This is a genomic window from Rubrivirga sp. S365 (assembly GCF_032248475.1).
Lineage (GTDB): Bacteria > Bacteroidota > Rhodothermia > Rhodothermales > Rubricoccaceae > Rubrivirga > Rubrivirga litoralis.
Map to the genome: position 1 here is coordinate 54,966 of NZ_JAVTTN010000010.1, position 55,893 is coordinate 110,858.

The 55,893-nt window shown below is 73.0% G+C and carries 55 protein-coding genes and 1 pseudogene (2 of these 56 running past the window's edge); 47 read left to right on the forward strand and 9 right to left on the reverse strand.

The window, feature by feature from the left end; genetic code table 11:
* Nucleotides 1-1,046, reverse strand: the 5' portion of a protein-coding gene (locus RQM47_RS17090) for a GH39 family glycosyl hydrolase (RefSeq protein WP_314009929.1). It extends 388 nt beyond the left edge of the window; the window shows 1,046 of its 1,434 coding nt (coding positions 1-1,046); the start codon lies at nt 1,044-1,046; its stop codon lies beyond the left edge, outside the window.
* Between the two features lie 152 nt (nt 1,047-1,198).
* On the opposite strand from RQM47_RS17090, the gene RQM47_RS17095 reads away from it, so the two are divergent.
* The 26 genes from RQM47_RS17095 (at nt 1,199) to RQM47_RS17220 (ending at nt 24,478) form a co-directional block, all read left to right on the forward strand.
* The gene (locus RQM47_RS17095) at nt 1,199-1,924 is read left to right on the forward strand and encodes a Crp/Fnr family transcriptional regulator (RefSeq protein WP_314009931.1); all 726 of its coding nucleotides are present in this window, start codon (nt 1,199-1,201) and stop codon (nt 1,922-1,924) included.
* A 121-nt stretch (nt 1,925-2,045) separates the two neighbouring features.
* A complete protein-coding gene (locus RQM47_RS17100; RefSeq protein ID WP_314009933.1) occupies nt 2,046-2,546 on the forward strand; it encodes a hypothetical protein in 501 nt (166 codons plus the stop codon).
* Between the two features lie 97 nt (nt 2,547-2,643).
* Nucleotides 2,644-3,198 carry a DUF1440 domain-containing protein gene (locus tag RQM47_RS17105; RefSeq protein ID WP_314009934.1) on the forward strand — a complete coding sequence of 185 codons (555 nt, stop codon included), beginning with the start codon at nt 2,644-2,646 and terminating at the stop codon, nt 3,196-3,198.
* Nucleotides 3,199-3,202: 4 nt separating this feature from the next.
* Nucleotides 3,203-4,195, forward strand: coding sequence for an SDR family oxidoreductase (locus RQM47_RS17110; protein WP_314009936.1), 993 nt, complete (start codon nt 3,203-3,205; stop codon nt 4,193-4,195).
* A gap of 26 nt (nt 4,196-4,221) precedes the next feature.
* Nucleotides 4,222-5,304 carry an SDR family oxidoreductase gene (locus tag RQM47_RS17115; protein WP_314009938.1) on the forward strand — a complete coding sequence of 361 codons (1,083 nt, stop codon included), beginning with the start codon at nt 4,222-4,224 and terminating at the stop codon, nt 5,302-5,304.
* The gene (locus RQM47_RS17120; protein WP_314009940.1) at nt 5,301-5,753 is read left to right on the forward strand and encodes a hypothetical protein; all 453 of its coding nucleotides are present in this window, start codon (nt 5,301-5,303) and stop codon (nt 5,751-5,753) included. Before RQM47_RS17115 ends, RQM47_RS17120 begins: the two co-directional genes overlap by 4 nt.
* A 37-nt stretch (nt 5,754-5,790) precedes the next feature.
* Entirely contained in the window at nt 5,791-6,618 is an 828-nt protein-coding gene (locus tag RQM47_RS17125) for an alpha/beta fold hydrolase (protein WP_314009941.1), read from the forward strand.
* Nucleotides 6,619-6,651: 33 nt separating this feature from the next.
* Nucleotides 6,652-7,461, forward strand: a complete 810-nt coding sequence (locus RQM47_RS17130) for an SDR family NAD(P)-dependent oxidoreductase (protein WP_314009942.1) — start codon at nt 6,652-6,654, stop codon at nt 7,459-7,461.
* Complete coding sequence (locus tag RQM47_RS17135; protein ID WP_314009943.1) at nt 7,461-8,342, forward strand: alpha/beta hydrolase; 882 nt, start codon at nt 7,461-7,463, stop codon at nt 8,340-8,342. The genes RQM47_RS17130 and RQM47_RS17135 overlap by 1 nt, the downstream gene beginning before the upstream one ends.
* 83 nt (nt 8,343-8,425) lie before the next feature.
* Nucleotides 8,426-9,094 (forward strand): haloacid dehalogenase type II, encoded by a 669-nt coding sequence (locus tag RQM47_RS17140; protein ID WP_314009945.1) that lies wholly within the window; start codon nt 8,426-8,428, stop codon nt 9,092-9,094.
* 64 nt (nt 9,095-9,158) lie between these two features.
* Nucleotides 9,159-9,692, forward strand: a complete 534-nt coding sequence (locus RQM47_RS17145; protein ID WP_314009946.1) for a peroxiredoxin-like family protein — start codon at nt 9,159-9,161, stop codon at nt 9,690-9,692.
* A gap of 217 nt (nt 9,693-9,909) precedes the next feature.
* Nucleotides 9,910-11,325: a carbohydrate-binding domain-containing protein gene (locus RQM47_RS17150; protein WP_314009948.1), complete on the forward strand. Its 1,416-nt coding sequence runs from the start codon at nt 9,910-9,912 to the stop codon at nt 11,323-11,325.
* Between the two features lie 224 nt (nt 11,326-11,549).
* Nucleotides 11,550-13,226, forward strand: a complete 1,677-nt coding sequence (locus RQM47_RS17155) for a hypothetical protein (RefSeq protein ID WP_314009949.1) — start codon at nt 11,550-11,552, stop codon at nt 13,224-13,226.
* A gap of 4 nt (nt 13,227-13,230) precedes the next feature.
* Nucleotides 13,231-14,709, forward strand: coding sequence for a mannitol dehydrogenase family protein (locus tag RQM47_RS17160; protein WP_314009950.1), 1,479 nt, complete (start codon nt 13,231-13,233; stop codon nt 14,707-14,709).
* Between the two features lies 1 nt (nt 14,710).
* A complete protein-coding gene (locus RQM47_RS17165) occupies nt 14,711-15,643 on the forward strand; it encodes a PfkB family carbohydrate kinase (RefSeq protein ID WP_314009952.1) in 933 nt (310 codons plus the stop codon).
* A gap of 9 nt (nt 15,644-15,652) precedes the next feature.
* Nucleotides 15,653-16,429, forward strand: coding sequence for an aspartate/glutamate racemase family protein (locus RQM47_RS17170; protein ID WP_314009954.1), 777 nt, complete (start codon nt 15,653-15,655; stop codon nt 16,427-16,429).
* Between the two features lie 136 nt (nt 16,430-16,565).
* The gene (locus RQM47_RS17175; protein ID WP_314009956.1) at nt 16,566-16,901 is read left to right on the forward strand and encodes a hypothetical protein; all 336 of its coding nucleotides are present in this window, start codon (nt 16,566-16,568) and stop codon (nt 16,899-16,901) included.
* A 19-nt stretch (nt 16,902-16,920) separates the two neighbouring features.
* Nucleotides 16,921-17,334 (forward strand): hypothetical protein, encoded by a 414-nt coding sequence (locus RQM47_RS17180; RefSeq protein WP_314009958.1) that lies wholly within the window; start codon nt 16,921-16,923, stop codon nt 17,332-17,334.
* A 6-nt stretch (nt 17,335-17,340) separates the two neighbouring features.
* Nucleotides 17,341-18,471, forward strand: a complete 1,131-nt coding sequence (locus tag RQM47_RS17185) for an adenylate/guanylate cyclase domain-containing protein (protein ID WP_314009960.1) — start codon at nt 17,341-17,343, stop codon at nt 18,469-18,471.
* 159 nt (nt 18,472-18,630) lie between these two features.
* On the forward strand, nt 18,631-18,975 hold the full coding sequence (locus tag RQM47_RS17190) for a metalloregulator ArsR/SmtB family transcription factor (protein WP_314009962.1): 345 nt from the start codon (nt 18,631-18,633) through the stop codon (nt 18,973-18,975).
* 32 nt (nt 18,976-19,007) lie between these two features.
* Complete coding sequence (gene arsB, locus RQM47_RS17195) at nt 19,008-20,147, forward strand: ACR3 family arsenite efflux transporter (protein WP_314009964.1); 1,140 nt, start codon at nt 19,008-19,010, stop codon at nt 20,145-20,147.
* Nucleotides 20,144-20,446 carry a CC/Se motif family (seleno)protein gene (locus tag RQM47_RS17200; protein WP_314009966.1) on the forward strand — a complete coding sequence of 101 codons (303 nt, stop codon included), beginning with the start codon at nt 20,144-20,146 and terminating at the stop codon, nt 20,444-20,446. Before arsB ends, RQM47_RS17200 begins: the two co-directional genes overlap by 4 nt.
* Nucleotides 20,447-20,457: 11 nt before the next feature.
* Nucleotides 20,458-21,606, forward strand: coding sequence for an ArsO family NAD(P)H-dependent flavin-containing monooxygenase (locus tag RQM47_RS17205; protein WP_314009967.1), 1,149 nt, complete (start codon nt 20,458-20,460; stop codon nt 21,604-21,606).
* Nucleotides 21,607-21,617: 11 nt separating this feature from the next.
* A complete protein-coding gene (locus RQM47_RS17210) occupies nt 21,618-22,421 on the forward strand; it encodes a metallophosphoesterase family protein (RefSeq protein ID WP_314009969.1) in 804 nt (267 codons plus the stop codon).
* An 82-nt stretch (nt 22,422-22,503) separates the two neighbouring features.
* Nucleotides 22,504-23,703 (forward strand): sensor histidine kinase, encoded by a 1,200-nt coding sequence (locus RQM47_RS17215; RefSeq protein WP_314009971.1) that lies wholly within the window; start codon nt 22,504-22,506, stop codon nt 23,701-23,703.
* Complete coding sequence (locus tag RQM47_RS17220; protein ID WP_314009972.1) at nt 23,696-24,478, forward strand: LytTR family DNA-binding domain-containing protein; 783 nt, start codon at nt 23,696-23,698, stop codon at nt 24,476-24,478. The genes RQM47_RS17215 and RQM47_RS17220 overlap by 8 nt, the downstream gene beginning before the upstream one ends.
* Nucleotides 24,479-24,510: 32 nt before the next feature.
* On the opposite strand, the gene RQM47_RS17225 is transcribed toward RQM47_RS17220, so the two are convergent.
* Nucleotides 24,511-26,241 carry a potassium/proton antiporter gene (locus RQM47_RS17225; RefSeq protein ID WP_314009973.1) on the reverse strand — a complete coding sequence of 577 codons (1,731 nt, stop codon included), beginning with the start codon at nt 26,239-26,241 and terminating at the stop codon, nt 24,511-24,513.
* Between the two features lie 259 nt (nt 26,242-26,500).
* On the opposite strand from RQM47_RS17225, the gene RQM47_RS17230 reads away from it, so the two are divergent.
* The 5 genes and pseudogenes from RQM47_RS17230 to RQM47_RS17535 all read left to right on the forward strand — a co-directional run.
* Nucleotides 26,501-26,962 carry a Spy/CpxP family protein refolding chaperone gene (locus RQM47_RS17230; RefSeq protein WP_314009974.1) on the forward strand — a complete coding sequence of 154 codons (462 nt, stop codon included), beginning with the start codon at nt 26,501-26,503 and terminating at the stop codon, nt 26,960-26,962.
* Nucleotides 26,963-27,027: 65 nt separating this feature from the next.
* Nucleotides 27,028-27,501 (forward strand): DoxX family protein, encoded by a 474-nt coding sequence (locus RQM47_RS17235; RefSeq protein ID WP_314009975.1) that lies wholly within the window; start codon nt 27,028-27,030, stop codon nt 27,499-27,501.
* A gap of 81 nt (nt 27,502-27,582) precedes the next feature.
* The gene (locus RQM47_RS17240) at nt 27,583-30,432 is read left to right on the forward strand and encodes an outer membrane beta-barrel protein (protein ID WP_314009976.1); all 2,850 of its coding nucleotides are present in this window, start codon (nt 27,583-27,585) and stop codon (nt 30,430-30,432) included.
* Nucleotides 30,433-30,737: 305 nt separating this feature from the next.
* Nucleotides 30,738-31,784 carry a DUF2911 domain-containing protein gene (locus RQM47_RS17245; RefSeq protein WP_314009977.1) on the forward strand — a complete coding sequence of 349 codons (1,047 nt, stop codon included), beginning with the start codon at nt 30,738-30,740 and terminating at the stop codon, nt 31,782-31,784.
* Between the two features lie 15 nt (nt 31,785-31,799).
* A pseudogene (locus RQM47_RS17535) lies at nt 31,800-31,989 on the forward strand (glutaminase); the annotation flags it as partial.
* Between the two features lie 58 nt (nt 31,990-32,047).
* On the opposite strand, the gene RQM47_RS17250 reads toward RQM47_RS17535, so the two are convergent.
* Nucleotides 32,048-33,061 (reverse strand): class I SAM-dependent methyltransferase, encoded by a 1,014-nt coding sequence (locus RQM47_RS17250; RefSeq protein ID WP_314009978.1) that lies wholly within the window; start codon nt 33,059-33,061, stop codon nt 32,048-32,050.
* A 259-nt stretch (nt 33,062-33,320) separates the two neighbouring features.
* Between RQM47_RS17250 and RQM47_RS17255 the strand changes: the two genes are divergently transcribed.
* From RQM47_RS17255 to RQM47_RS17265, 3 genes are read left to right on the forward strand one after another with little or no spacing between them, the layout of a single operon-like run.
* Nucleotides 33,321-33,950: a LexA family protein gene (locus tag RQM47_RS17255; protein WP_314009980.1), complete on the forward strand. Its 630-nt coding sequence runs from the start codon at nt 33,321-33,323 to the stop codon at nt 33,948-33,950.
* A gap of 41 nt (nt 33,951-33,991) precedes the next feature.
* Nucleotides 33,992-34,603 (forward strand): ECF-type sigma factor, encoded by a 612-nt coding sequence (locus RQM47_RS17260; RefSeq protein WP_314009981.1) that lies wholly within the window; start codon nt 33,992-33,994, stop codon nt 34,601-34,603.
* A complete protein-coding gene (locus RQM47_RS17265; RefSeq protein WP_314009982.1) occupies nt 34,603-35,826 on the forward strand; it encodes a serine/threonine-protein kinase in 1,224 nt (407 codons plus the stop codon). Before RQM47_RS17260 ends, RQM47_RS17265 begins: the two co-directional genes overlap by 1 nt.
* Here the strand turns inward: RQM47_RS17265 and RQM47_RS17270 are convergent, their stop codons facing one another.
* Nucleotides 35,827-36,243: a hypothetical protein gene (locus RQM47_RS17270; RefSeq protein ID WP_314009984.1), complete on the reverse strand. Its 417-nt coding sequence runs from the start codon at nt 36,241-36,243 to the stop codon at nt 35,827-35,829. It abuts the gene before it with no gap.
* Between the two features lie 52 nt (nt 36,244-36,295).
* Entirely contained in the window at nt 36,296-37,081 is a 786-nt protein-coding gene (locus tag RQM47_RS17275) for a ParA family protein (RefSeq protein WP_314009985.1), read from the reverse strand.
* 224 nt (nt 37,082-37,305) lie between these two features.
* On the opposite strand from RQM47_RS17275, the gene RQM47_RS17280 reads away from it, so the two are divergent.
* From RQM47_RS17280 to trbL, 9 genes are all read left to right on the forward strand, one after another.
* Complete coding sequence (locus RQM47_RS17280) at nt 37,306-37,806, forward strand: S26 family signal peptidase (RefSeq protein WP_314009987.1); 501 nt, start codon at nt 37,306-37,308, stop codon at nt 37,804-37,806.
* Nucleotides 37,807-37,924: 118 nt separating this feature from the next.
* Complete coding sequence (gene trbB, locus RQM47_RS17285) at nt 37,925-38,923, forward strand: P-type conjugative transfer ATPase TrbB (protein ID WP_314009989.1); 999 nt, start codon at nt 37,925-37,927, stop codon at nt 38,921-38,923.
* Between the two features lie 139 nt (nt 38,924-39,062).
* Complete coding sequence (locus RQM47_RS17290) at nt 39,063-39,401, forward strand: TrbC/VirB2 family protein (RefSeq protein WP_314009991.1); 339 nt, start codon at nt 39,063-39,065, stop codon at nt 39,399-39,401.
* Entirely contained in the window at nt 39,398-39,754 is a 357-nt protein-coding gene (locus tag RQM47_RS17295) for a VirB3 family type IV secretion system protein (protein ID WP_314009993.1), read from the forward strand. The genes RQM47_RS17290 and RQM47_RS17295 overlap by 4 nt, the downstream gene beginning before the upstream one ends.
* A 42-nt stretch (nt 39,755-39,796) precedes the next feature.
* Entirely contained in the window at nt 39,797-42,403 is a 2,607-nt protein-coding gene (locus RQM47_RS17300; protein ID WP_314009994.1) for a hypothetical protein, read from the forward strand.
* 52 nt (nt 42,404-42,455) lie between these two features.
* Entirely contained in the window at nt 42,456-43,697 is a 1,242-nt protein-coding gene (locus tag RQM47_RS17305; RefSeq protein ID WP_314009995.1) for an ATP-binding protein, read from the forward strand.
* 79 nt (nt 43,698-43,776) lie between these two features.
* The gene (locus RQM47_RS17310) at nt 43,777-44,538 is read left to right on the forward strand and encodes a type IV secretion system protein (protein WP_314009996.1); all 762 of its coding nucleotides are present in this window, start codon (nt 43,777-43,779) and stop codon (nt 44,536-44,538) included.
* An 85-nt stretch (nt 44,539-44,623) separates the two neighbouring features.
* Nucleotides 44,624-45,076, forward strand: coding sequence for a hypothetical protein (locus tag RQM47_RS17315; RefSeq protein ID WP_314009998.1), 453 nt, complete (start codon nt 44,624-44,626; stop codon nt 45,074-45,076).
* A gap of 3 nt (nt 45,077-45,079) precedes the next feature.
* Nucleotides 45,080-46,030 carry a P-type conjugative transfer protein TrbL gene (gene trbL, locus RQM47_RS17320; RefSeq protein WP_314010000.1) on the forward strand — a complete coding sequence of 317 codons (951 nt, stop codon included), beginning with the start codon at nt 45,080-45,082 and terminating at the stop codon, nt 46,028-46,030.
* Between the two features lie 109 nt (nt 46,031-46,139).
* On the opposite strand, the gene RQM47_RS17325 is transcribed toward trbL, so the two are convergent.
* Nucleotides 46,140-47,294: an AAA family ATPase gene (locus RQM47_RS17325; RefSeq protein WP_314010002.1), complete on the reverse strand. Its 1,155-nt coding sequence runs from the start codon at nt 47,292-47,294 to the stop codon at nt 46,140-46,142.
* A gap of 124 nt (nt 47,295-47,418) precedes the next feature.
* Here RQM47_RS17325 and RQM47_RS17330 point away from each other — a divergent pair, with 124 nt between their 5' ends.
* The 4 genes from RQM47_RS17330 to RQM47_RS17345 all read left to right on the forward strand — a co-directional run bounded on the left by RQM47_RS17330 (nt 47,419) and on the right by RQM47_RS17345 (nt 52,934).
* Nucleotides 47,419-48,315 (forward strand): type IV secretion system protein, encoded by an 897-nt coding sequence (locus RQM47_RS17330; RefSeq protein ID WP_314010003.1) that lies wholly within the window; start codon nt 47,419-47,421, stop codon nt 48,313-48,315.
* 73 nt (nt 48,316-48,388) lie between these two features.
* Nucleotides 48,389-49,399 (forward strand): TrbG/VirB9 family P-type conjugative transfer protein, encoded by a 1,011-nt coding sequence (locus tag RQM47_RS17335; RefSeq protein WP_314010005.1) that lies wholly within the window; start codon nt 48,389-48,391, stop codon nt 49,397-49,399.
* Nucleotides 49,400-49,432: 33 nt separating this feature from the next.
* Nucleotides 49,433-51,052: a TrbI/VirB10 family protein gene (locus RQM47_RS17340; protein WP_314010007.1), complete on the forward strand. Its 1,620-nt coding sequence runs from the start codon at nt 49,433-49,435 to the stop codon at nt 51,050-51,052.
* Between the two features lies 1 nt (nt 51,053).
* Complete coding sequence (locus tag RQM47_RS17345) at nt 51,054-52,934, forward strand: type IV secretory system conjugative DNA transfer family protein (protein ID WP_314010009.1); 1,881 nt, start codon at nt 51,054-51,056, stop codon at nt 52,932-52,934.
* 338 nt (nt 52,935-53,272) lie between these two features.
* Here the strand turns inward: RQM47_RS17345 and RQM47_RS17350 are convergent, their stop codons facing one another.
* From RQM47_RS17350 to RQM47_RS17360, 3 genes are all read right to left on the reverse strand, one after another.
* Entirely contained in the window at nt 53,273-53,995 is a 723-nt protein-coding gene (locus tag RQM47_RS17350) for a hypothetical protein (protein WP_314010011.1), read from the reverse strand.
* 55 nt (nt 53,996-54,050) lie between these two features.
* Nucleotides 54,051-55,517 carry an ATP-binding protein gene (locus RQM47_RS17355; protein ID WP_314010013.1) on the reverse strand — a complete coding sequence of 489 codons (1,467 nt, stop codon included), beginning with the start codon at nt 55,515-55,517 and terminating at the stop codon, nt 54,051-54,053.
* A 247-nt stretch (nt 55,518-55,764) separates the two neighbouring features.
* Nucleotides 55,765-55,893: the 3' end of a hypothetical protein gene (locus tag RQM47_RS17360; protein ID WP_314010015.1), read on the reverse strand. Its footprint extends 1,494 nt past the window's final position; 129 of the gene's 1,623 nt are visible here — the last part of the coding sequence; its start codon lies beyond the right edge, outside the window — the gene reads right to left on this strand; the stop codon is at nt 55,765-55,767.

The window sequence follows — 55,893 nt, forward strand, 5'->3', positions numbered from 1 at the left end:
CCGGCGCGGTGGAGCAGCTCGAAGGCCCGGTAGGTCGGCTTGGCGATGCCGTGGATGGTCAGGAGCCCGAACTTGCCCTTGAACGGCGTCGAGTCGAAGTAGACCTCCTCGAAGAGGTCCGTGAAGGTCCAAAAACTGTAGCCTTGGACGACGTCGGCCACGTCGAGAAAGCTCTTCATCACGAAGGCCGCCGCGTAGGGCCGGTCGTGCGGCGCGTAGAACGGGTTCGAGGACGCGTTCCACTCGGTGTAGTAGACCGGCCGGTCGCCCGCCTGGCGGGCGGCGTCGAGGGCCTGCTCGCGCAAGATGCCGCGCGTGCTCTTCGAGAGTTGGTCGCGCGTGTCGTCATCGGGCGCGCCGAAGGCGTCGGTTGGGTAGTGGTGCGTGCTCACGAAATCGAGCGGCAGGTCCTCGGCCTCGCAGAAGGCGACGAGGTCCTCGACCCACGCGTTCTTGGACGTCGCGGGGCCCCCGACCCGGAGCTCCGAGTCGACGCGCTTGACGGCCTGGGCGGTCGCGCGGTAGAGCTCGAAGTAGTCGGCCTGGGTGCCGGTCCAGAATTGCGACTGGTTGGGCTCGTTCCACACCTCGAAAAACCACTGCCGCACTTCGTCGGCCCCGTAGCGCTCGACCCAGTGGGTCAGCAGGCGTTCGATGAGCCCGCCCCAGGCGTCGACGTCCCCCGGCGGCGTCACGTTGCCTTTGTAGTGGAAGACGGTGTCCGGCCCTGACGCGAGCGCCTCGGGCATGAGGCTGAGCTCCACGAACGGCCGCATGCCTATCGAGACCAGGAAGTCCATGATCTGGTCGGCGTTGAAGAACGAATCCACGAGTTCGCCTGCCTGATCGACGAGCGTGCCCATGTCGTCGTCCATGATCCCGTGGAACCGGACGTGCCGCACACCCAGCTCGTCGCGGCACCGCCGGAGCTGCGCCTGCCAATCGGCGCGGAGCGCCAGCGTGGCGTGGCCGCTCCCGACGGTGTGGCTCCAGATATGTGGAAGGAGCTCGCCGGTTTGGGCGAGGTCGCAGCGGAAAAGGGGCATCGGGGAAGGATCTGTAATCTCGCAAGATGCGCCCGCCTACCTGGGAACGGGAGATGTGGCGCCCCCGATGTTCGCCCGCTAACACTTGGGGTGCGCGGGGCGAACCCTGAGCTCGTGGGGCACGTCCGAGCACCCTGCCCGACCCGCCCTGCATGGACTCGCCTCCACCCCTCCTCTTCCCCACGCACGACGGGTGCGGGGTGCTGGCCGGGACCGTTGTGGACACGTTGGGCGACGCCCTGCGCGCCGGCCCGACCCGCCGGTTCAGCAAGGGCGAGACGGTCTGGGACAAGGGCGACGCGGCCGACGCCATGTTCTTCCTGCACCTTGGAGCCGTCGAGGTCTCGCAGGGCGGGCCTGGCGGACTCCTGATGCACCGGGCCGCGCCGGGCGAGCCGTTCGGGATGCTGTGCTTGTGCGCGGAAGGGGGAGGCGTGCGGCCCTCGTCGGCCTGCGTCGTCGCCGACAGCGAGGTCACGTCGCTCGGGCTGGCCGACGTGCTGGGCCACCTCCAGCGGTCGCAGCCCGTGCTGCTCAGCGTCGTCGGCGGCCTGTGCGAGCGGGCGGTCGAGGCCGAGGCTCGCGCCGAGATCTTGACCCACCGAGACGCCGAGGGACGGCTGGCGCGGCTGCTGCTCCACCTTGCCCGGGTCCAAGCGGCGGACGACCGGGACGGCCCGGTGCGGCTAGCGCTCACGCACGACCAGCTTGCCCGCCTGGCGGCGATGAGCCGGCCCCACGTGAGCGTCGTTCTGGGCGAGTTCCGCGATCGCGGCTTGGTCGCCTACACACCCGGCCGGCCGCTCGTCCCCGACGTCGACGCTCTCCAAGCGCTCGTCGCGGCGGGCGAGGCCCACGCCTCTCGACCCCACGACTGACGTCGGCCACACGCGCAGGGGCGTCGCCGAGAACGACACGCCCGACACCTCCGCCAGCCCCTGAGCCGCCAATCGCGCGTATTGCCGTGTCTCGTTCTCTCTCACCCACTCCTCCCTCGTTATGAAAACCGGAAAAGCCTTTCTCGCCGGCGTCGTCGGCGGCGCCGTCATGAGCGCCATCATGTTCATGGCCCGCACCGTCATGGGCATGGACGTCAAGCTCGAACTCCTGCTCGGGACGATGGTCGGCCTCCAGCCCGGCACCACAGCGTGGATCGTGGGCTTCGTGATGCACCTGATGATCTCGGGGCTGATCGCGCTGGCCTACGCCTGGGCCTTCGAGAACGTGCTGCACCGCGCGAATGCGGGTGCTGGCGTCATGGTCTCGGTCGTCCACATCGTCGTCGCCGGGGTGTTCATGGGCCTGATGCCCATGATGCACCCGCTCGTGCCCGAGCAGATGGAGGGGCCGGGCTTCTTCATGCTGGGCCTGGGCGTGATGGGGCTCGTGGCGTTCGTCATGCTCCACGTCATCTTCGGGGCCATCGTGGGGGCGATGTACGGCCCGGCCCTGCACGGCTCTGCTGTCGGCGAGGGCGCCCGTGCCCGCCCGGCGCTCTGAGAGAGGCCCTCTTCGCGGTGGCTGCGGTGTCCCCATATCCGAGCCGTTGCCTTCGGAATGGGGCCGAGCCTGCCGTCCCTCCCTTCTCCTGACCGTCATGTTCGACGCCCACTGGACCCTCCAGCACCGCGAGCCCAGCCTCGTCAAAGGAGCCGTCGCCGGCCTCGTCGGTGGCCTCGCGGCCTCATGGGTCATGAACCAGTTCCAGGCCGCCGTCCCGTCCAAGACCTTCAAGACGCTTCTCGGTGAGGCAGGCGGCACCTCGTCCGGATCGTCCTCGGGTGGCGAGAGCGCGGCGCCTGCGACGGTGCAGGCGGCCGAGGCCGTCTCCGAGGGCGTCCTCGACCATGAGCTGACGAACGATGAAAAGGAGTGGGCCGGGCCGGCCGTCCACTACGCCCTCGGCTCGGGCGCGGGGCTGGCCTACGGCCTGCTGGCGGAGGCGAAGCCCGGGGTCACGGCGGGCCTCGGCCTCCCCTTCGGAGTGGCGTTCTGGCTGGGTGCCGACGAAGGCGCCGTGCCCGCCCTCGGTCTCTCGAAAGCCCCGTGGGCGTACCCGCCGTCGGTCCACGTCTACTCTCTCGTCTCGCACGTGGTCTACGGGCTCTCGGCCGAGGCCGTCCGCCGACTCGTCCGCTCCGCCCTCCGGTAGCCCCATGAATACCCCTCTCGTCGTCGCCATCACGGGCGCCAGCGCCGGCGCCGGACGGGCCACGGCCCGCGCCTTTGCCCGACGTGGCGCGCACATCGGCCTCCTGGCTCGTGGGACTGAGCGCCTCGACGCGACGGCCCGCGAGGTCGAGGCGCTCGGCGGCCAGGCCGTCGTCGTGACCGGCGACGTGGCGAACCCCGACGACCTCGAGCGGCTGGCGGCCGAGACCGAGGCCGCCTTCGGCCCGCTCGACGTCTGGGTCAACAACGCGATGGCGACGGTCTACGGCGAGGTCCACGAGGTCGAGCCCGACGAGTTCAGGCGCGCCACCGAGGTGACGTACCTCGGGCAGGTCTACGGCGCGCAGGCGGCACTGCGGCGGATGCGCCCTCGCGACGCGGGCACCATCGTGTTCGTGGGGAGCGGGCTGGCGTACCGCGGCATCCCGCTCCAGAGCGCTTACTGCGGGGCCAAGCACGCCGTCCAGGGCTTCTTCGAGTCCTTGCGCTCGGAGCTGATCCACCAGAAGAGCGGCGTCGCCGTGACGATGGTCCAGTTCCCGGCGCTCAACACGCCGCAGTTCGGGTGGGCGCGCACCAAGCGGACCCACACCCCCCGGCCGGCCCCGCCGGTCTACGCGCCCGAGGTCGGGGCCGAGGCCGTCGTGTTCGCGGCCACCGAGGGGCGCGGGCGCCGCGAGGTCTGGGTGGGGACCCCGACGGTCAAGGCCATCATGGCCGAAAAGGTCGCGCCGGGCCTGCTCGACCACTACGTCGCCCGGACGCTCTACGACGGCGAGACGACCGACCAGCCCGTGGCCGCCGACCGCCCGGACAACCTGTTCGAGCCCGTCGCGGGGGAGCAGGGCGCCGTGGGCGCCTTCGGCGACGAGGCCCGCGCGGCCAGCCCGCAGCTCTGGGCGACGAAGCATCGACCCTGGGTGATCGGCGCGGCGGGCCTCGCCGTCGCCGCCCTCGCGACACGCCTCCGTTCCTGACCTTTCTCTCCCCTCTCCCCTCCCTCGTGCCCCGTCCTCTCTCCCAACAAGTCGTCGTCATCACCGGGGCCTCCAGTGGCGCCGGCCTCGCCACCGCTCAGGCCGCCGCCGCACGCGGTGCCCGCGTCGTGATGGCTGCCCGCAACGCGTCCGACCTGGAGGCCACCGCCGCGGCCATCCGCGCCGACGGCGGCGACGCCCTCGCCGTGCCGACCGATGTCACCGACGCCCAGGCCGTCGAGGCACTGGCGGAGCGCGCCGTCGAGGTCTACGGCCGGATCGACACCTGGGTCAACAACGCCGGTGTGACGGCCTACGCCCGATTCCAGGAGCAGGCGGCCGACGACTTCTGGGAGGTCATGCGCGTCAACGTGCTTGGGCAGGTCCACGGGGCCAAGTCGGCGCTCCCGCACCTGGAACGGACATCGGGCGCGCTGATCTGCACCGGGAGCGTGCTCTCGGACCTGTCGGTCCCGACGCAGGCGGCCTACTGCGCCTCGAAGCACGCCGTCAAGGGGTTCGTCGAGTCGCTCCGGATCGAGCTGGCGCAGGCGGGCTCGTCCGTGCGCGTGACGCTCATCCGCCCGGCGTCCATGAACACGCCCCTCTTCGAGAAGGCCAAGACCCAGCTCGGCGCCGTGCCGCAGCCGCTCGGGCCGACCTACCAGCCCGAGGTCTACGCCGAGGTGGTCCTGCGCGCGGCCCAAGGCGACGAGCGCGACGCGTTCGTCGGCGGGGCCGGATGGGGCGCCTCGCTGATGGCGCGCGTCAGCCCGACGCTGGTCTCGGCGTTCGTGGCTTCGCCGCTGGCGACGCCTCCCGCCAGCGACCGCCCGAAGTCGGCCGGCGCGCCGGACAACCTCTACGGGCCGGTCGACCACGACGGCGGCGTGCGCGGCCTCTACTCCGACCGGGCGCTCGCCCACAGCCCGTACCTCGCCCTCGCCGGCCACTCGGTCGAGACGGCCACGGTCGCGGCCGCCGCCGTCGGCGCGGGTGCGGGCGTCGCGGCTCGCCGCGGCGGCGGGCGGACGCTCCCGGTGCTCTTGGGGCTGGCCGCGCTCGCGTTCGTCGGCAAGGCGGTCACGTCTGCGCTCACGGACCGATGAGCCGGACCGGGGCCGGTGTCTTGGCCGGCTTCGTCGCCGGTGCCGTCATGGCGATGGGGATGATGGCGTGGATGGCCGCGACGGGCCGGAGCACCTGGACCAACCCGAACCTCATCGCGGTGATGTGGACCGGGACGCCGCCCTCCGACGGGTTCTCCGGCGCCACCGTCGTCGGGTTCGTCACCCACCAGCTGACGAGCGCATTGATGGGCTGGGTCGCTGTCCCGTTCCTCCGCGACTTGCCGACGGGGCGGACCGTCCTCGTCGCGTTCGCCTATGCGCTCGCGTCGTACCCGCTCGTGTTCGCGCTCGTGCTGACCTGGGCCAACCCGCTCATGGTGGAGCAGTCGGCCCTGGTCCCGATGACGATTGCGCACGCCGGATTCGGCGTCGTCTTGGGCGGGCTCTACGTCTGGCTTCGGCGCCGACGCCACGCTCCGATCCGATGAGCACGGCCCCTTCTCCCTGCACCCGTCCAACGATCCCATGCCCTCGAACAGCACCCGCGTCGGAGACCTCACCATGCGATGGGAGGAGGCCGGCGACGGCCCCGCCGTCGTCTTCATCCATGGCATCCCGACGAGCCCCCGCCTGTGGCGCCACGTCGTCCCGCTCGTGGAGGGCGCGCGGTGCCTCGCCTGGGAGATGGTGGGCTACGGGGCGTCGATCGCCGAGGGCGAGGGCCGCGACATCTCCGTCGCGCGCCAGGCGGACTACCTCGCCGAGTGGATGGAGGCCGTCGGGCTGGACCAGGCCGTCGTGGTCGGGCACGACCTGGGCGGCGGCGTGGCCCAGATTCTGGCCGTGCGGCACCGCGCGCGCGTCCGCGGGCTCGTGCTCATGAACTGCATCGCCTACGACTCGTGGCCGATCCCGATGGTCAAGGCGATGCGGGCGCTCGGCCCGGTCGTGGCGCACCTCCCGGACGCCGCCTTCCGGCCCGTGTACAGCTCGTTCCTCCACCAAGGCCACGACGTGCCCGGCCGGGCCGAGGAGTCCATCGAAGCGCACTGGCCGTACTACGCCGCCGCCGACGGTGCCGCGGCGGCCTTCATCCGCCAGACGGAGGCGCTCGACGTGAACGACACGCTCGCCATCGCCGACGCCATCCCCGGGCTCGACCTGCCGGCCCGGCTCGTGTGGGGCGCGGCCGACCCGTTCCAGGAGATCGACTACGGCTACCGGCTGGCGACCGAACTCGGCGCGCCGCTCGACCGGATCGAGGGCGGGCTCCACTTCGTGCCGGAGGACCACCCGGACCGCGTCGCCGACGCCGTCAACGGCCTCCTCCACGACCTCGCCGCCGCAGGCTGACGCTCAAGCGGCCTCCACACACACTCCTCCACCATGGACCTCCACATTCAAGACCGCGCCGCGGTCATCACCGGCGCCGCCGGCGGCATGGGCCTCGAGACGGCCCGCATCTTGCGCCAGGAGGGCGCCCGCGTGCTCATGACCGACCTCGACGAGAGCCAGCTCGCGCTCTCGGTCCAGATCCTCGAGTCCGACGGGCTCGGCGGCGACGGCCTGCGCTCCGTCGTGGCCGACCTCCGCGACCAGGCCGGCGCCGACGCCGTCGCGAGCGCCGTCGACTGGGACCTCGACATCCTGGTCCACACCGCCGGCATCACCGGCGCCAAGGGCGACCCGCTGAGCGACATCACCGAGGCGGACTGGCACGAGGCATGGGAGACCGACATGATGTCGGGCGTGCGCATGTCGAAGGCCGTCATGCCAGCCATGCTGGACCGCGGCTGGGGCCGCGTGGTCTTCGTGACGAGCGAGAACGTGGCCCAGCCCTACGATGACGAGGTGGTCTACAACGCGGCCAAGGCCGCCGTGCTCACCTATGCCAAGGCGCTCGCGCAGCGCTACGCACCCCAGGGCGTGCTCGTCAACTCGGTCGCCCCGGCGTTTATCGCCACCGACATGACCGACGGGATGATGGAGAAGACCGCCGAGGAGGAAGGCGTCTCGATGGACGAGGCGATCGACGAATTCCTCGAAGAGGACCGGCCGCACCTCGTCCTCGACCGCCGCGGGCGTCCCGAGGAGGTCGCGGCCGTGATCGCGTTCCTGTGCTCCGAGCGCGCCTCGTTCGTCGTCGGCTCGAACTACCGCGTCGACGGCGGCTCGGTCGCCTCCATCGACCTCTGATGCCCGCCCCCTTCGACGGCCCGGTCACGTTCGCCGACGTCCAAGCCCGCATCGAGGCGGTCGACCTTGGCGAGTCGCCGGACGAGATGCGCGCCGCGTTCGCCCGCCTGATGCGCGGCGACGACGCGGGCGAGCCCGTGCCGGACGCCGCGACCGAGACGTGGGGCGGCGTCGACGCGCTCCGACTGGGTGAGGCGGACGGAAACGAGGTCGCGGTGTGGTTCCACGGCGGCGGCTACGTGTTCGGCCGGCCGGAGACGCACGCACGCCCGGCCGCCGCGTTCGCCCAAGCGCTCGGCGTGCCCGTCGTGCTCCCCCGCTACCGGCTGGCGCCCGAGCACCCGTGGCCCGCCCAGCGCGACGACGCGCTCGCGGCCGTCCGTGCGTTGCAGGATGCCGGGCGCCGCGTCGTGCTCGCGGGCGACAGCGCCGGCGGCCACCTCGCCTTGGTCACCGCCCTCACCCTGGCTGGCGAGGGGCGCCCGGTCGGGGCGCTCGCCCTGTTCTCGCCCAACACCGACCGCACGGGCCTGAGCGGCACCCGCCAGGCCAATACGCCGCGCGACGCGATGAACGCGGACGACGACGACCGCCAGCTCGCCGAGATGACGTTCCGGGACCGGCCCAACGACGACCCCGAGGTCTCGCCGCTGCTGGCTGACCTCGGCCGGTTGCCCCGGACGCACGTCGAGGTGGGCGGGCGCGAGGTCCTGCTCGGCGACGCGCTCCGGCTCGCCGAGCGCGCCTGCGCCGCGGGCGCCGACCTCTCGCTCCACCTTACGGCGGGAGCCTTCCACATGTGGCAGCTCTGGACGCCGTGGCTGCCCGCCGCGGACGCCTCGATCCGCCGCGCCGCCGCGGCCCTCGCAGGCAGGCACTGAGCCTCCTGCCCCCCAGGACTCTGCGCGGCGCCGCGCTTCCATCACCCGCCCGGATACCTCGTCCGGTGCCCCTCCCGACCCCGATGCCTCGCACCCTCGTCTTCGACGTCAACGAAACGCTGCTCGACATGGGGGTGCTCGCGCCCCACTTTGTGCGGATCTACGGGTCTGCCGACGCCCAGAGCCGGTGGTTCCTCGAACTCCAGCGGCTCTGGCTCGTCGCCACGGCGACCGACCACTACGAGGACTTCCCGACGCTCATCGGCCACGCCCTGCGGAGCGTCGCCGACGGCCGCGAGGTCGCCGACGCCGACGTCGAGGCGTTCCTCGACGATGTCGTCCGGCTCCCCGCCCACCCCGACGTGCCGCCCGCGCTCGACCGCTTGCGAGACGCCGGCGTCCGGCTGGCGGCGTTGACGAACGGGACGCTCGACGCGGCTCGTACGCAGCTCGACCACGCGGGCATCGCCGACCGCTTCGACGCGGTGATGTCGGCCGACCAGGTCCAGCGCTACAAGCCGGCGCCGGAGCCGTACCGGTTCGCGGCCCAGACGCTGGGCCAGGAGCTCGGCGACCTCACGATGGTGGCCGCCCATGCCTGGGACATCGCGGGCGCGCACCGAGCAGGGATGCGGACGGCGTTTATCGCGCGGCCCGGCAAGACGCTCGTCCCCGGCTGGCCCGCGCCCGACCTCCAGGACCCCGACCTGGGCGCCGTCGCCGACGCGCTCCTCGGGTCAGCGGATGTCTAAATCGGGGCGGGGAGGACCTCCGCGCGACACCGCTCGTGAACGGAGCCCACCTGTACTCCCCCTCATGCCGACGACCCCGGTTCCCCGCCAGCCCGTCCCAGACCTCTCCGTCGACCTGGTGGACGGCGGCACGTGGCGACTGGCTGACCAGTCGCCCCAAGCCTTCACGCTCGTCGTGGCCTACCGCGGACTCCACTGCCCCGTCTGTAAGAGCTACCTGGAAACCCTTTCCGACGTCCGCGCGGAGTACGCCGAGCGCGGCGTCGAGGCGGTCGCGGTCAGCATGGACTCGGCCACGCGGGCGCGCAAGGCGCGGATGGACTGGGACGTCGAGGGCGTGCCCATCGGCTACGGGATGACAGAGTCGACGGCCCGCGCCTGGGGGCTCTACCTCAGTCGAGGCATCAAGGACGGCGAGCCGGACCTGTTCAGCGAGCCCGGCTTGTTTCTCGTTCGCGCCGACGGGACGCTGTACTACGCCGCCGTGAACTCGGCGCCGTGGGGCCGCCCGCACTTGCCGTCGTTCCTGAAGTCCATCGACTTTATCCAGGAGAACGACTACCCGGCGCGCGGCGAGGTGGTGCCCGAATCGGCGTAGCGGTGCGGTCCGCGCGTGGCGAACGGGGCAGGAGGCGCACCTAGAAGGTCTCGCTCGCTCTCGACGGAGCCCGGTTCGACGGAGCCCGGAACGACGGCGACAGTCACGCGGCCCGCACGCGACCGGCCGGCATCGGGACGACGCCGGAGCAGGGTCTGCACAGGGCCTGGACATCTGCACCCGAGACTGGCGGGGCGTCCACCGCTCCTCCCGCGCCGTGTACGCGTCCCTCCGCTGGATCCTCCCGGCCCTCCTCCTCACGCTCGCCGCCTGCGACAGCATCTCCACCGTCGACGACGACGGCGGCGACGCCTCCATCGCGCTCACGGCCCTCACCTGCGACGTGGACGGCGTCAACGCCGACCCGTTCACGGCCGCCGACGCGCTCGCCGAGAACGCCGCCGACCACGAGGTCGCGACCGACTACACCTACGACGCCGCGACGGCGACCACGGTCGCCCTGAACGGCACGTCGGCGACCGTCACGGGCTCCGGCGCGACCGCCAGCGGCTGCATCGTCACCGTGAGCGCGCCCGGCACCTACGTTGTGAGCGGCACGCTCTCCGACGGCCAGATCGTCGTCGACTCGCCCGACCACGGCGCGGTCAAGCTGGTCCTCGACGGCGCCACCATCACCAGCTCGACCGACTCGGGCATCCGGGTGGACGAGGGCGACAAGACGGTCCTGATCCTGGCCGTCGGCGCCACCAACGCCGTCACCGGCGGCACGCTCGCGCTCCGCTCGGGAGGCGGCGCCAGCGTCACGCCCGGCGACGCCTCGACGAAGGGGTTCAAGGCGGGCGTGATGGCCGGGGTCGACGACGGCGCGCTCGCCATCGACGCCTCCGACGACGGCGTCCACTCCGACGGCACCGTCGTGGTCAACGGCGGGACGGTCGAGATCGCGACCGCCGACGCCGCCGTCCACTCCGAGCTGGATCTGACGATCAACGGTGGCGAGATCTTGGTGACTCGGAGCTACGAGGGCATCGAAGCGGTGCTGGGCGACCTGGTCGTCAACGGCGGGACGGTCGACGTGACGGCGACCGACGACGGGTTCAACCTGTCCGGCGACGGCGACGACCCCGGCGGCGTGGAGTCCGAGGGCGACCCCTACGACATGGTGTTCAAAGGCGGCCGGATCACGGTCGCCTCGGGCAACGACAGCATCGACTCGGCCGGGCCGATCGTGATGACTGGCGGCTGCCTCGCCATCGACGGCCCGACGCCGGGCACGCAGCCGGAGCAGGGCGCCATCGATTACAACGGCGACTTCGAGATCACGGGCGGCGTGCTCGTCGCCGCGGGCGCGGCCGGCCGAATGGCCCAGACGCCGAGCGCGTACTCGTCGCAGCCGACGGTCGCCGTCACGTTCTCGTCGTCGCAGGCGGCCGGGACCGTGATCTCGCTCCAGGACAGCGGCAGCGCGCTGGCGATGGCGCCGGGCAAGGCGTTCCAGTCGTTCGTCGTCTCGGCCCCGTGGCTCTCCACCGGCGACACCGTCACGCTTTACCGGGGCGGGACGGTCTCGGGCGGGTCCACCAGCGGGCTGTTCGACGGCGGGACGGTGAGCCGGGCGACGCTGCTCGAGAGCGCCACGCTCTCGTCGATCATCACGGCCATCACGTCCTAGCCGGTCCCTGCCTCCGGCATCGCTCCCGCCTCGGACACGCTCCAGGGCGGGCGCGGCGCGTGCTTGGCCTCCGCTGGTCTCCCCAAGACCGCGCCGAAAGACCACACCAATGTGGGGAAGGTGCACGGGATCTGCACATAGAGGTATGATACGGGAAGCGCTTCGCCCCCACGGGCGCGGGCTCCGCCGCGAACCACGCCCGGAGCCGACCGACCCCGCCCCCCATGAGCACCGAACAGGCCCCCGTCTCCGACGACGAGCTCCGGAGCTGGCCTCACTTTCTGGGCCTCTACGCCGCCGAGCACGTCGCGGCCACCGAGTTCGTCATCGGGGCGACGTTCGTGGCGCTGGGCGCGCGGACGGGTGACATCCTGCTCGGGCTCCTGATCGGCAACGTCCTGGCCATCCTGAGCTGGACGCTCATCACGACGCCCATCGCCGTCGACACCCGGCTGAGCCTGTACACCTACCTCGGCCGGATCGCGGGCGACTCGATGACGAAGCTCTACAACTGGGCCAACGTCGTCATCTTCACGGTCATCTCGGCGGCCATGATCACGGTCTCGGCCACGGCCGTCCGGTTCGCCCTCGACATCCCGGCCCAGCTCGACTGGTACCCCACCAACGGCTGGTTCGTCCTCGTCGTGCTGGCGGTCGGGGCCGTCGTGGTGCTCGTCGCCACGTTCGGGTTCCGGACGGTCTCGGACTTCGCGGACATCTGCGCGCCGTGGCTGTTCACGATGTTCGTCAGCGGCGCGCTCGTGCTCCTGCCCGCGCTCGCCGAGGCCGTCATCGGGACGACCGTCGTGGGCAGCTGGGGCGACTTCCTCGAGATCGGGAGCGGGTCGATCTGGACCGGCGTCACCAGCGACGGCGAGCCCGGCATCGGGCTCCTGGAGGTGACGGGCTTCGCGTGGGCGGCCAACACGATCACCCACGTCGGCCTGATCGACATGGCGCTCCTGCGCTTCGCCAAGAAGAAGTGGTACGGGCTGACGACGGCCTCGGGGATGCTGTTCGGCCACTACGTCGCCTGGATCGCAGCGGGCATCATGGGCGCCGGGACGGGCGTGATCCTGGGGCAACAGATCGTCGAGCTCGACCCCGGCGACGTGGCCTACTACGCGCTCGGCTTGTCGGGCTTCGTCATCGTGATCGTGGCCGGATGGACGACGGCCAACGCCAACCTCTACCGGGCCGGGCTCGCCGCGCAGGCCATCTTCCCCCGCTACACCCGAGAGCGAACGACGCTCGTGGTCGGCCTCGCCACGGTGGTCATTGCGTGCTTCCCGTTCGTGTTCTCGACGATCCTGCCGCTCCTGGTCTACGCCGGGCTCCTGGTCGTGCCGGTGGGCGCCATCGTGTTCGCCGAGCACCAGGTGTTCCCCCGGGTCGGGCTCTCGCGGTACTGGGCGGCCCGCCGGGGGCTGGCGCGCAACGTCCCGGCGATCGCGGCGTGGGGGCTCGGGCTCGCGCTGGGGGCCGTGCTCGACGTGACGGGCGTGATCTCGTTCTACTACATCTTCGTGCCCGTGTGGCTGTTCACGATCGTGGCGTACACGGCGATGGCGGCCCGCGCGGGCGCCCGGTCGGCCGACGAGGCGCCGGGGGCCGAGCCCGTCGTCACGCCGGAGCAGGCCGTCGAGGCGGCGCGGTCGGACGACGGGCGAGCGGAGGAGGCGCCACGCGACGCGCTCGCCACCGCGCTCCGGGCCGTCTCCGTCGTGGCGCTCGTCGTGGCGCTCGCGTTCGCCGCCGTCACCCTGCTCGGCAGCCCCGACACGGCCTCCTACGAAGCGAACCGGGACGCCTTCTACACCTACGGGTTCGTCTGCACGCTGGTCTACTTCACGACGGCGTACGCGGCGATGCGCCGGCGGAAGGCGACCGCACACTCCTAGCCCCATGAGCGCCCCCCTCCTGACCCAAGACGCCCTCGCCACCCTGCCCCCGGGTGTGGCGGCCCCCACCTACGACCGGGCCGGGCTCCGGACGGGCATCGTCCACGTCGGCGTGGGCAACTTCCACCGGGCCCACCAGGCGGTGTACCTCGACCGCCTCTTGGCCGAGGGCGCGTCGGAGTGGGCCATCTGCGGGCTCGGGCTCCGCGAGGGGGACGCCCGGATGCGCGACGTGCTCGCGGCTCAGGACGGCCTGTACACCCTCCTCACCAAACACCCCGACGGGACGACCGAGGGCCGCGTCGTCGGGTCGATCACCGACTACGTGCTCGCGACGGACGACGCCGAGGCGGCCGTCGCCCGCCTTGCCCACCCCGACACCCGGATCGTCTCGCTCACCATCACCGAGGGCGGCTACAACGTGGTCGAGGCCACGGGCGCGCTCGACGTCGACCACCCGGACATCCAGCACGAGCTGGCCCATCCCGACGAGCCGCGGACGGTCTACGGCTTCCTCGCCGCCGCCCTCCGCCAGCGGCGCGACGCCGGCGCCGGCCCGCTCACCGTGATGTCGTGCGACAACGTCCAGCACAACGGCGACCTCACGCGGCGGATGCTGCTCGCCTTCGCCGCCCACCGCGACGCCGACCTCGCGGAGTGGATCGGGCGCGAGGTGACGTTCCCCAACACGATGGTCGACCGGATCACGCCGGTCACCGACCCCTCCGACATCCGCTTCGTCGAGGAGACGTACGGCGTGCGTGATGCGTGGCCCGTCCCCTGCGAGCCGTTCCTCCAGTGGATCGTCGAGGACCGCTTCTGCAACGGGCGCCCCGACCTGGAGACGGTGGGCGTCACGTTCGTCCCCGACGTGGCGCCGTACGAACAGATGAAGCTCCGGCTCTTGAACGCCGGGCACTCGGTCGTCGGGCTGCTCGGGGCCGTCCACGGCTACGACACCATCGACGCATGCCTCGCCGACCCAGCGTTCGCGACCTACCTGACGCGCTTCCTGAGCCGGGAGGCGGCGCCTCCCCTGGACGCCGTCGCGGGCGTGGACCTGGAGGCCTACCAAGAGACGCTCGTGCGCCGGTTCGGGAATCCGGTCATCCGCGACAGCGTGGCCCGGATCTGCTCGTTCAGCTCGGACAAGCTGCCTAAATTCTTGCTCCCCACCGTCCGCGCGAACCTCGCCTCGGGCGGGAGCATCGACCACGCCGCGCTCGTCGTGGCCGCGTGGTGCTACTACAGCGACCGGCAGACCAGCAAGGCGGGCGCCCCTCTCGACGTCCGCGACCCGATGGCCGACGAGCTCCACCGGGCCGCGCGCGAGACGAGCGACGACGTGCTGGCCTTCGTCCGGCTGGAGGCCGTCTTCGGGGACCTCAGCCAGTCGGAGCGGTTCGCCGAGCGGTACGCCGCCCTGGTGCGCCAGGTGTACGCCGCGTCGGACGTCCGGGAGTGCATGGCCGCCCTCGCCTGATATGACTGCATCAACTAGAACCGGCGAGATCCTGTGCGTGGGCGAGCTCTTGTGGGATGCGCTCCCGAAGGGGCTCTTCCTGGGCGGCGCCCCGCTCAACGTCGCGTTCCACCTCCACGCCCTGGGTGAGCGGGTGGCCGTCGTGAGCCGCGTGGGCGACGACCGGCTCGGCCGCGAGGCGCTGCGCCGGATGGCCGACCGCGGCGTCGCGACCGAGCTCGTCCAGGTCGACCCTGAGCTCGATACCGGCTTCGTCCGGGTCTCGCTCGACGAGGGGAAGGAGCACCCGGCCTACACCATCGAGCAGCCCGTCGCGTGGGACGCGCTCGCGCTCACCGGCGCGCTCTCGGAGCGGGCCGCTGGGGCGGCGGCCGTCGTGTTCGGCACGCTCGCGCAGCGGCAGGAGACCGCGCGGCGAACGGTCCGCGCGCTCGGCGACGCCGCCGCGCTGGCGGTGCTCGACGTCAACCTCCGCCCGCCCTATGCGCCCCGGAGCGTCGTCGAGTCGTCGCTCGCCGCGGCCGACGTCGTCAAGCTCAACGAGGCGGAGCTGGCCCAGATCGGCGGCTGGGACGGGACCTCGGGCACGCTGCGCGAGCGGGCCGAGGCGCTCGCCCAGCGCTTCGACTGCCGGACGGTATGCGTCACGCGAGGGGCGGACGGGAGCGCGCTGTGGCACCGCGGGGCCTGGGCGGAGCGCCGGGCCTACCCGGTCAAGGTGAAGGACGCTGTGGGGGCCGGGGACGCCTTCCTGGCGGCGCTCTTGTCGGGCCTCTTGGCCGGGCACACCTGCGACGACGTGCTCGACGCGGCAAGCCGCCTCGCCGCCTACGTAGCTACGCGGTCCGGCGCGACGCCCGAGTACCAGGCCGGCGGGATCGCCGGGGTCCAGGGGTTGCCGCTGAAGCCTCCCGCCGATACGGACGCCGGGTAGCCACCCCGCATGACGACCACTCGCCCTCATGCCCGCCGGATCGGCGTCGTTGGCGGGGTCGGCCCGGCGGCCGGGCTCGACCTCGTCGCGAAGGTCCACGCCGAGACCCGGGCCGTCCGGGACCAGGACCACCTCCCCGTCGCGCTCCTCTCGCTGCCGGCTCTCATCCCCGACCGGACGGCGTTCCTCCTCGGCCGTTCGGACGACGACCCCGGCCCGGCCCTCGCCGACGTGGCCGAGGCGCTCGTCGACGGCGGGGCCGAGGTGGTCGGGGTCCCATGCAACACGGCCCACGCCCCGTCCATCTTCGGGGCCGTCCGCGACCGGGTTGGCGCCCGTTGCGACCTCGTCGACATGGTCGGGGAGGTCGGGGCCGAGGCCGTCCGGCGGTTCGGGCCAGGCGCGCGAGTCGGCGTGCTCTCGACGACCGGGACGCGGGCCTCGGGCGTCTACCGCAGCCGCCTGACGCCGCTCGGCGTCGAGGTTGTCGACCTCCCGGACGATGTCCAAGACGAGCACGTCCAGCCGGCCATCTACGACGGCGCGTACGGGGTCAAGAGCGCGTCGTCGCCCGTGACGCGGCGGGCTGTGGCCGGCTTCCGGGTCGGCCTTGACCACCTCGTGGGGTGCGGCGTAGACGCCGTGGTCTTGGCCTGCACCGAGATCCCGCTCGCCGTGGTCGACCCCGTGCACCGAGGCGTCCCGCTCCTCGACGCCACGCGCGTACTCGCCCGCGCGCTCGTCCGCCGGAGCTGTCCGTCCGCCCTCCGCGCCCCGGGCCGATGACCGGCCACCCTGTCCGGGACGGCGGCGGCGGCCAGGTGGACGCCGGGACGACACGGCATCGTGACATCTCTGACGGATCGCCTGCACGGGGCCTGGACATCGGCTCCCGAGACTGGCCCCCCCCCCCCTCCCGCCCATGATCCGGTTTCGAGCCCCTTTGCTGGCTGCTGCGCTGGCACTCTCCGCCTGCGGCTCTGGCTGCACCGATGCGCCCGACGGCGACGCCCGCCCGCAGACCGTCGTCCCCGTGCGCTACGACGACGAGACGACTTGGGCCGCGCGTTACGCGGAGGCGGAGCGGACCGTCGTGGTCGCGCTCGCCGGGCCGGACGTACCGGCCCCAGACGCCGCGAGTGCTCACCGGCCGCGCGAACTCTGGGCCGTTGCCGTCGCGCTGGCGCTGGCCGCGGGCCTCCCGCTGTGGCTCGCCGCCGCCCACCGCTCCCGGCGACCATCGTCCGTCCTTTCCTAACCCCTCCACTCTCAGACCGATGACCCGCATCCACCGCCCTACCCTATCCCGACTCGCTGCGGCCCTCGCCGTCGCGCTGCTCTCGCTCTCGTTTGCCGCGTGCTCGTCGTCGCAGGGGACGGCCCGCGACGACGACCGCGTCGAGCGCCAGCTCGTGGCCATCGACCAGGCCGTCGAGTTGACCGACACCCAGTCCGACCGCGTCCGCGCCATCCTGGTCGCCCAGGACGCCGACCGGCCCTCCGGCCCACCACCGGGCGGTGGGCAGAGGGGGCAGGCCGGGGGCGCCGACCGCCGCGCAGAGCGGGAGGCCCGCCGCGCCCAAGCCGACCGCCAGATCGAGGCGGTGCTGACCGAGGCCCAGGTCGAGCGGTACCGCCAGTGGCGCGCGTCGCAGCCCCAGCGCCAGGGGCCGCCCCCGCGTAGTCTGTAGGCCGCCGTGACCGCCTCGTCCCATCTCTCGCGCGTGCAGACGGCCGCGTCGGTCGCCGGGTTCGTCATGGCCTGGACGGCGATCTCGTTCGCGGTCGCGGCGGTCGTCTTCGAGGCGCCGAGCATGGCGGTGAACGCCGTGCTCGGCGTCGCGCTCGGGCTCGCGAGCGCGTGGTTCGAGCTCTCGTTTTTCCCCCGCCGGGGCCTGCGCCTGGCGCCGGTCCCGGCGATCCTGCTGCGGACGGCGTTCTACGTCGGCGTGACCGCCATCGTCCTGGTCGCGTCGTTCGGGCTGGGTCCGCTCGGGAGCACGGGGGGCGGGATCGCGGAGGCGTACGCCAGCCGCGCCTTCAAGGACTTCGTGATGAGCACGCAGAACGCCGTCGTCCTGGGTCTCGTGGCGGTGGCCAGCGTCGTCGTCAACGGCGCACGGCAGGTCCGACTCGTGCTGGGGCCGGGCACGCTGGCGGCGCTCCTGTTCGGCCGCTACCGGGTGCCGGTCCGCGAGGTGCGGGCGTTCCTGTTCCTCGACCTCACCGACTCGACGGGCCTGGCCCAGCGGCTCGGACCGGCCGACTACCACGCCTTCAAGAACGACTTCTTCGCCGACGTCGCCGGGCCGATCCTCGCGACCGGCGGGCGGATCTACCAGTACGTCGGCGACGAGGTCGTGGTCACGTGGCGGGTCCAGAACGGGCGGCTGGCGCGGAGCCCCGTCGAGACGTTCCGGCTCCTGGACGACGCCGTCGCGCGCCGCGCCGAGCATTACCGCCAGCGCTACGGCGAGGTCCCGGCCTACAAGGCGGGGCTCCACGTAGGCGGGGTGGTGACGGCCGAGGTGGGCACGCTCAAAAAGGACATCGTCCACACGGGCGACGCCGTCAACGTGGCGGCGCGGATCGAGGGGCAGTGCCACGGGCTCGGGGCGCGGCTCCTGGCGTCGGAGGCCGCGCTCGCGCTGGCGCCGCTGCCGGCCGGCGTCGAGGCCGAGGCCGTGGGCAAGATCGGGCTGCGGGGCCGGGCGGGCGCCGTCCGGCTCTACCGGGTCGGGGTGCCGGATGCCCACCCCCCTCCCGCCCCCGAGGGCGCCCAGTCCGCGTGGGCGCCCTCCGCCGCACGCGCGCTCGTCGCCGACTAGGGAGAGCACGGGGCACCATCTTCTCTCTTGGGGGCCTCGGGAGGGCGGAGGCCCGGCGGGCGGCGTGGCGCCTGGGCCGCTGGCGCCAGCGGCGGCGCGTGCGAGGGGTTGACGGGCGCGCGGCTCCTTGCTATCGTACATCTGCGATAAGCGACTGTCATGAAGGCCAAGACCGACCTATTCCCCCCCGACCTCGCCCGACTGGCGGGGGCGGCCCGGGCGCTCGGGCACCCCGCCCGCCTCGCCATCCTCCAGACGCTCGCCGAGCGCGACGCCTGTGTCTGCGGGGAGCTCGTCGAGGCCCTCCCGCTCGCCCAGGCCACGGTCTCCCAGCACCTCGCCGCGCTCAAGGCCGCCGGCCTCGTCCGCGGCGAGGTCGACGGGCCGCGCTCGTGCTACTGCGTCGACGGCCCCGCCCTGCGCGCGCTCGCCGACGGCCTCGCCGGGTTTCTCGACCCGGTCCTCGCGGCCCTCCCCGCCACCGACGCCGCCGACTGCTGCTGAGGCGCCGCCCGTCTCCGTACGCGTCCCCCGACATGCCCGACCTCCACCTGCCCGACGCGACGCCGGCCGACCGCCGCGGCGCCGCCGTCCCCGCTCCCGACGCGACGGTCGCCGAAGGCCGGAACAAGGCCCTCGGCGGGTTCGAGCGCTACCTCAGCCTGTGGGTCGCCCTGTGCATCGCGGCGGGCGTCGCGCTCGGCGCCCTCGCCCCAGCCGTGCCACGGGCGCTCGGCGCCCTCACGGTCGCCCAGGTGAACCTGCCGGTCGCGGTCCTGGTCTGGGCCATGATCTTCCCGATGATGCTCCAGATCGATTTCCGGAGCGTGCTCGGCGTCCGCCGCCAGCCGCGCGGGCTGACGGTCACGCTGGTCGTGAACTGGCTCGTCAAGCCGTTCACGATGTTCGGGTTCGCGTGGCTGTTTCTGGAGGTCCTCTTCGCGCCGCTGATCGCAGGCGACCTCGCGCGCGAGTACGTGGCCGGGGCCATCCTGCTCGGCGCGGCCCCGTGCACGGCGATGGTGTTCGTCTGGAGCTACCTCACCGACGGCGACCCGGCCTACACGCTCGTCCAGGTCGCCATCAACGACCTCGTGATGCTGGTCGCCTTCGCGCCGATCGTCGCGCTGCTGCTCGGCGTGGCCGACGTGGCCGTGCCGTGGGACACGCTGCTGTACTCGGTGCTCCTCTACATCGTCGTGCCGCTGGCGGCCGGGGCGGCCGTCCGCGGGGCGCTCGTCCGCGCGAAGGGGGGCGCGTGGTTCGACGGCGTTTTCCTGGCGCGGTTCGGGTCGGTGACGGTCGTCGCCCTCCTGCTGACGCTCGTGCTCCTGTTCTCTTTCCAGGCCGACCAGATCCTGGCCGCGCCGTTCGACATCGCGCTGATCGCGGTGCCGCTGACGCTCCAGACGCTGTTCGTCTTCGCGCTGGCGTACGGCTGGGCCTACGCGTGGCGCGTGCCGCACCGCGTGGCGGCGCCGGCCGGGCTCATCGGCGCGAGCAACTTTTTCGAGATGGCGGTCGCCGTGGCCATCGTCCTCTTCGGCGTGACGAGCGGGGCCGTGCTGGCGGCCGTCGTGGGTGTGCTGATCGAGGTGCCGCTGATGCTGGCGCTCGTCCGGTTCGCGAACCGGACGCGGCCGGCGTTTGCGGCCCGCGCCGCTGCGGCCCGGTGACCCCGGTCGAGCTCACGCCCGAGGCGGCGGCCTTCGTGCGCCAGCGCGGCGGGGCACTCACGCTGCGGCGGGCGCCGCGCCACGGGTGCTGCGGCGGGACCGTCCACCTCGCGGTCGCCGAGGCCGTCGCGCCCCCCGACGGCGCCGAGTGGCGCGACCTCGACACCCCGGGCGGCCCCGTGCGCCTTTTCCTCGACCCCGACGTCTTGGAGGACGTCTTGGAGGGCGGGCCGCTCCGCGTGGGCCTCGACCGCCTCTTCGGCCTCGCCGCGCTCTACGTCGAGGGCGCCCGGCTCTGACTCCACGCCTCATGCCGCACCCTCTCGCCCCGGACGAGCCGCTCCCGTTCGACACGCGCGACGTGGTCGTGGTCGGCGGCGGCCAGGCCGCGCTCGCCGTCGGCTACCACCTCGCCCGCGAGCTCCGCCAGTCGGACGCGACGGTCGCGCTCCTCGACCGCCAGCCCGGTCCGGGCGGCGCGTGGCGTGACGGGTGGGACTCGCTCCGGCTGTTCTCGCCCGCCGAGTGGTCGTCGCTGCCGGGCTACCTCCTGCCGCGGCACCTCGCGGGCCGCGAGCCAACCGAGTACCCCCACCGCGACGACGTGCTGGACTACCTCGCCACCTACGAAAGCCGCTACGAGCTGCCCGTCTGGCGGCCCGTCTGCGTGACCGGCGTTCGTCGCACCGGTAACGACCCGGCGGCCCCGCTCCGCGTCGAGACCGACCGCGGCGCCGTCTCGGCGCGCGCCGTCGTCGCGGCGACGGGGACGGCGGCCCGGCCGTTCGTTCCCGAGGTACCCGGGCGCGGGGCGTTCGGGGGCGTCCAGATCCACTCGTCGGCGTACCGCTCGCCCGAGCCGTTCGCGGGCCAGCGCGTGCTGGTCGTCGGGGGCGGCAACTCCGGCGCGCAGGTCCTGGCCGAGGTCTCGGCCGTCGCCGACGCCTCGTGGGTCGTCGAGCGCGAGCCCCGGTTCCTCCCCGAAGACGTCGATGGCCGCGTCCTCTTCGACGCCGCGACGGCCCGCTACCACGCGCTCCAGAACGGCGAGGCGGCGGCCCGGCCGTACAGCCTGGGCGACGTGGTCCAGGTCCCGCCCGTCCGTGCGGCCCGCCTGGCGGGTCGGCTGGACGACCTCCGCCCGCCCGTCGCGCGGTTCACGGCGACGGGCGTCGTCTGGCCCGACGGCTCCGAGGAGGCGGCCGACGCCGTGATCTGGTGCACCGGCTTCCGCCCGGCCCTCGGGTTCCTCGACGGGCTGGGCGTGGTCGGCGAGGACGGCCGCGTCGCCGTCGAGGGCACGCGCTCGGTCGCCGAGCCCCGGCTCTGGCTCGTCGGCTACGGGGCGTGGACAGGGTTCGCCTCCGCCACGCTCGTCGGCGTCGGCCGCTCGGCCCGCGCGACGGCTCGGGAGGTCGCCGCCGCCCTCGCCGAGACGCCCGACCCCGTCTCCTCCTGACCCCTCCGCCCGTGCCCACGACCTTCGCCGTCTTCTCCGACGTCCACGCCAACCTCCCCGCCCTCGACGCGGTCCTGCGCGACGTCGACGCCCGGCTCGGTCGCGGCCAAGCCGACGCCGTCTACTGCTTGGGTGACTTGGTCGGCTACGCGACGTGGCCGAACGAGGTCGTCACGGCCATCCAGGAGCGGGGCATCCCCACCATCGCCGGGAACTACGACGAGGGCGTCGGGCTGGGCTCCGACGACTGCGGGTGCGCCTACGTCACCGACGCGGACAAGGCCCGCGGGGCCGAGTCCATCGCGTACACGAACGCGACCGTGACCGAGACCACGCGGCGCTACCTCCGCTCGCTGCCCCGGCACTTGCGCGTCACGCTCGCCGCGCCCCGCCAGCGCGGCGCCGAGCCGGTCGAGGTGCTCATGGTCCACGGCAGCCCACGCCGGGTCAACGAGTACCTGTTCGAGGACCGGCCCGACAGCCTGATCCTCAAGCGGATGACCGAGGCCGGCGCCGACGTGATGCTCTTCGGCCACACCCACCGGCCCTACCACAAGGCGCTGGCGGTCGAGGACGAGGACGGCCAGACCGTCTACCGCCACGCGGTCAACACGGGCTCGGTCGGCAAACCGAAGGACGGCGATCCCCGCGCGTGCTACGCGCTCCTGACCGTCGACCCCGAGCGGCCGACGACCGACCCGGCCTACTGCCAGGTCGAGTTCGCCCGCGTGGCGTACGACGTCGAGGAGGCCGCGCGCGCCGTCGAGGCCAGCCCGCTCCCGGACGCCTTCGCCCAGATGCTCCGCGACGGGTGACCGGGTGGGGTGCAGCAGAGCGCCGTGGGTAGCAGGCTCGCGCTGCGGGGCGCCGGGCCGGATCCTCTAGCTTGGCCCCGTCATGTCCAGCTCTGCCCACGCCCCCTGGTCCGCCCGCGCCGAGTTCGCCGCCACGACGGCGTTCTGGGTCTTGCTCACCGGGCTCTTGCTCGTCCGCCGGGCCATGAGCCCGTTCGGGTTCGTCGCCCTGACCCCGAGCGGCGTCGTCGGGACCGTCGCCGAGTACGCAGTCTGGATCGCGCTCACGCCGGTCGTGTTCGCGCTCGCCCGCCGGTCGCCCCTAGAGCGGGGGCACGTGTGGCGGCGGCTGGTCGGCCTCGTCGCCGTGGGCCTCGCGCTCGCCGCCGCCGTCGAGGCCGGGCGGCAGGCCCTGCTCGGGGGCCTCGTCGACGTCGGCGTGCTCGACCAACTCCCGGGCCGGCTGGGCGGGAGACCCAGGAGGGGTCCGGGCGCCCCCGGCCCGCTCGGCGCCGTCCGCCGGCTCCTCTTCGTCGACGAGTTCGTGATCTACGCCGGCGTGCTCGCGGCCGGGTTCGCGCGCGACTACGCCGTCCGGGCGGTCGACCGCGAGACCGAGGCGGCCCGGCTGGCGGCCGAGCGGGCCGGGCTCGAGGCCGACCGCGCCGACCTCACGCGCCAGCTCGCCGACGCCCGGCTCTCGGCGTTGCGGATGCAGCTCAACCCGCACTTCCTGTTCAACGCCTTGAACGCCGTGAGCGCCTACGTCGAGCGCGACCCGGAGCGTGCCCAGACCATGCTCGCCCAGCTGGCGGCGCTCCTGAGGCGCGTGCTCGACGGCGACGCCCGGCCCGAGGTCCCGCTCGCCGACGAGCTCGCGCTCCTCCGCGACTACCTCGCCATCCAGCAGGCCCGGTTCGGCGACACGCTCGCGATCGAGGAGGACGTGGACCCGGCCGCGCTCGGCGTGCCCGTCCCCCCGCTCGTGCTCCAGCCGCTGGTCGAGAACGCCGTCGAGCACGGCGTGAGCCGCCTGGTCGGCGCGCAGGGCCGGATCGTCGTGACGGCGCAGCGCGAGGAGGCGGCCGGCGGGGGCACCCAGCTCCGCCTCGCCATCGCCGACAACGGACCCGGCCCCGACGGGCTCGTGCGCGGGACCGGGGTCGGCCTCGCCAACACGCGCGACCGGCTCCACGCGCTCTACGGCGACGCCGCCGCGCTCCGCCTCGAACGCGGGCCGGACGGCGGGGCCGTCGCCGTCGTTGAGATCCCCGTCCGCCCGCCCTCCGCCCCCGATGCCTGACCCCTCACGCCTCCGCGTCCTCGTCGCCGACGATGAGCCCCCCGCCCGCCAACGCGTGCTCGACCTCTTGGCTCGCGAGGACGACGTCGAGGTGGTCGGCGAGGCCGGGTCCGGCGCCGAAGCGGCCGGGCTCGTCCGCGCGCTCCGGCCCGACCTCGTGTTCCTCGACGTCCAGATGCCGGGGATGACCGGGCTCGACGTGCTCCGCGAGGTCGGCCCCGAGGCCATGCCGGCCGTCGTGTTCGTGACGGCCTACGACCGCCACGCCGTCGAGGCCTTCGAGCTGGCGGCCGTCGACTACCTCCTGAAGCCCTACGCCGCCGACCGCTTCCGCCAGGCGCTCGGCCGCGCACGCGAGGCCGTTCGGAAGGCCGACGCTCCGGGCGGCGACCTCGACGACCGGCTCCGCGCGCTCCTGACCGCCGCGACACCCGCGCCGACCTACCCTGCCCGGATCGCCGTCGAGTCGCGCGGGCGGGTCCGCTACGTGCCCGTCGTGGACGTCGACTACGTCGCCGCGGCCGACGCCTACGTCGAGGTCCACGCGGGCGACGACACGTTCCTGGTCCGGGACTCGATGCAGGAGATGGAGGACCGGCTCGACCCGGCCCTCTTCGCCCGCGTCCACCGCTCGACGATCGTCCGGCTCGACCGGGTCGAGTCGCTTCTCGTTGGGCGCCAGGGCGACTACGCCGTCCGGCTCCACGACGGGACGCGGCTGGCCGTCGCGCGCGGGCGCCGCGAGAGCCTGGAGGCGAGGCTGACTGGCCAGTAGCCCGGACCCGGGGCGCCCGGCCCGGTGCGCCCCTACTCGCCGGGCGGCCCCGCACTGACGGTCTCGGGGGCCTCTCCAACCGGGGCCTCTTGGGGCGCATACGTGACCTGGACGAACTCGGGGTCCCCCGCGTGCGCCACGTGGAAGCAACCGAGATGGTCCGACGCCCCGGCGTCCGCGAGCAGGTCCCCGACCGTGTCGGTGGACCACGTCGGACCTGGGAGGCCGAAGAACCGGTGGAGCTGGCCCAGCGTGGTCTCGGCCGGGAACGCGAGCGTGAGGCCCGGCGCCAGCGGCGGCGTCCGCGCCTCGGGGTCGAACAGCCGGTCGACGAGCGGCTTGAGTTGGGTCCGGGCAACGACGAACACGTGGTCTCCGGTGCGGAGCGCCGTCCCGCCTCGGGGCACCACCACGGCCCCGTCGCGGACGACGAGCGTGACCGCGACGCCGTCGGGGAGCACGAGGTCGCGGAGCATCTGGCCGGCCACCCGAGCCGACGGGGCCACCGTGTAGTCCACGACGTCGCCGTCGACGTGGCGGAGCGCGTGGAGCTCGACGGTGACGGGCGGGGCGGGGTCGGCGGGCCGGCCGATCTCGAGCCAGCGCGCGGCGACCGGGAGCGACCACCCCTGGCTCACCGCCGACACCAGGACGACGAAGAACACGACGTCGAACAGGGCCTCGGCGCCGTCGACGCCGGCCAGGAGCGGGAACGTCGCCAGCGTGATGGGGACGGCCCCCTTCAGCCCCACCCACGACACGAACGCCCCCTCGCGCAGGGTGAACCGGAACGGCGCGAGCGAGAGCGCGACGGCGAGCGGGCGGGCCACCACGATCAGGACGACCGCCACGGCGAGCGCCGGGCCGGCCACGGCGAGGAGGCGGCTGGGGAAGCTCAGGAGCCCCAGGAGCACGAACAGGGCGATCTGGGCGAGCCACGCGACGGCGTCGTGGAACATGAAGATGCCCCGCCGGAACACGATGGGGCTGTTGCCCAACACGATGCCGGCGAGGTACACCGCCAGGAACCCGCTCCCGCCCAGGACGGCCGCCAGCCCGAACGCCAAGAGCCCGAACGCCGTCACGAGCACGGGGTAGAGCCCGGGGGCGTCGAGCTGGACCCGCTCGACGGCCCACGCCGCCCCCTTCCCCACCCCGACGCCGGCGGCGGCCCCGACGCCGAACTGGAGCGCGAACAGCAACGCGAGCGACCCCGCGCTGGCGGCCGTCCCGGTCAGGACGCCGACGAGGCCCAGGGTGAGGAAGATGGCCATCGGGTCGTTCGACCCGCTCTCGACCTCGAGCGTGGCCCCGAGCCGCTCCGGGAGCGCGAGCCCGCTTGACCGGAGCACCGAGAACACGGCCGCGGCGTCGGTCGACCCCACGATGGCCCCCAAGAGCAAGCCGTGGACGGTCGAGAGCCCCAGGACGTAGGCCGCCGCGAGCCCCGTGACCGCCGCCGTCACCAGGACGCCGACGGTCGCCAGCGACAGGGCCGGGCGCCACGCGCTCCGGAGCGCGCCGGTCGACGTGCGCAGGCCGCCGTCGAACAAGATGAAGGCGAGGGCCACGCTCCCCAGTGCGTTCGCGAGCTCGTAGTCCTCGAAGGCCACGCCGCCGAGGCCCTCGGACCCGGCCAGCATCCCGACCCCGAGGAACAGCACCAAGACGGGCATCCCGATCCGGGCCGAGAGCTTGCTCGACACGATCCCGAAGAGGAGCAGCAGCCCTGCCACGAAGAGGACGGCGTTGACGGAGGGCACAGCGGGAAGAGTGGATGTCCCGCAGGCCCGGCCGGTCTCGCTCTGGACCGGCCGCTCGAAGACGCGGGGGAGCACGACCGGAGGGAAGCCGCGGGGGGAAATCTAGGGACGCCGTGCCCCGCTGGCGATGCCCCGGCGGGCCGGGGCTGCAGGTCACGTCGCCAGGCTGCACGTCGGCGATCCGGCTGCATCGACGCCCCGAACGCCGCCGTTGAGCCCCCACACCACGCGGGCACCCCCCGCACATCCCCCCAGACCCATGACTCAGCATACGAACCAGACTCACGAGACCGCCCGCCAGCGGACGGCCGTCACGCTCCGACGAGCGCTCGGCACCGCGGCCGTCGCCCTCGCCGGGCTCCTCGCGCTGCCCCAGGCCGCCGAGGCCCAGACCCGCGGCCCGCGCGGCGACGGGGACCGGACCGAGCAGCGCGTGGCCCACCTCGACGAGGCCCTCGACCTCTCCGACGCCCAGGCCACCCAGCTCCGCACGCTCTTCGAGGCCCAGAAGGCGGGCCGGCCGGAGCGCGGCGAGCGCGACAGCGCCGACCGCGAGGCGACGCGCGCCCAGCGGGAGGCCCGCCGCGCCGAGATGGACCGCCAGATCGGGGCCGTCCTGACGCCGGCCCAGCTCGAGCGCTACCAGGCGCTCCGCGCGTCCCGTGAGGGCCGGCGCGGCGACGGCCGGCGCGGCGACGGCCGGCGGAACGGCAACCGCTAGCCCGCACCTCCTCTCCCACCGTCGGCCCCGTGAACCCGGGGCCGACCCTCTTTCCGTCCGCCCCGATGACCGTCCTCTCCCGCTCCGCGTCGGCTCTGCACGTCCTCATCGGGGCCACCCCGCGTGAGGCCTCGGCCGACGCCGCGCTCCTCGTCCTCCGCGTCGTCACGGGCCTCTCCCTCGCCCTCGGGCACGGCCTGGGCAAGGTCCCGCCCTCGCCCGGCTTCGTCGAGACGGTCGGCGCGCTAGGCTTCCCGGCCCCGGAGCTCTTCGCCTGGGGCGCGACCGCCGCAGAGCTGGGGGGCGGCCTGCTCCTCGCCCTCGGGCTCTTGACGCGCCCGGCCGCAACCCTCGTCGCCGGCACCATGGCCGTCGTCACGCTCGCGGCGAACGCGGGGAAGGCGTTCGGCGACCTCGAGCTGGGCCTGCTCTACGGCGTGATCGCGCTCGTCTTCGCCGTGCTCGGCGCGGGCCGGTACAGCCTCGACGCCGCGCTCCGGCGCCGCATTGCGACCTCGCCCGTGACGGGCCAGCCCTGACGAGCCGTACGGCACCGGTGCCGTCCCCTCTTTTCCACCGTCCGTCCCGGAGACCCGGGGCCGGCCCCTTTCCGCGATCCCATGTCCCCCCTCACGCTCCGCCGCTTGGCACTCTGCGTCGGCCTAGTCGCCGCGCTCGCCCCCGGCGCCTCGGCCCAGACGACCGCCACCGTGACCGGCACGGTCGTCGACGCCTCCGACGGCCAGCCGTTACCGGCCTCGACCGTCATCCTGATCCGCGCGACACCCGATAGCACGCGGACGGGCACGGCGACTGGCCTCGACGGATCGTTCCGACTCGCCGTCGCGCCGGGCGCCTACCGGCTCCGCGTCTCGTTCGTGGGGTACCTCCCGCTGGAGCGCGAGCTGACGGTGAGCGGGCCGATGGCGCTCGGCCCGCTGGCGCTCGCCGTCGACGCCGCCGCGCTGGGCGAGGTCGTAGTCGCCGCGGCCCGCCAGCGCGTCGAGGTCCGCGGCGACACGACGGCGTTCAACGCCGACGCCTTCCCGGTCAACCCGGACGCGACGGCGGGCGACCTGCTCGCCAAGCTGCCCGGCGTGATCGTCGAGGACGGCGAGGTGTCGGCCCAGGGCGAGACCGTCCAGCGCGTGCTCGTCGACGGGCGCGAGTTCTTCGGGACCAACGTGCAGGGCGCGCTTAGCACGCTTCCGGCCGAGATCGTGCAGGAGATCCAGGTCTTCGACCGCGCCAGCGAGGCCTCACGGTTCTCGGGCTTCGACGACGGCGACGCCGAGAAGACGGTCAACATCGTGACCCGGGCCGGCATGCGGAACGGCCAGTTCGGGCGCGCCTACGCCGGGGCGGGGCCGGACGGCGAGTACCTCGCTGGCGGCAACGCGACCGTCCTCGACGGCGACCGCCGCGTGACGGTCGTTGCACTTGCCAACAACGTCGACCAGCAGAACTTCGCGACCGAGGACTTGCTCGGCGTCGTCGGCTCCACGTCGGGCCGCCGGGGCGGCGGCGGCGGACGCGCCGGCGGCGGCCCTCCTCCGGGCGGTGGTGGCCCGGGCGGTGGCGGACGGCCCGGTCGAGGAACCGACGTGAGCAACCTGCTCGTCGCCGACCAGGACGGCCTCAACACCACGAACGCCGTCGGCGTCAACGTCTCGGACGTGCTGCTGGACGGCGCCCTCACCGTCACCGGCAGCTACGTCTACAACCAAACCGACACCGACCTCGACGCCACGCTGGCGCGCGACTACACGACCGGCGACGCCGTCACGCAGCGCTACGCCGAGACCGACGCCTCGGACGGGACCAACACCAACCACCAGCTCGCGCTCCGCGCCCAGTACGACGTGTCCGACCGGACGCAGCTTATCGTCGAGCCCCGGCTGACGGCGCAGAGCAACGAGACCGCGGGCACGCTCGCCGGGCTCACGGCGACGCCGACGGGCGAGACGCTCGCCCGGAGCCTGACGACGGACGCCGTCGACGCCGGGGCGCTCTCGGCCCAAGGCCGCGTCCTGCTCCGCCACCGGTTCGCCGCCCCAGGCCGGACGCTCACCGTGGGCGTCGACGCGGACGTGGACGACCAGACGGGCACGAGCCAGCAGACGACGACGCTCGACTCGTTCTCGGACGCCGTCACCGCCTCGGCCTCCGACCAGTTGTTCGACACCGACGCACGCGCGCGGTCGGTCGGCGCGACGGTCCGCTACACCGAGCCGGTCGGGCCGGGCCAGGTCCAGCTCAGCTATCGGCCCGAGTGGTCGTCGAGCACGTCGGACCAGCTCGCGTTCACAGCGGACGAGACGGGCGCCTACACGGTCCCCGACGCCGCCTACACGAGCCGGTTCACCCAGCGGTCGGCGATCCAGCGCGGCGGGATCTCGTACCGGTACGGCGCGCGCGGGCGCGACGCCGTCTCGGCCCAGGTCGGCCTCGACGTCCAGAACGAACGCCTGACGGGTGAGCAGACGGCCGCGACGTCGTTCGACGTGGACCGCTCGTTCTGGTCGGTCCTGCCCTCGGCGCGCGTGCGGCTCCCGCTCGGCGAGGGCCAGCGGCTCGACCTCGACTACCGCGCCCGGACGCAGACGCCGACGGCGACCCAGCTCCAGAGCGTGGTCGACAACTCGAACCCGCTGCTGCTCACGACGGGCAACCCGGACCTCGACCCGGCGACGACGCACACGCTCCGGGCGCGCTTCAACGGGACCGACGCTGGGGCGGGCTCTGTGCTCTCGGCGTTCGTGAGCGGGTCCTACGGGATCCACGCCATCGGCACCTCCACGACGACGGCCTTGGTCGATACCGAGCTGCCGTCGGGCGCCGTCCTTCCGGCGGGCGCCCAACTACTCGCGCCCGTCAACGTGGACGGCGCGTGGGACGCCCGGGCGTTCCTGGTCTACGGCCGCCCGGTGCCGTTTTTGGGGAGCAACGCGAACGTCTCGGTCGGCCCCAGCTTCACCCGTACCCCCGGACTGGTGGACGGCCAAGACAACGTCTCCGACCAGCTGGGGCTCGACGGCCGCGTCTCGCTCGGGAGCGCTGTCAGCTCGAGCGTCGACGTGTCGGTGGAGTACGGCGCGCGCTACACGGCCGTCTCCAACTCGGCCGCGCCGACGCTCGACGCCGACTACGTCCGCCACTCGGCCGGGGCGAAGGTGACGTGGCTGCCGTGGAACGGGCTGGTGCTGGGCACCGACCTGCGCGCCCTCCACTACACCGGCCTCGACGACACCGTCGACCCGACGCAGGTGCTCCTGGGCGCGCGCGTGGGCTACAAGTTCCTGCAGGACGACCTCGCCGAGGTCAGCCTCAGCGTCTCCGACCTCCTCGACCAGCAGCGCGACGTGGAGCGGACGGTGACGGAGTCCTACGTGCAGGACGCCCAGACGGCGACGCTGGGCCGCTACGTCATGCTCAACCTGTCGTACAAGCTCCGCAACTTCGGGCTCTGACTCCCTCCGCCCCGCTGGCGGTTCGGCTCGGTGTCGGCCGCCAGCGGGCCTGCGTGCCTGACCGAACCGGGTGCCCCTCGCCGCGGCTGGCGCGCCGTGGCGGAGCGGCACCCCCTAGCCATCTAGACCGAAGCCGAGAGATCGGGTGGCGGCGTGCGGGAGCGCAGAGGGGGGCGGGGCGTACGATCTCGCCCCCACCGGTCTCGCCCATGTCCCGCTTGCTCCTCGTTCTCTCTGCCGCGGCGGTCCTCGCGGCCTGTGCGCCTACCGCACCGCGCCCGGCCCCTCCCGCCACCGACGCCACCGTGTTCGTGGCCCGCCTGGGCGCCGACACCGTGGCCGTCGAGCGCGTCGTGCGCGACGCCCGCGGCCTCGACGTGACGCTCGTCACACGCGTTCCGACCACGCAGCGGACCGAGGCTAGGCTCGACCTCGACGCCGACGGCCGGATGCTCGCGTTCACGTCCGAGACGCGCGGCGCGGGCGGGGAGGCGGTCCGCGCCGTGCGCATGACCCGGGACGGCGACAGCCTGCGCGTTGGCGACGGCACGTCGACGCGCGCCCTCGCCGCCGGACCCGACGCGCTCCCGTTCGTCGAGTACGCCCACGCGCCGTTCGACCTCGCGCTCCGGCGCGGAACCGACGGGACGCTGCCAATGGCGACCGGGCGGTCCGTGCTCGACTTCACCGTCACCCGCGACGGCCGGACCGCGACGGTCCGCCACCCCTTCCGCGGGCCGATGGCGGTCACGCTCGGCCCCGACGGCGGGCTCGCCACGCTCGACGCCGCCGAGACGACCCGCAAGCTCGTCGTCACGCGAGCGCCCGGCTTCGACGTCGACGCCTTCCAGCGTCGTGCCGCCGCGCTCGACGCGGCGGGCCGGGGGATCGGCCCGCTTTCAGGCCGCGCAGAAGCGCAGTCGGCCGTGGCGGGCGCGGAGATCACCGTCGACCACGGGCAGCCGTCGCTGCGCGGGCGCCAGGTCTGGGGCACGGTCGTGCCCTACGGCCGCGTGTGGCGCACCGGGGCCGACCGCGCGACGCACCTCACCACCAGTCGGCCGCTCGTGTTCGGTCGCGGCGCCGACGCGGTCCGCGTTCCAGCCGGGACCGTGACGCTGTTCTCGGTCCCCGAGGCCGACGGCGGCGTGCTCGTCGTGAACGGGCAAACCGGCCAGAACGGCAACGCCTACGACCCGGCCCGGGACCTCGGCCGCGTCCCGTTCGAGCTCGACGCGCTGGCGGAGCCGGTCGAGCGGTTAGAGATCGTCGCCGAGCCCGACGGCGACGGCGGGCGCCTGGTCGTCCGCTGGGGCGACCAGACGCGCTCGGTTCCGTTCCGCGTCGAATAGGGGCGCCCAGGGCTCGACGAGGTCGGCGACTTCGCGTACCGCGTGGGGCTTCCTGCGAAGAGCGGCGGCGGGATCGTCGCCGTGCTTTCCAGGCCCTTTCCTAGCGGCCGTGTGGTCGCCGGGGTTGGGGGCGAGGGGGAACCTGCTCGCTGGAACGGTGGCCCTCGAACTGCTGACGACCAAGACCGGCACGTCGGTCTTCTGAGGCGCTTACTACCTCATGCTCAGAGACCGGCCACCGAGGTGACCCCACTCCGACGAGGTCAACCACGTGTAGGAACACACGCCCGAGCCGTAGCGAGCAGGTCGGCGGCGTCAGCCACCGTCTCCACGACGCCCTCCACGAACCCTCTGTCGCACCTTGGCGAGTTTTCCAGCGCCCGGTCCACGATGAGGAGCCGCGTGCGCACGGAGGTCCCGTATGGGCGGTAGACGGCGCCACCCACCTCGATGTCCGCCCGGAGCCGATAGGGGTCGGCGTCCACTACTTGGAAGAACGCCCTGTGCGTCGGCTTCACTCGCCTCACGCCCGCGCTCAATACGGCCACCAGTCGGCCACCCGCGTCGAGGCGACGGAGCGCCTGAAGCACGTGGTCCGTCCCGACGGTCATAACGCGGCGGCGCCCGAGCCGGCCGGCGGTCTGAGAGAATGGCGGGTTCATTAGAACCACTTCGGCCCGGACGGACGGCGGCAAGATGGCGTCGAGGTAGTCGGCGTTCTCACGTGTGAGTGTGGCTGGACCCTGGCCCGCCTCGGTTAGGAGAGTCGCCAGCAGGTCGGCGCGTCGGTCCGACAACTCGTTGGCGTGGACCGTCGCTCCGGCGGCGAGCGCGAACGCGCAGAGCGCGCCGGTCCCGGCCGACGGCTCGATCACACGGTCCCCCTCCCCCACCCCGCTCACCCACGCACAGAGGCCCGCGTAAGCGGCCGGCGTCGAGAACTGCTGGTAGTCGTTCTGCTCCGCCGTCCGGCGCGTCTGGCTGGGCAGGAGCGCCGAGAGCCGCTCGACCTCGGCGAGCGCGTCGCGGGCCGCCCCGGGGTCAGGCGGGAGCGGCCCAACGGCGCGGAGCAGGTGGAGGTGGAGCCCGAGCTCGGCGGCGTCGTAGGCGTCGCGGGGCGTGAAGGCCCCCTCGGCCAGCGTGCCGCCCCAGGCGTCGGCCGCCAGCGCGAAGAGGTCGGCGGACGACAGGGGGCGGGAGCGCTCGACGGAGCGCTCGACCGCCCGGGCGAGGCGGAGGCCAGCGGCTTGGGTACGCGTGTCGGTGTCGGGGGTCATGGGCGGTGCGGGGAGTCCGGTTCGTGGGAGGGGGGCGACGACGGCGTGTCACCGGGGGTCACGCCGTCGGCGCCCCCCACGGGGTCCGAGGCCGCGGGGTCCGACTTTTTCCCTGGGCTCCATCCTCCTGTCCACGTTCGGCTTACGCGGCGCCGAGCGGCCCCCTCGGGACCGGGCGGCGGGTTTTTCTGGGCGCCCGGAGTTCATATTGACACCAGAAGGTGTAAATTGACAGCCTCCCTGTCACACCCTCCCTACAATGCTCTACCCCCGACAGAAAGAGCTCCTCGGGATCATCCACGACGCCCTCCGCCGGACGGGTGAGGTCCCCAACGGGCTCGAGCTCGCCGGGCGGATGGGGCTCAAGGGCGTCTCCGCCGTCTACGCCCACCTCCGCAAGCTCGAGGCCGCCGGCTTCGTCGCGCTCACGTCCGGGGGCCGCGGCGTCCCGCTCCGGATCGAGCTGACGGCGGAGGGCGAGCGGCACGGCCGGGCGCGGCCGTGGCCCCGGCTCGGGACGATCCCGGCCGGGCCGATCACCGACGTCGAGGCCCAGGCCGACGACTTCGTCGCGACGCTCCCCGACCTCGTCCCGGTCATGCGCCGGGGGGACTACCTCCTGGTCGTCGACGGGGAGTCGATGACGGGCGCCGGGCTCCTGCCGGGGATGACGCTCGTGATGCGGCCGGACGTGGACCCGACCGAGGCCGACGTGTGCTCGGTCTACGTCGAGGGCGAGGGGAACACGCTGAAGCACGTGGTCGAGGACGGCTCGCACGTCCGGCTGGTGGCTCGGAACCCGGAGTACCCCGACCAGCGCGTGCCCAAGAGCGCGGTCTGCGTCCAGGGCGTCTTGGTCGCCGCGCTCGCCATCGAAACCTTCCGTTGAGCGTCCCGGCGCGCTCACCGTCCACCCTCCCACCACGACCCATGACCCCGACGACCCGCCCACCCCACCGCCGAACGATCCGCACGAGCGCCGACGCCGAGCGGGCCGTCTACGACGACCTCCGCCAGATCGCCCGCAGGCTCCGCTCCCGAGAGAGCCCGGGGATCACGCTCGCGACCACGGGGCTCGTCCACGAGGCGTTCCTGTCGCTCCAGCGGAGCCACGGGCACGGGGCCGAGTGGGACGCGGAGATCTCGCTCGGGCTCTACGCGACCGCCATGCGGAACGTCCTGGTGAGCGCGGCGCGGCGTCGGCGGGCCGACAAGCGCGGGGGCGGGGCGGCCACCGTCCCGGTCTCCGAGCGCGACGTCCGGGCGGGCGCCGACCCGGCGGGCGTCGAGGGCTGGGCGCACCTCACGGTCGACCTCGACGCGGCGATGGAGCGGGTCCGCCGCGTGAGCGAGCGGCTCCACCGGGTCGTCGAGCTCAAGTTCTTCGGCGGGTTCGAGATCACCGAGATCGCGGCTGCTACGCGCACGAGCCCGGCCACCGTGAAGCGCGACTGGGAGAAGGCCCGCGCGCTCCTCTACGCCTACGTCTCCGAAGACTCCGCTCTGCCCACCAAAGCGTCCGCCGACGCGCCAGCAGCCTGATGACCCGCTCCCCCGCCCCACGCTCGGACGGCGGGGACGCCGCCGAGCCCGACGTGCTCGACGCGCTCCAGCGCGTGATCGAGCAGACCTCGCACGTGGACCCCACGGGCGAGTCCGGCCGGGTGGACGGGGTGCTCCTCGACCTCCTGCTGGGCGCCGACCCCGCCCGGCAGGCGGCGGTCGTTGAGACGGCCCGGGCGCTCTCGTCCAGTTTGGGCGAACGGGCCGCGCGGCTCGCCCGGGCCGCGCGCGACGCGCCGGAGGCCGGGTTCTTGTCGAGACCGGCGGCGGAGTCGCTCGCGGCCCGCGTCGCCGACCCCGCCCTCGCGCCCGGCGACGCGGTGGGCGACTACCGCGTCGTGCGCGAGATCGGGCGGGGCGGGATGGGCGTCGTCTACCTCGCCGAGCGGTCCGACGTGGGGCTCCGGGCCGCGCTGAAAGTGCTCTCGGGGCCCGTCGTGGACGGCGAGGCCGGGGACCCCGACGCCGAGCGGTTCTTGGACGAGCGGCGGCATCTCGCGGCGCTCACCCACCCGAACGTGGCCCGGCTCTACGACGCCGGGTACACGGCCGACGGCCGCCCGTACTTCGCGATGGAGCACGTCGACGGCGAGCCGGTCACGGCCTACGCCGACCGCCGGGGGCTCGGCCTCCGAGACCGGGTGGCGCTCTTCGAGCAGGTCTGCGCGGCCGTCCGCCACGTCCACGGGCGCGGCCTCGTCCACGGCGACGTCAAGCCCGAGAACGTGCTCGTGGCCGACGACGACGAGGGCCGTCCGGTCGCCAAGCTCCTCGACTTCGGCGTCGCGGCCCGCTGGCGCGGCGCTGCCGGGGGCGACGGCGCGAGCGGCGACCCGCCCGCGTCCTGGCAGCCGTTCACGTACGGGTTCGCGGCCCCCGAGATCGTCGCGGGCGGTGAGCCGACCCCGGCGTCCGACGTGTACGCGCTCGGCGTGGTGCTCCGCGAGCTAGCGGCTCCCAGCGCGACCCGTCGGGAGCCCGTCGTCGCAGGGGCCGTCCGTTCGCTCGTCGCGCGCTCGACGAGCGACGTCGTCGGCCACCGCCCCGCGACGGCGCACGACGTGCTGGCGCAGGTCCGGGCCATCCCCTGGCAGGCGCCCGCCGCCCCCCGAGTCGAGCCGTGGGCACGGGGGTTCGCGCTCGGCTCGCTCGCCGCGCTGGCGGGGGCCGCCGCCTTCGCCCGCGTGGTGGGCCGCCGGTAGCTACCGCCCGCCGCGCCGCGTCCCGAAGTGGCGGGCCTCCAGGGCGAAGCCCCCCCCCCTCCCCCGCTCGGTCTCCTCCAGGTGACGCCGGAGCGCCTCCTGGACGACGTCGTTCTGGCTCACGCCGCCCTCCTCGGCCGCCGCGCGGACCTTGGCGCGCATCCAGGCGGGGACGTTCCAGTTGCCCTGGACGATCCGCTCGTACCCGTCGTCGCCCGACGCGGGCGCTTGGGGATGCTGGACCGGCTTGGCCGGGCCAACCGCGCCGCCGGCGGCCGCTTTCTTCCGCGAGGTCTTCTTCGGCTTAGACGTTGGGCTCTCGGGTTCGGTGGGCGCCGTGCCGAAGGCGCCCTCGAACGCGGTCCCCTCGGTCGTGGCGGGTTCAATACTGAGGCGAGGTTTGCGGGATGACGCCATGAGTCTATGGTCTAGACGCTAGATACTAGATACTAGGGGGTAGAGTCACTTGTTAGATGATCCGGGGCGACGGGCGCGCCTCGATCTCGTCGGCGAGCGCCGCGTAGTCTTGGGCGGCCGTCGACGATCGGTCGTAGAACGGGAGCGGGACGCGGGCCATCTCGGACTCCCGGACGCGGACGGTCTCGCGGATGTAGGTCTTGATCCCGCCCTCCCCGTCCGGCCCCGTCACCTGGCCCGCGACGTACTCGGCGAGGTCGAGGTCGTGGTGGCTCGACACGTTGACGCGCGTCGCGAAGGCGCCCGAGACCGGCGTCGTCCCAAACCGCTTCGAGAGCTCCATCACGTCGACGAGCCCGTCGAGCGCGCCGCGCCCCGACGCCACGGGCACGTACACCTCGTCGGCCGACGCGAGCGTGGCCGTCACGAGCGCCGACGCCTGCGGCGGCGAGTCGATGACGACGAAGTCGTAGTCGGCCTCGACGGCGTCCAGGAGTCCGACGAGCCGGTTGGCGAGCCGGGCGACGGCCTGGCCCTCGAACTGGACGAGTTGGCGGCTGGCCGGGACGAGGTGGAGCGCGCCGCCGTGCTCGACGAGCGGCTTGTCCCAGAGCCCTTCCGGTTGAAGTACGGCGGCTGGGGCTTCGATCTCGCCTTTGAGGTACTGCGCGGCGGCGTGGGACGGGTCGAGCCCGGCCGACTTGGTGAGCGTCGCCTGCGGGTCGAGGTCGACCAGGAGAACGCGGCGGCCACGGCGCGCCAGCTCCGCCGCGACGGCGAGCGAGGAGGTCGTCTTGGACGAGCCGCCTTTGAGGTTGCTGAAGGCGATGACGCGCACGGGGGAGGGGGTGGTCCTAGCCCCTAGATACTACCGGCTAGGCTCTACTATCGAGAGCCTAGACACTAGACGTGAATAAAATCTTGCCCTGAGCTCTTAACGGGCCATCCTGCGCTGGTGGGAGAGAACAAGACAGTAGGGTCTAGATGCTAGGACGAACGGGATTCGTGCTCCGCGACTACGACCGCAGGAGACGCCGTCGTCGGTGGGCGACCGCGCTCGGCGTGTCCGTCCTGATTGTGGTAGCGGGCGCGCTCTTCGGCGTCCGCGTCAACACGACGCCGAGCCTCCCACCAGGTCTCTACGTCGCCTCGGAGTTGGGCGAGCGTCCGGTCGCGCGGGGTGACCTCGTGGCCGCGTGCCCGGACACGGCTGCCGTCCAGCGGCTCGGCCGGTACTGGACGAACGGGCGGTGCCCCGGCGGCGCTGCGCGCCCCGACGGCGTCCGGCCGTTGGCGAAGCCCGTCGCGGGAGTCCCTGGCGACACCGTCCGCGTGGACCGCGCGGGCGTGTGGGTTGGAGGGAGGCTGCTCCCCGCGAGCGCACCGCTCTTCCGCGACCGCGCTGGGCGACCCGTCCAGCCTGCGCTCGGAGTCCACGTCCTCAAGTCGGGCGAGTACTGGCTGCACTCGGGCCGGGTGCCGACGTCCATCGACTCTCGCTACACCGGCCCCGTCCGCTCTGTGCTGGAGCGACTGCGCCCGATCTGGACGGAAGCGAGGTGAGCCGCGGCGCGCGCCCTACGCGCTCTGCCAGTCGGACCCGCCCGGCCGCCTCTCCGAACGAGGTGACAGCCCGGTGAGCGCCGCCGAGAGCGGGTCCAGACATCCACAGACCCCGCCCGTGCCCACGCCCCCCCGACCCCAGCCGAAGACCGGAGCGGACACCGGCGGTGAGGCCGGGCGCGAGGGCCGCTACCGCGAGCTCATGGAGCGGTACCTCGGCCCGCGCGTCGTCGAGGCGTTCGCCGACGACGACGTGACCGAGGTCTACGTCAACGGCGACGGCCGTCTGCGGCTCGACACGCACTCACGCGGCAAGGTGCTCGCGGGCGTCCGGCTCCGTGCGGCGCGCGTCGAGCAGTTCTTGCACGCCGTCGCCGCCTTCCACGGGGACGCGCTCCACGGCGGCACGCCGACCGTCCAGGCCGAGCTCCCCGACACGACGTTTGGCGGCGCGCGCCTCCAAGGCTTCCTCTCGCCTCTGGCGGAGGCCTCGTGCTTCGTGATCCGCAAGCGGGCCTCGCGCGTGTTCGACCTCGACAGCTACGTCCGCACGGGCGTCATGACCGCGAAGCAGCGGTTCGCGCTCCGAGACGCCGTGCGCGACCACGAGAACGTCCTCGTCTGCGGCGGGACGGGATCGGGCAAGACGACGCTCTGCAACGCGCTCCTGAAGGAGATGACCGACCTGTTCCCCGAGGAACGGATCGTGGTCCTGGAGGACACGGGCGAGCTCCAGTGCGCGGCCGACGATCACCTCCAACTCCGCACGTCGGACGACGTGTCGCTCGCCGACTTGGTCCGGCACACGCTCCGCTGCACGCCGGACCGGATCGTCGTCGGCGAGGTCCGCGACGAGGCCGCGCTCCACCTCTTGGACGCCTGGGCGACGGGCCACCCTGGCGGGTGCGCGACGCTTCACGCGACCACGGCACTCGGAGCGCTCCACCGGCTGGGGCGGCTCGCGCAGCGGGCCAACGTGCCGCCCCAGCACGAGTTGGTGGCCGAGGCCGTCGGCGTCGTGCTGGTGATCCAGGGCGGCAACCAGGGTCGCCGCGTGACCGAGCTCGTCCGCGTGGACAGCCAGCACGCCGGGACCTACGAGCTCTCGCCCGTCTGAGCGGCCCTGTGTGCTCGCGTGCCTCCGGGTGAGCCTCGGACGCGGCCCGCCGCGCTCTCGCGCAGTAGGCGGCCCCCCAGGGCCTCTGGCGAGCCGCCACGCCTCCCACGTTCACGCACCCGCACCCGCACCCGTGCCCATGCACCGCTCGCTCCAGACCTCACCCCATCGCGGCGTCCAGATCGGACGCGCTCTCACGCTCCTCGCCCTCGCGGCCGTCCTCGCCGACCCCGCCGCGGCCTCTGGCGGCGCGGCCATGCCGTGGGACGGCCCGCTCCAGACCATCGCCGACGCGCTCACCGGCAACACCATCCGCCTCGTCGCCGTGATCGCACTCGCCGCGGGCGGCATCGTGTGGGCGTTCACCAAGAACGAGGAGGGCGTCAAGCGGATCGGCCAGGCCGTGCTCGGCTTGGGCGTCGCCATCGGCGCGGCCTCGTTCGCCGCCACGCTCGGCATCTCCGGCTCCACGTTTTGAGCCGAGTTCAGAGCAGGGGAGGGGAGAGGCCGCACGGCAAACTCCCCGAGCGGCCCGTCCACCAGTCGCTCGTCCGGACGCCGCGCTACGCCGGGGTCGACCGGACCTTCCTCGTCTTGGAAGTCACGCTCGTCGTCTGCCTCGGCTACCTCATGGGCGTCTCGTGGGCGACGGCGGGCGTAGTGCTCTTGGTCGTCGGCGTGGTCCACCCGCTCATGGTCCGGCTCTCGGCCGACGACGACCTCCTGCCGCATCTCGTGGTGAGGACGCTCACACAGGCCGACACCTACGACCCGCTCCCGCCCGCGTCCGGCTCGGGGCGCAAGCCGAGCCGGTCTGTCCCCACACCGTAGTGGCGACCTAGTACCTAGCAGCTAGACCCTAGACCCTAGAACATGAGTTTGATCTCTGCTGCCGCTGGCCTCGCCGCCGGGTCTCTGGGCGCCGCCGCGCTCGGGCGTCTCCGCGAGCACCGCAAAACGCCGCGAGCGCTCTCGGACCTCCTCGGCTGGGGCTTCCTGGTGGGGGATGGGGTCGTGCTGACGAAGGACGGCTCATTCCTGGCCGCGTGGCGCGTCCGGGGCCGGGACCTCGCCTCCTCGACCGTGGGCGAGGTCGCGGCGCTCGCGACGCACGTCGGCGCCGCGCTCTCGGCCTACGGCGACGGCTGGATGGTCCACGCCGACGCCGTCCGCCGCGAGGCCGTCGGCTACGCGCCGCCGGAGCGGTGCCACTTCCCCGACCCCGTGAGCGCGCTCGTCGACGAGACGCGCCGGGCGCGGTACACGGCGACCGCCGAGCACTACGAGACCGAATCGGTCTTCTCGCTCACCTACACGCCGCCGCCGGGGCTCGTCGGCCGTCTGCAAAAGGCCGTCGTCGCTGGGCGCGACGGAGCCTCTGGCGTCGACTGGGACCGACTCCTGGGCCAGTTCGAGCGCGAGGCGCGCGGGCTCCAAGACCGCCTCTCGTCGGCCGTCCAGATCGAGCGGCTGGGGAGCGCGGACCTGCTCCGCCACCTCCACGAGTGCCTGACCGGGCTTCCCCACGCCGTCGGCGTCCCCGGCCGCGGCGCCTACCTCGACTACGCGCTCGCCGACCAGCCCTTCGTCGGCGGCTTCGAGCCGCGCATCGGGGCGAAGCACGTCCGCGTCGTCGCCGTCCAGGGCTACCCGAACGCGACGACGCCCGGCCTCGCCGACCCGTTGCTCCGGCTGCCGTTCCCCTACCGGTGGAGCCTGCGGTTCCTGCCGTTCTCGCCCGCCACGGCGACCAAGGTGATCGGCAAGGCCCAGCTCGGGTGGTTCCAAAAACGGCGCGGTGCGGGCGACTGGGTGAAGGACATGGCGTCGAAGGAGAAGCGCCAGGACACCGAGATGGACCTCGCCTTCCAGGACGCCAACGCGAGCCAGATGGTGCTCGACGCTGGCGCCGCGCGAGCCTCGAACACGGGCGGGGACTTGCGCTTCGGCTACCTCACCGCCTGCGCCGTCGTGATGGCGGACACCAGTCGGGCGGCGGACGACCGGGCCGCCGGGCTCCTCAAGGCCGTCCGCGACCTCGGCTTCACCGGCCGCGTCGAGGACGTGAACGCCGTCGACGCGCTCGTCGGGAGCCTGCCTGGCCACGGCCACGCCAACTTGCGTCGCCCCGTCTTGTCGACCGACAACTTGGTGGACCTGCTCCCGCTCACGGCCCCGTGGGGCGGGCACCGCGAGGTCCCGAGCGGACTCTTCCCCGAGGGCTCCCCGCCGCTCCTGTGGGCGCGGACCGACGGGAGCACACCCTTTCGGCTCTGCCTCCACGAAGGCGACGTGGGCCACACGCTCATCGTCGGCGCGACGGGGGCGGGCAAGTCGGTGCTCGTCGGGCTGCTCCTCGCGCAGTGGCGCCGCTACGCCGGGGCGCGGACGGTGACCTTCGACGTCGGCTACAGCCACTACGTCTCCGGCCGCGCGATGGGCGCGGCGCACTACGACCTCGCGGGGCCTCTGGCGGCGGGGCGGCCCGTCGAGATGCAGCCGCTCCGCGACGTGGACCGGCCCGAGGTGCGGACGTGGGCCGTCGACTGGGTCGAGTCCCTCGTCGAGCTCCAGGGCGAGCGGCTCTCGCCCGACGAGCGGGGCCGCCTGGCGCACGCCGTCGGCCTGCTGGCGGAGAGCCCCGCGGGGGACCGGACGTTGACGGCGCTCCTGGTCGGCTTGGGCGACGAGCGGCTCCGAGCGCTCGTGCGGCCGTACACGCTGGAAGGACCGTACGGCCAGCTCTTCGACGCCGACCGCGACTCGTTCGGGAGGGGGGAGGACGCCGTCCGACACCAGGTCGTCGAGCTCTCGCACCTGGTCGGGATGTCCGACCGCGTGCTCGTCCCCGCGCTGACCTACCTGTTCCGCCGAGTCGAGGAGGGCTTGGACGGTTCGCCGACGCTCATCGTGATCGAGGAGGCGTGGGCGGCGCTCATGCACGGCCGCTTCGCCGACCGGCTCCGCCAGTGGCTCCTGACCCTCCGCAAGCGGAACGCGGCCGTCGTGGTCGTGGCCCACAGCCCGGCCCAGTTCCGCGACCCCGGCGTCAAGGGCGCGCAACTCCTGGTCGAGAGTTGCCCAACGCGGATCTTCCTGCCCAACCCCGACGCCGCCGAACCCGACACCGCGTCGCTCTACCGCTGGCTCGGGCTGAACGAGGCCGAGGTCGCCCGGCTGGCGCGCGCCCGTAAGAAGCGCGACTACTACGTCCGCTCGCCGTCTGGGGCGCGGACGTTCGATCTGGCGCTGGGACCGCTCGAGATGGCGTTCCTGGGCACGCTCCCCGGCCGCTCGGCCGACGAGACGATCCGCGAAGCCGCCCGGCTGGCGGAGACGGAGGGCGAGGGGTGGCCTGCCGACTGGCTCCGGCTGTGCGGCCTGAACGCCGAGGCGGACGCTCTCCAGGCTGCACACGGCTCCACGTCTGCGGAGGGGACCGCACTCTTCCGAGACGAGCAAGCAAACGACTCTCTGTAAAATCAACCACTCACCGGTTGAATATCCACCACCTGCCGGGGGATATTCAGCCATGCTGCACCGCAACGTCACCCCCGAGCTCCGCGACGCGCTCGCGGACACCCCCGTCGTCCTGCTCAACGGCGCCCGCCAGACGGGCAAGAGCACGCTCGCCCGAGCGCTCGCCCCCGACGCCTTCCCCGACGGCCCGGCCGCCTACGTCACACTCGACGACGCCACGGCGCTCGCCGCTGCCACCGCCGACCCCGACGGGTTCGTGCGCGGGCTCGACGGCCCCGTCATCCTCGACGAGGTCCAGCGCGCGCCCGAGCTCTTCCGCGCCGTCAAGGCCGAGGTCGACCGCGACCGCCGGCCCGGCCGGTTCCTCCTCACCGGCTCGGCCGACGTGCTGCTCTTGCCGGTCGCGTCGGAGTCGCTCGCAGGGCGGATGGAGGTCGTCACGCTCTGGCCGCTCTCGCAGGGCGAGATCGAGGGGCGGACCGAGCGGTTCGTCGACGTGGCCTTCGAGGACGCGCTTCCCCCGGCGCCCGAGGCCTCCGGCGGGTCCGTGTGGGCGCGGCTCGCACGCGGCGGCTACCCCGAGGCCGCCGAGCGGGAGGACGCCCGGCGGCGGTCGCGGTGGTTCGGCTCGTACGTGACCACGATCCTCCAGCGAGACGTCCGCGACCTGGCCCGGATCGAGGGGCTCTCCGAGATGCCGCGGCTGCTCGCCCTCGTAGGCGCGCGGACGGCGACGCTCCTGAACGTCGCCGAGCTCTCGCGCTCGTCGGGGCTCCCCGCCTCGACCCTCAAGCGCTACCTCACGCTCCTCCAGGCCACGTTCCTCGTCCGCGAGTTCCCGGCGTGGTCCACGAACCGCTCGAAGCGGCTCGTCAAGTCCCCCAAGCTGCTCGTGGCCGACTCCGGGCTGGCGGCGCACCTCGTCGGGTTCGAGGCCGAGGGCGCGGCGTCCGCGCTCGTTGAGCTGCCGGGCCTGCTCCTGGAGACGTTCGTCATCGGCGAGCTCGTCAAGCAGGCCGGGTGGAGCCGTCGGCGCGTGACGCTCCACCACTACCGGACGCAGGACGGCCGCGAGGTCGACGCCGTCCTGGAGGACGCCTCGGGCCGCGTCGCCGGCGTCGAGGTCAAGGCGTCCGGGAGCGTGTCGGCGAAGGACTTCGGGGGGCTCCGAGCGCTCCGGGACGAGCGGCCTGAGGCGTTCCATCGCGGCGTGGTGCTCTACACCGGGCCCGACGTGGTCCCGTTCGGCGACGACCTCGCCGCCGTCCCGATGTCGGCGCTCTGGGAGTGGTAAGAGGGGAGGGGTGAGCCGCCAGAGGCTCCGACCGCGCTCTCGGGGGTGACGCCCCTTCTCACGAGACGCCCCCAGCCCCATGCTCCGCCCCAGCCTCTCCCTCCGCCTCGCGCGCATCCTCCGCCTCCGACGCTCCGTCGGCCTAGCGACGATGCTCACCCTCGTTGCGCTCGCGCCCGCTCAGGAGGCGAAGGCGCAGTGGGCCGTCGTCGACCCGGCGCACATCGCGAAGTCGGTCATGAACGGCCGCCAGATCGTCCAGCAGCTCCGCGCTCAGCGCAACCAGCTGCTCGCCTTCCGCGAGAACATCCGCAAGCTCCGGTCCTACAACGTCCGCGACGTGACGGGCTTCATGTCGCACCTCGACCGGACGATCGCCTCCGGCGGCCAGCTCGCCTACTCGTCGGCCAACCTCGGGCGCGAGTTCGACCAGGCGTACCGCTCGTTCGACCTCGCCGACCCGACGGCCGAGATCGGGCGAGTGCTCGAGAACCAGCTCTCGGGCTCGCTCAACACGCTCCGGGCGCTCCGCGAGCACGCGACGCAGCTCCAGACGTCGCGCCGGGACCTCCAGGGGTTCCAGACCCAGGTCCGCTCGGCGACGAGCGCGCAGCAGGTCGCCGAGCTCCAGGGCACCATCCAGGCCTACCAGGCCCAGGAAACGCAGATGCTCCGGCAGGTCATGATGCTCCAGGTCGACCAGTCGGCTCGGGCTGAGGCGAGCGAGGCGGCCGTGCAGGCCTACGCCCGCGAGGTCGGCAAGGCGCAGACGGCGCGGAGCCGCACCTACGCGCGCCGGATGGGGGGTCGCGACTACGGCCGCGGCCCGGTCATCGAGTAGCACCGGGCACGCCGGATGACGGGGGGGCCGTCACCGCCATCGCCTAGCGTCGGTGGCGATGGCCCTCTCACTCATTTCCAGCCCCATGTTCCGCTCCGTACTCCTCGCCGCTCTCGTCGTCCTAACCGCTGGCTGTGGCACTGGCGATGCGCCACAAGCCACGCCGGCTGTCGCCCACATCCAGGCGTGTCTCGACGAGGCGCCGACGGATTCCTGCCTCGCCAACCCCGAGGCGGACGGGGCCTACTGGACGGCCCAGCAGGAGGCCCAGAGCGCGGCCTACCTCGACGCCGCCGAGCTCTGCCTCCGCGCCGCCATCGACGGGCACAAGGCGGCCCGCGAGGGCGCGTGCGTCGACGTCTACCAGGCCTACGTCGCCGAGGGCGTCCGCTCCGACCTGGGCGGGCGCCTGGACGAGACCGAGGCCCGGCGCGGGTACGCCAAGGCCCGGATCGCGCTCCAACGCCAGCGCTCCCAGACGTTCATCGACGGGATGCGGGCCGACCCCGGCTCGGACGTCCCCCAGACCATCGACTAGCCCGTGACGAGCCCGCCCCTCCGACCTCTCCACGCTGACCGCCAGCGGCCTCTCGCGCGCCGCGTGCTCGGTGGAGCGGGGCTCGCAGCACTGACCCTCGCGCTCGCGCCAGAGGCCGCGGCGCAGCTCCCGCCGCCGGAGGTGCTCGACACGATCGTCGAGGACTTCCGCACGGCGGCCGACTCGGCCCGTCCGGCGCTGCTCGCGATCGCACGAGGGACGTTCGGCGTGCTGGCGATCATCGAGATCGCGCTCAGCGGGCTCTTCTGGACGCTCCGCGCCGAGGGGCCGTACAAGGTGCTCACCGGGCTCGTGGTCAAGCTGGGGTGGCTCGCGTTCGCGTTCGGGCTCATCGCGACGTTCGACCGGTGGTTTCCACCCATCATCAACGGCTTCCTGGCGGCGGGGCAGTCAGCCTCGCCCGGCACGTTCAGCCCCGGCGAGGTGCTGGGGCTCGGCGTCCAGATCTCGACGTCGATGGTGGGGGCCATGTTCGAGGAGCTCTCGCTGCTCGACATCGACGGGCCGACGCTGACCAACATCGTGCTCGTCGCGATCGCGGCGCTCGTGATGGAGATCCTCTTCGCCGTCATCGCGGGGATGGTCGTCCTGGTGCTCGTCGAGTCGTTCCTGGTGCTCGCGTGCGGATCGCTCGTGCTCGGGTTCGCCGCGTTCCGGGGGACGGCGTCGCTGGCGGACCGCTTCGTGGCCTACGTGTTCGCGGTCGGGATCAAGCTGTTCCTGCTCTTTTTGCTCGTGTCCGTCGGGATGGACATCGCGGAGGCGTGGCTCCCCATCATCGAGTCGAACCCCGGCGACGTGGCGCCGATGCTGGCGGTCCTGGGCGGGGCGATCACGTTCGCGCTGCTCGTGATCGTGCTGCCGTCGAAGGCGTCCTCGTTCCTCACGCGCGACTTCCAGCCAGGCTTCGTCAAGGCACTCGCGTCCGTGTAGTCCCCAGCGTGTCCCGTGCTGGCCTGGCCTGCGGAGTGTAATCGTGGGTACGTGTAATCGTAATTACACCCCTTGAACACGGTGACCTCGCGGCCTCGCACCGACTGCCTCAGGACCCCGCTACGAAGAGACGGAGCCAGGCGGCAAAGAAGGGGTCCTCGAGCCGCACCCGGACCCCACCCTGGTATTCCTCCTCGCGCGCGACGCCAGCCTTGACGAGACCGACGATGGCTGCCTGCATCGTGCTCGGGGAGGAGAGGTCGTACGCGCGGAGCAGGTCGCCGGAGTAGAGCCCGGTACCCCCTTCGCGCGCGACGGCGAGGAGCGCCTGCTTCTGGGTCCGGCTGAGACCGTTCCACGTCTGGGTGTAGAACGGGTCGTCCCGACTGGCAAGACGCCCGAGCGTCGTCCGGACGCGCTCAGCCGTCACCGGCTCGCCTGTCGCGAGCGCCTCAGCCCAGGACTCGTGAGCGAGCCGCTGGACGTTGTACGGGACGTCCTCGGCAAGGTCGAGGATCGCCTCCACGGCGTCTTCGGACACGTCGAGCCCGGCGTCCGCGAAGCCGGACGTGAGAGCGGGACGGAAGTCCTCGCGGGGCACGGGACCAACGAAGAGCCGCGCGCCCAAGCGGTAGAACGGGCGGCTCTCGTCGCCGGTCATCTCGGCAAGCATCCGGGTCTTCGACCCGGCAAACACGTAGCCGACATGGTCGTGGGTCTGGACGGCGGCGCGGACCTGGCCCTCGGCGCTCACGCCGCCGTCCTCGACGACGCGCTGGAACTCGTCGATCACCACGGCGACGGGGTGATCGGCGGTCGCCGCTAGCGCGTCGATGCCCGTGAGCGCGTCGGCGATGAGCGTGGCGTCGGGGCTACGCGCTCCCGCAGCCAGTGAAGCCGAGAACGTGTCGGTGAGAGGGTTGTAGCTGAGTTGGGGGCGGAGCGCACCGAACGCCTCCTGCACCTTGCGGCCCGCCTTCTGGATCGGGCCGGTGAGCCGCTTCGCGCCGTCGGCGACGATCCGTTCGGCGAGCGCGGTAAGCGACGGGTAGCCCTCGGCGTTGTACCGGAGGACGACCGTGCCCTCGGCCTCCGCCCGTTCGGCGGCGGCGCGGAGGATGGACGTTTTGCCGAAGCGGCGCGGTCCGATGAGGAAGAGGCGCTCGCGCCCATGGAGCGCGCGGACGACGGTGCCCACCTCGTCCGTCCGGTCGACGATCTCGGTGGCAGAGAGTTCGCGGCCGAACTCGAAGGGGTTGTTCATGGGTTACGTCGATCAACGTTACGCCAATCTACGTAAAACGCGAGCGAGACCTGTGGTTGACAAGCGAGAGGTGAGCCTTCGAGACGGCGGAACGCGCTCAGGGAGGAGAAGCCTCCTGCCGCCCATGCCGCTACCTCGTCTCCGCCGTCCGTCCTCCAACGGGACCGCTCCGTCGTCGCGGCAGGGCCGTGAGCGCGCGAAGGCCGAAGGATGGGACTACGACGGGAAGACGCCGCCGGAGGTGCTGCGCGGGCGGTCCGAGTTCCACCGCGCGTTCTCAGGCCTCACCAAAGGCAAGCGGAACTGGCAGGTCGCCGCCTTTTTCGCGTTCGCCGTGCTCGCGCTCGCCGTCGCCGGGCTGGTGACGCTCGCGGCCCAGAGCCGGGTCGTCCCGTACGTCGTCGAAGTCGACCGGCTGGGCCGGGCGTCCGCGATCGCGCCCGCTGAGGCGGTCCCGGCCGTGGCCGACCGCGTCGTGATCGCGGCGCTCTCGGCGTTCGTCTCCGACATCCGGACGGTCTACGCCGACCCCGTCGCACAGCGCGACGCCGTCTACCGGGCCTACGCGTACGTCGGCGGCGACGCGCGGGCGTTCCTGGAGGCCTACTTCTCCGACCCGCAGAACGACCCGCGCCGCCTGGGCACGGGCGCCCGGCGGAGCGTCGAGGTCGTCGCCGTGATCCCCGTGCCGGGGGCGGCCTCTGGCGCCCGGACCTACCGGGTGACCTGGAACGAGACCGAGTCGTCGCCCCAGCGCGGCGACACCGAGCGGGCGTGGGAGGGCTACCTGTCCGTCGTGGTCGCCCCGCCGACGACGACCGAGGGCATCGAGCGGAACCCGCTGGGCGTGTTCGTGACCGACCTCTCGTGGAGCCCGCTCGCGGGCGCGACCGAGGTGGAGGACGCGGAGCCCGAAACGCCAGAGGCTGAGCCCGACGAGTCGCCTGCGCTCCGGGGCGTCCTCGCACTGCCGACGCCTGAGCCCCAGCCAACCGCCCGTCCAGACACCCTCCGCCCCTAATCACCTAGGGTCTAGACCCTAGCAACATCTCCGATCCATGCTCCCTCGACTCCCCCTTCTCGCCGCCCTCCTCGTGTCCGCTGCCTCGGCGTCGGCGCAGTCTCCGCCCGAGGCCATCCCAGACGTTCAGACCGTCGTGGACCTGAGCCCCGCCCCAGCCTCTGGCGTCGCCGAGCGCGCCGTCGGCCGCCCCGTCGGCGACGGGTTCGACGGCGGGGCCGTCGTCGTGACCGCGGGCGAGATGGAGGAGGCGCTCGGCGAGCTCGTCCGCGAGTACCAGCGGACGGGCCGCGCGGGCGTGCTCCGCCAGTCGGCGGTGTGGGTCTTCCCGTTCGGCCACACCCAGCCGGTGCTGGCGTGCGCGCCGCTCCGGGCGTCAGTGGTCGAGCTCGAAGAGGACGAGACCGTCCTGGGCGTCGTCGCGGGCGACACCGAGCGGTTCGCCATCGACCTCACCACGACGGGGCCGGGCGGGCGGACGCCGCTCGTGGTCGTGAAGCCTCTGGCGTACGACGTGACGACGAACGTCGTCGTCTCGACCGACCGCCGCGTCTACCACGTCACGCTGGACTCGGCGCCGCGGCCGAGCGGGGGAGGGGACCTCAACCCGCAGTCGCGCTACGCCCGCCACGTCCGGTTCTACTACCCCGACGACGCGCTCGCCGCGCTGGCGGCGGCCGAGAGCGGGGCGCCTATCCCAACGGCGCTGCTGACCACTGGCTCGGCCTCCGGCGACGGCGTCTCGCTCGACGACCTGTCGTTCGGCTACGAGTGGTCGGGCTCGCCTGAGCTCCGCGAGCGCTTGGAGCGCGTGTTCGACGACGGCGTCCACACCTACCTCCAGCTCTCGGCCGACCCGAGCGGGGAGGCCCCGGTGCTCTACGTGATCGGCCCAGACGGCTCACGCGAGATCGTCAACTACGCCTACCGACCCGGCCGCGCGGGCGCCGGGACCTACGTCGCCGACCGGGTGCTGAACCGCGCCGACCTGGTCATCGGCGCGACGGTCAAGAAGGGTCCGTTCGGTCTCTTCGGCCGCCGCCAGGTCGAGCGCTTCGTCCGCATCGCCCGCGTCTCGCGCTAGCTCGACGCCCGTCCACCCAACCGCTGCTCCCCAATGGCCCACGACTCTTTCGACGACCTCGACGGCCCTGCCGACGACGCCCTCCGCCACCCGCCTTTGGGCGAGTTCGAGCTGGCGGACACCGACGCACCGGACGCCTCGCTTGGCGTCTCTGCTGACGAGCCCTTCTCCTTCGAGGCCGACGAGCCCGAGGCCCCGCGCGGCGACTTTCTGGGCACCGAGGACGGCCGCTACGAGCCCGTCCGAGTCAACCGGCGCCTGGTGCTCGGCGCGCTCCTGATCGCAGGCGCGGCCGTCCTCCTGGGGCTCCTCGTGCTCTCGGGCGACCCGGCCACGCCCAACGCCGACCTCACGGTCGAGCGGCCCGAGGCGGCGCCCCCGGAGTTCCTGGAACGGGGCGACCCCTACGCGGCCGACGACGGCACCGGCCTCGCGGCCCAGCCGGACGTCGCCTACGCCGACCCGTACGCGGATCCCTACGGCGCGGCCTACGCAGCTCCCGCCTACGCGCCGGACTACGGCCCGACAGCGCCCGTCGGCCCGACGGCATCGGTCCCCTCGTATTCGTCGCCGTCGTACGCCTCGGCGCCGCGAGGCGCCATGTCCATGGGAAAGATGGCGACGCCAGAGGCCGACGCCTTCGAACGCGCGCTCCTCTCGCCCGTCGTCGCACGTGCGGGCGCGCTCACGCTCGACGCGGACGCACCGTTCGGCGGGCCGTCGCCAGAGGCCGCGCCCCTCGACCCCGAGCTCCAACGCGAGGTCGACGAGATCCGCCTGATCGCCGAGCAGTTCGCGCCGTCCGTCGCCGCGCCAGAGGCCCCGGAGCGTGCGCCTCTGGCGACGGCCGCCGTTCCTCCGCCTGCGAGTTCGAGCGGCGGCCTGGTCGCGCCAGAGGCACCGCAGAGGGCCTCTGGCGGAACGCCCGGACCCGAGAGCCGCCGGGCGTTCGCCGCGCGCACGTCGGGGCTCGGCGAGGGCCGCTACGGCGTCCGCGTGCAGTCGCCCGAGACGCCGTTCGTGTTGCAGGCGGGGACGGTGATCCCGGCCGCGCTCGTGACCGGGCTCGACTCCGAACTGCCCGGCGCCGTCACGGGCCAGGTCACGCGCGACGTCTACGACAGCCGCGCGCAGCGCCACGTACTCGTCCCGAAGGGGAGCCGCCTGATCGGCGAGTACGACGACCAGATCGCCTACGGTCAGAACCGGGCGCTCGTGGCCTGGACGCGCCTCGTCTTCCCCGACGGCCGCTCGGTCGCGCTCCCCGGCCTCGACGCGAAAGACCTCCGGGGCTACTCCGGCCTCCGGGGGCGCGTGGACCGCCACTTTATGCAGACGTTCGGCTCGGCCGTCCTGCTCGCGACCGTCGGCGCGGGCGCCCAGCTCGCGCTGCCCGACGGCGGCGGCAACGACTTCGCGCAGAGCCCGCAGGAGGTGATCGCGGGTCAGATCGCGCTCGAACTTTCGCGCGTGGCCTCGAAGGTCGTCGAGCGCGGCCTCGACGTGCAACCGACGTTGCGGATCGCGCCAGGCCATCGGTTCACGGTCTTCCTGGCGCGCGACCTCGCCTTCGCAGGTCCGTACAAGACGCCCCCGGCCGAGCTTCGCTTCGTGCGGCCGTCCGTACCCCGCCGTCAATCAACGGGACGGTAGCGTGGAGGCGCAGGACACCGTCCCCGGCTCGCGTTCCGGCGGCGCGCTGCTGGCGCTCCTCGCGGTCCCGGTGGGCGTAGGCGGCGTCGTCGCGACGCACGCGCTGGCGTGGTACGCCGAGTTCCACCCGGCGCTCGGCGAGCCGGTTTGGAGCGCGGACCCGCCTGCCTACGCCTTGCTCCTCGCCGTGGCGGCGGGAGCGCTGGGCGGGATCGGGCACACGGTCTTGGTGGACCGCAACCGGGGCGGGTGGGCTCTCGTGCTCCTGCTGATCGTGATGGCGCCCGTGTTCGTCGGCCCGCTCTACGAGCCCTCGGACGGCGCGCGGTGGGTCGCCCAGGCGATCCGAACGCAGGGTATCGGGTCGACGCCGGTCCAGGTGGCCGGGTGGTCGTTCGGGCTGGCGTGGACGCTCGCGCTCGTCGCGATGGCCTTCCTCACCGTGCCCGGACCCCGCGAGACGTCGTCGAGCCACGGCTCCGCGTCGTGGGGCGACGGCGCCGCGCTGGCGGACGCGACCAGCGGCGTGCTCGTCGGCCGAGGAAAACCCAAGCGCAGGCGGAGGCCGGGGCCAGTCTTGCGCTACGACGGGCCGGGCCACCTGCTCACCGTCGCGCCGACGCGGGCGGGCAAGGGCGTCGGCGCCGTCGTGCCGAACCTGCTCAACCACGGCGGCTCGGCGGTCGTGACGGACCCGAAGGGCGAGAACTACGCGCTCACAGCGGCGCACCGGCGCCAGAGGCTCGGCCAGCGCGTCGTCGGGCTCGACCCGTTCGGACTGGCGGGACGCCTGGGGCTCCCCGAGGATGAGGTCGAGGCGGCCCGCGGCGCGCTCAACCCGCTCGACCTGATCGACTCCGCCAGCCCGGACGCGGCGGATGACGCGGCCATGATCGCCGACATGCTCGTCGTCCCTCAGAAGGGGGGGGCGGAGGGCTCGTTCTGGGACGAGGAGGCGAAGGCGCTCCTGGCGGGCCTGGTACTCTACGTCGCGCTCGCGCGCGTCGGGGCCGAGCGGTCGCTCCCCCACGTCCGCGAGCTGCTGACGCTCGCGCCAGAGGCCTTCGACGACCTGCTCATCACGATGGGCGGGCACCCCGACGCGACGGTCCAGCGGACCTCGAACCGGCTCCGCCAGAAGGCCGACCGCGAGCGGTCCGGCGTCGTGTCGTCGGCCCAGAGCCACACGCACTTTCTCGACTCGCCCCGGATGGTGGCGGTCTTGGGCGAGAGCACGTTCGACCCCGCCGATCTCGCCAGAGGCGCGCTCTCGGTGTACCTGATGGTCCCACCGGACCGGCTCGACACGTTCTCACGCTGGCTCCGCTTGGTCGTCGCGACCTCGCTGGTCGCCGTGACGCGGGCGCGGCCGATGACGGTCGGTGGCGGGGGAGGGGAGAGCCGCGTGCTCTTTCTCCTGGACGAGTTCGCCCAACTCGGTCCGATGGCGCCCGTCCGCCGGGCCGTGAGCCTGATGGCGGGCTACGGCGTCCAGGTGTGGCCCTTCTTGCAAGACCTCGGCCAACTCAAACAGACTTACCCGAAGGACTGGGAGACGTTCGTGGCGAACACCGACGTGGTCCAGGCCTTCGGGACGACCGACCAGTTCACCGCCGAGTACCTCTCGAAGATGGCGGGCACGCGGACCGTGTTCTCGCACGGCGCGACGACGGGGAAGAGCCGAAGCCGGGGCAAGAGCCGCTCGTCGGGGCGGAGCGAGGGGGCGTCGATGAGCGAGCACGGGCGCCCGCTCGTGATGCCGGACGAGCTACGGCTGATGGACGACGACGAGCAACTCCTGCTGGTCCGCGGCTTGCGGCCCGTCCAGTGCCAGAAGCTCCGGTTCTACGAGGACGCGGAGTTCGTGGGGCTCGCCTCCTGATTCTGGCTCCGGCTCTTGAAGCGCGTCGGCATACTGGGAAGCTAGGTCTCGGATGAGGGTGACAGTCCGGTCGGACGAGTTCGCAGTAGAGGCCGAAGGATCTGCTGCAACCCCGTAATAGCCAGACGACCGGACATGGCTTGTTTCGGTTTTGCAACAAAGAGTGTCCGCTGCCATTCTCTGAGCCAGCGTGCCTCCCGTCGCTTTGACCCACCTCCGGTTTTTTAGCCGACCTTCCTGCCCGGCCCATGCCTGCTCACGCAACCCGAGACCCTCGCGTTCACATCCTGACCGACGACCCGTCTTACGTGAAGCGTCTGCTCGCCGGTGCGGAGCCGTCACGCTGGGTCCTCCACACAGCGACGGGTTCTGGCAAGACCGAGGCGACACAGCGTTTCGCCGAAGCGTCCGGCCACCTCTTCGTCGTCGTCGCTGCGGCATCGCTCCCAGACGTGGCCGACACCGTGTCGGGCGCCGTCGACAGACATCGCCTGCGTGGTCTCCTTCTCCGGGACGAGGAGCCCTCCTGGATGCCCCAACTCTTGAACCGTGCGGGTCTCCGGACCCTCCGCAACACGCTCATCCATGCCCGAGACCGCGTGGACGTTCCCCACCGGGTTCTCTCTGCCTGGCTCCTCGGCGCTCAGAATGACCTCGTCGCCGACGCCCGCGTGGTCGATGACGCGCTGCTGGTTCTCACGTGCGCCTTCGAGACGATCGAGGTCCCCTTCGAGGCCCATCCTGCACTCCGTAGCCTCTCGCCGACCTCTCGCAGTGAGGTCGAGGTCGGGGCGGACGGCGCGTTCCTGTCGTGGGAGGGTGGAGATGTCGAACTCGGTCTCGACGCTCTCCGATACGTAACGGACCCCGACGTCCGCGCTCGGGTCGACCGCCAGCGAGATGCGGCTGGAGCCCGATACGGCCGCGCGATACGCGAACTCCGCGACGCCTCTGGTCTTCGACAGGTGGACGTTGACGGTCTCTCGACCCGGCAAGTCCGTCGGATCGAGAAGGAGGGGACGACCAGCCCCGACGCACTCTCCGCCCTCGCAGAGGCGCACGGGATGCCCATAGATGGGTACTTGTCCGAACTCGCTCGCCGAGCCACGGCGTGACTCACCCGGCGTCGGGCTCCGCTCCGTACCCCATCTCGAACATCGTCTCCACCGGCACGTGGATCGCTTCGCCTGCCTCGACGCGGGTGGCTGCCCGAGCGTCGAGGCCGCCTGCCGTGAACAGCACGGGCGTCACGTGTTCGATGCCCCCTGCTTCGGCGGCCACGAGCGCGCCGCGCCGGAAGAGCGTGTCGAGATCGCGCCCGTCGGCCTGGCCCCACTTGCACTCGCCGACCAAGAGCGAGCCCTTCCCGTCGAAGGCGACGACGTCGACCTCCTCGGTGGAATCGCCGGTCCACCAGCTTCCGACCTGCATCGGCGCGAAGGGGAGACGCGCGAGCGCGCCGTCGTCGGACAACGCCCGGCGTCTGACCCACTGGCGGCACACGTCCTCGAACACGCCCTCCACATGGGCCTCGTCCAGTCGAGGCGCCACAGCCTGCTCCCAGAGCGCCTGGGGCTCGACGAGCGACGCCAGCCCGCGGCCCTTAATGTCGGCTACGAACCAGTGCCAGAACGAGAGGTAGGGATCGGAGAGCCGGTACTGGATCCGCTTTGGGTTCGGGCGGGGGTACTCGGTGATCGGCGCTACTCGCTCGACGACGCCCATGCCGAGGAGCCAGTCGAGCGGGCGTTTGAGCGCGCTCGTCTGCTTGCCGACGCGGCTCGTGATCCGGCTCCACCGCCGCTCGCCCGAGGCGATGGCCTCGACGACCGAGTAGTGGACGGCGGCGTCGGAGAGGAACGAGTCGAAGGCGTGGGCGGCCTCGTCGTGCAGCCTTCCGGAGGCGTCGAGCACGTAGCGGGCGACGTTCTCGCCCAGCGTCCGCTTGGGATCGACGAGCGCGAGGTGACCGGGGAGCCCGCCGAAGACGGCGTAGAGGCGGACCTTGTCGCGGGCGCTCCACCCAGGGGCAAAGCGGGCGGCGTCGACGCCGTCGAACGGTCGGACGTCGACGCGCGCCGTGCGGCGACCGTAGAGCGGCTGGTCCGCGCCGACGAGCCGGTTCATCGCGCTCACGTGGCTCCCGCTGAGCACGAGCGTGACGCGGGTCTCGGGCGCTCTGTGGTCCCACCACGCCTGGATGATGGACGGAAGGGCGGGCGCGGCGTGGGCGAGGTAGGGGAACTCGTCGAGGACGAACACGAACGGCTCGCCCTCTGCACGCTCGACGACGTAGTCGAGGACGGCCTCCCAGTCGGGGAGCGAGACGCGGCGGAGCGCGGCGTCGTCGAACCGCTCGCCGAGCGCGCGGCTCACGTCGAGCAGTTGCTCGCGTTCGGTCTTGCGCGTGGCCTGGACGTAGAGGCCGCCAGTCGCTCGGGCGAACCGCGTGAGCAGAAAGCTCTTCCCGGCCCGCCGCCTCCCCACGACGAGCACGAGCCCAGGTCCAGGCTCGTCGACGGCACGCGCGAGCGTGGCCCACTCACGGTCGCGGTCGAGGACGTCGGCGGGTTTGGGGATCATCGGGGCTCGCTTGTGGAGCCTCAAGGTACGCTTCCACTCTCGTTACTAACATTAAAGGAAGCGATGAGCATGAAGCCGCCCGTGTTGGACGCCGACTCCGCGGCAGCCGCCCCTCTCGCGGCCGAGTGCCCCTCCAAGATGACGCGCACGGGGGCCGCGTTCTCGCACAGCACGGCGACGGGGGGGGGGAAGCCGAGCGCCTGGGTGGAGCACCAACATCCCCGGCACTGCGAACTTCCCCAAGCGCCTACGACGCCCGGTCAACGATCTCGCGGACCCGAGACACGACGTCCTCCAAGGTTGGGACGCCTGCCGCGAGATCCAGGAAACGTCGGGTGTTCTCCAACTCGGTGTTCGTCGGCGTGGTGAACACGCG

Excerpts from the sequence above, each read along its gene's own strand:
- RQM47_RS17095 (WP_314009931.1), top strand. The coding sequence starts at position 1,199 with ATGGACTCGCCTCCACCCCTCCTCTTCCCCACGCACGACGGGTGCGGG.
- RQM47_RS17100 (WP_314009933.1), top strand. The coding sequence starts at position 2,046 with ATGAAAACCGGAAAAGCCTTTCTCGCCGGCGTCGTCGGCGGCGCCGTC.
- RQM47_RS17105 (WP_314009934.1), top strand. The coding sequence starts at position 2,644 with ATGTTCGACGCCCACTGGACCCTCCAGCACCGCGAGCCCAGCCTCGTC.
- RQM47_RS17110 (WP_314009936.1), top strand. The coding sequence starts at position 3,203 with ATGAATACCCCTCTCGTCGTCGCCATCACGGGCGCCAGCGCCGGCGCC.
- RQM47_RS17120 (WP_314009940.1), top strand. The coding sequence starts at position 5,301 with ATGAGCCGGACCGGGGCCGGTGTCTTGGCCGGCTTCGTCGCCGGTGCC.
- RQM47_RS17125 (WP_314009941.1), top strand. The coding sequence starts at position 5,791 with ATGCCCTCGAACAGCACCCGCGTCGGAGACCTCACCATGCGATGGGAG.
- RQM47_RS17130 (WP_314009942.1), top strand. The coding sequence starts at position 6,652 with ATGGACCTCCACATTCAAGACCGCGCCGCGGTCATCACCGGCGCCGCC.
- RQM47_RS17135 (WP_314009943.1), top strand. The coding sequence starts at position 7,461 with ATGCCCGCCCCCTTCGACGGCCCGGTCACGTTCGCCGACGTCCAAGCC.
- RQM47_RS17140 (WP_314009945.1), top strand. The coding sequence starts at position 8,426 with ATGCCTCGCACCCTCGTCTTCGACGTCAACGAAACGCTGCTCGACATG.
- RQM47_RS17145 (WP_314009946.1), top strand. The coding sequence starts at position 9,159 with ATGCCGACGACCCCGGTTCCCCGCCAGCCCGTCCCAGACCTCTCCGTC.
- RQM47_RS17155 (WP_314009949.1), top strand. The coding sequence starts at position 11,550 with ATGAGCACCGAACAGGCCCCCGTCTCCGACGACGAGCTCCGGAGCTGG.
- RQM47_RS17160 (WP_314009950.1), top strand. The coding sequence starts at position 13,231 with ATGAGCGCCCCCCTCCTGACCCAAGACGCCCTCGCCACCCTGCCCCCG.
- RQM47_RS17165 (WP_314009952.1), top strand. The coding sequence starts at position 14,711 with ATGACTGCATCAACTAGAACCGGCGAGATCCTGTGCGTGGGCGAGCTC.
- RQM47_RS17170 (WP_314009954.1), top strand. The coding sequence starts at position 15,653 with ATGACGACCACTCGCCCTCATGCCCGCCGGATCGGCGTCGTTGGCGGG.
- RQM47_RS17175 (WP_314009956.1), top strand. The coding sequence starts at position 16,566 with ATGATCCGGTTTCGAGCCCCTTTGCTGGCTGCTGCGCTGGCACTCTCC.
- RQM47_RS17180 (WP_314009958.1), top strand. The coding sequence starts at position 16,921 with ATGACCCGCATCCACCGCCCTACCCTATCCCGACTCGCTGCGGCCCTC.
- RQM47_RS17190 (WP_314009962.1), top strand. The coding sequence starts at position 18,631 with ATGAAGGCCAAGACCGACCTATTCCCCCCCGACCTCGCCCGACTGGCG.
- arsB (WP_314009964.1), top strand. The coding sequence starts at position 19,008 with ATGCCCGACCTCCACCTGCCCGACGCGACGCCGGCCGACCGCCGCGGC.
- RQM47_RS17205 (WP_314009967.1), top strand. The coding sequence starts at position 20,458 with ATGCCGCACCCTCTCGCCCCGGACGAGCCGCTCCCGTTCGACACGCGC.
- RQM47_RS17215 (WP_314009971.1), top strand. The coding sequence starts at position 22,504 with ATGTCCAGCTCTGCCCACGCCCCCTGGTCCGCCCGCGCCGAGTTCGCC.
- RQM47_RS17220 (WP_314009972.1), top strand. The coding sequence starts at position 23,696 with ATGCCTGACCCCTCACGCCTCCGCGTCCTCGTCGCCGACGATGAGCCC.
- RQM47_RS17230 (WP_314009974.1), top strand. The coding sequence starts at position 26,501 with ATGACTCAGCATACGAACCAGACTCACGAGACCGCCCGCCAGCGGACG.
- RQM47_RS17235 (WP_314009975.1), top strand. The coding sequence starts at position 27,028 with ATGACCGTCCTCTCCCGCTCCGCGTCGGCTCTGCACGTCCTCATCGGG.
- RQM47_RS17240 (WP_314009976.1), top strand. The coding sequence starts at position 27,583 with ATGTCCCCCCTCACGCTCCGCCGCTTGGCACTCTGCGTCGGCCTAGTC.
- RQM47_RS17250 (WP_314009978.1), bottom strand. The coding sequence starts at position 33,061 with ATGACCCCCGACACCGACACGCGTACCCAAGCCGCTGGCCTCCGCCTC.
- RQM47_RS17255 (WP_314009980.1), top strand. The coding sequence starts at position 33,321 with ATGCTCTACCCCCGACAGAAAGAGCTCCTCGGGATCATCCACGACGCC.
- RQM47_RS17260 (WP_314009981.1), top strand. The coding sequence starts at position 33,992 with ATGACCCCGACGACCCGCCCACCCCACCGCCGAACGATCCGCACGAGC.
- RQM47_RS17265 (WP_314009982.1), top strand. The coding sequence starts at position 34,603 with ATGACCCGCTCCCCCGCCCCACGCTCGGACGGCGGGGACGCCGCCGAG.
- RQM47_RS17270 (WP_314009984.1), bottom strand. The coding sequence starts at position 36,243 with ATGGCGTCATCCCGCAAACCTCGCCTCAGTATTGAACCCGCCACGACC.
- RQM47_RS17290 (WP_314009991.1), top strand. The coding sequence starts at position 39,063 with ATGCACCGCTCGCTCCAGACCTCACCCCATCGCGGCGTCCAGATCGGA.
- RQM47_RS17300 (WP_314009994.1), top strand. The coding sequence starts at position 39,797 with ATGAGTTTGATCTCTGCTGCCGCTGGCCTCGCCGCCGGGTCTCTGGGC.
- RQM47_RS17305 (WP_314009995.1), top strand. The coding sequence starts at position 42,456 with ATGCTGCACCGCAACGTCACCCCCGAGCTCCGCGACGCGCTCGCGGAC.
- RQM47_RS17310 (WP_314009996.1), top strand. The coding sequence starts at position 43,777 with ATGCTCCGCCCCAGCCTCTCCCTCCGCCTCGCGCGCATCCTCCGCCTC.
- RQM47_RS17315 (WP_314009998.1), top strand. The coding sequence starts at position 44,624 with ATGTTCCGCTCCGTACTCCTCGCCGCTCTCGTCGTCCTAACCGCTGGC.
- RQM47_RS17325 (WP_314010002.1), bottom strand. The coding sequence starts at position 47,294 with ATGAACAACCCCTTCGAGTTCGGCCGCGAACTCTCTGCCACCGAGATC.
- RQM47_RS17330 (WP_314010003.1), top strand. The coding sequence starts at position 47,419 with ATGCCGCTACCTCGTCTCCGCCGTCCGTCCTCCAACGGGACCGCTCCG.
- RQM47_RS17340 (WP_314010007.1), top strand. The coding sequence starts at position 49,433 with ATGGCCCACGACTCTTTCGACGACCTCGACGGCCCTGCCGACGACGCC.
- RQM47_RS17355 (WP_314010013.1), bottom strand. The coding sequence starts at position 55,517 with ATGATCCCCAAACCCGCCGACGTCCTCGACCGCGACCGTGAGTGGGCC.